The organism is Microbacterium sp. Marseille-Q6648 (assembly GCF_943181415.1).
Lineage (GTDB): Bacteria > Actinomycetota > Actinomycetes > Actinomycetales > Microbacteriaceae > Microbacterium.
The window spans coordinates 1-57,671 of the sequence record NZ_CALPBZ010000005.1; the positions used below are offsets into that span (position 1 = coordinate 1).

Sequence of the window (57,671 nt, forward strand, 5' to 3'; positions counted from 1 at the left end):
CGTCGGGTTAACGTGAAAGGGCCACCCAGCGTTGGGTGGCCCTTTCATGAAAGAAGTCCGGCGGTGTCCTACTCTCCCACAGGGTCCCCCCTGCAGTACCATCGGCGCTGAGAGGCTTAGCTTCCGGGTTCGGAATGTGACCGGGCGTTTCCCTCTCGCTATGGCCGCCGAAACACTATTGATGTTTCAATCAGTCACACGACAAGTATGTTGTTGTGTGTGTTCTCGACCGTACATCGAGAACCACTCAGTGGACGCAAGCACCAGAAACGGTGTGTTATCAAGTCATCGGCTTATTAGTACCAGTCAGCTGCACGCATTGCTGCGCTTCCACATCTGGCCTATCAACCCAGTAGTCTGGCTGGGAGCCTCTCACCCGAAGGTATGGAAGTCTCATCTTGAGGCCGGCTTCCCGCTTAGATGCTTTCAGCGGTTATCCATCCCGAACGTAGCTAATCAGCGGTGCTCCTGGCGGAACAACTGACACACCAGAGGTTCGTCCAACCCGGTCCTCTCGTACTAGGGTCAGATCCTCTCAAACTTCCTACGCGCGCAGCGGATAGGGACCGAACTGTCTCACGACGTTCTAAACCCAGCTCGCGTACCGCTTTAATGGGCGAACAGCCCAACCCTTGGGACCTACTCCAGCCCCAGGATGCGACGAGCCGACATCGAGGTGCCAAACCATGCCGTCGATATGGACTCTTGGGCAAGATCAGCCTGTTATCCCCGAGGTACCTTTTATCCGTTGAGCGACAGCGCTTCCACAAGCCACTGCCGGATCACTAGTCCCGACTTTCGTCCCTGCTCGACCTGTCAGTCTCACAGTCAAGCTCCCTTGTGCACTTACACTCGCCACCTGATTGCCAACCAGGTTGAGGGAACCTTTGGGCGCCTCCGTTACTTTTTGGGAGGCAACCGCCCCAGTTAAACTACCCACCAGGCACTGTCCCTGAACCGGATTACGGTTCGAAGTTAGATATCCAGAGTGACCAGAGTGGTATTTCAACAATGACTCCACGAATACTGGCGTATCCGCTTCAAAGTCTCCCACCTATCCTACACAAGCCACACCGAACACCAATACCAAGCTGTAGTAAAGGTCACGGGGTCTTTCCGTCCTGCTGCGCGTAACGAGCATCTTTACTCGTAATGCAATTTCGCCGAGTTCGCGGTTGAGACAGTTGGGAAGTCGTTACGCCATTCGTGCAGGTCGGAACTTACCCGACAAGGAATTTCGCTACCTTAGGATGGTTATAGTTACCACCGCCGTTTACTGGGGCTTAAATTCTCAGCTTCGCCTTGCGGCTAACCGGTCCTCTTAACCTTCCAGCACCGGGCAGGCGTCAGTCCGTATACATCGTCTTGCGACTTGGCACGGACCTGTGTTTTTAGTAAACAGTCGCTACCCACTAGTCTCTGCGGCCTCCAAACGCTTTCGGAGCAAGTCCTAATACGCCGAAGGCCCCCCTTCTCCCGAAGTTACGGGGGCATTTTGCCGAGTTCCTTAACCACGATTCTCTCGATCTCCTTGGTATTCTCTACCTGACCACCTGAGTCGGTTTGGGGTACGGGCGGCTTGAACCTCGCGTCGATGCTTTTCTTGGCAGCATAGGATCACCCACTTTTCATCCGCATCGTGTCTCAGCCTGTATGAGTCACGGATTTGCCTATGACTCGGCCTACGCACTTGCCCCGGGACTACCATCGCCCGGGTTGGGCTACCTTCCTGCGTCACACCTGTTAATACGCTAGCCGCACCAGCATGGGGTCGAGCGTTCGCCAGGACGCCTTCACCCCGAAGGGATCCGTGCATTCCTGGTTAGGACTCTTAGCACCACTGGATTAGCTTGGGCGGTTCTTCGCCGGTACGGGAATATCAACCCGTTGTCCATCGACTACGCCTGTCGGCCTCGCCTTAGGTCCCGACTTACCCAGGGAAGATTAGCTTGACCCTGGAACCCTTGGTCTTTCGGAGGACGTGTTTCTCACACGTCTTTCGCTACTCATGCCTGCATTCTCACTCGTGTAGCGTCCACGGCTGGTTCACACCGCCGCTTCACTCGCCACACGACGCTCTCCTACCCATCAACACGGCTGGACCACGAAGGCCTACCAATAATGTCAATGCCACAACTTCGGTGGCGTGCTTGAGCCCCGTTACATTGTCGGCGCGGAATCACTTGACCAGTGAGCTATTACGCACTCTTTCAAGGGTGGCTGCTTCTAAGCCAACCTCCTGGTTGTCTAAGCAACTCCACATCCTTTCCCACTTAGCACGCGCTTAGGGACCTTAGTTGGTGGTCTGGGTTGTTTCCCTCTCGACTATGAAGCTTATCCCCCACAGTCTCACTGCTGCGCTCTCACTTACCGGCATTCGGAGTTTGGCTGACGTCAGTAACCTTGTAGGGCCCATCGGCCATCCAGTAGCTCTACCTCCGGCAAGAAACACGCAACGCTGCACCTAAATGCATTTCGGAGAGAACCAGCTATCACGAAGTTTGATTGGCCTTTCACCCCTATCCACAGCTCATCCCCTCAGTTTTCAACCTAAGTGGGTTCGGCCCTCCACGACGTCTTACCGTCGCTTCAGCCTGGCCATGGATAGATCACTTCGCTTCGGGTCTAGGACACGCGACTGAATCGCCCTATTCAGACTCGCTTTCGCTACGGCTACCCCACACGGGTTAACCTCGCCACGTATCGCTAACTCGCAGGCTCATTCTTCAAAAGGCACGCTGTCACCCCTACTAAGGAGGCTCCAACGGTTTGTAAGCAAACGGTTTCAGGTACTATTTCACTCCCCTCCCGGGGTACTTTTCACCTTTCCCTCACGGTACTTGTCCGCTATCGGTCATCTGGGAGTATTTAGGCTTATCAGGTGGTCCTGACAGATTCACACGGGATTTCTCGGGCCCCGTGCTACTTGGGATACTCTCCACGCTGCGTCCGACATTTCGGTTACGGGGCTGGCACCCACTCTGGCCGGCCTTTCAAGACCGTTCACCTATATCGACGCATCACGTTCACTGCTCGGCAGAACAGTACGGAAAGTCCCGCAACCCCCAACATGCAACTCCTGCCGGATATCACACACACTGGGTTTAGCCTGATCCGCGTTCGCTCGCCACTACTGACGGAATCACTGTTGTTTTCTCTTCCTGTGGGTACTGAGATGTTTCACTTCCCCACGTTCCCTCTACCCGCCCTATATATTCAGGCGGGAGTCACCAGGCACGCACGCGCCCTGGCGGGGTTTCCCCATTCGGAAATCCTCGGATCAAAGTGTGCTTATCCACTCCCCGAGGCTTATCGCAGATTGCTACGTCCTTCTTCGGCTCCAGATGCCAAGGCATCCACCGTTTGCTCTTAAAGACTTGAAATCACATGAGTTTTCATCAAGAAACAAGCCAGGCACAAAGCCTGACCAGAAATTGACTAATGATCTTTAAGATCATCAATATGAACCAGTCCGAAGACCGGTCCAAAAGATGCTCGCGTCCACTGTGTAGTTCTCAAAGTACGGGCGGTACCCACCCCGCAACCAGCAAAAGCCGGAAAACAAGGATGGGCCCAGAGGTTCGTCAAGCCCGAATCCGAAGACCCGAACCATCCGGTCCCTCAGGACCCAACAGCGTGCATGTGCAAGATCAGAACAACCCCACCCTTCCAGCTGCAAGCAGCGTACTAAGTGAAGAAACCCATCCCTCGCACCCCATCAAATGTTCCACCCATGAGCTAACCAGCAGCACACATTCGGTGCTGACCTGGCGCCTGGACACCCCAAGAGGTGCCAGATGCTCCTTAGAAAGGAGGTGATCCAGCCGCACCTTCCGGTACGGCTACCTTGTTACGACTTAGTCCTAATTACCGATCCCACCTTCGACGGCTCCCTCCACAAGGGTTGGGCCACCGGCTTCAGGTGTTACCGACTTTCATGACTTGACGGGCGGTGTGTACAAGACCCGGGAACGTATTCACCGCAGCGTTGCTGATCTGCGATTACTAGCGACTCCGACTTCATGAGGTCGAGTTGCAGACCTCAATCCGAACTGGGACCGGCTTTTTGGGATTCGCTCCACCTCGCGGTATTGCAGCCCTTTGTACCGGCCATTGTAGCATGCGTGAAGCCCAAGACATAAGGGGCATGATGATTTGACGTCATCCCCACCTTCCTCCGAGTTGACCCCGGCAGTATCCCATGAGTTCCCACCATTACGTGCTGGCAACATAGAACGAGGGTTGCGCTCGTTGCGGGACTTAACCCAACATCTCACGACACGAGCTGACGACAACCATGCACCACCTGTTCACGAGTGTCCAAAGAGTTCTACATTTCTGCAGCGTTCTCGTGTATGTCAAGCCTTGGTAAGGTTCTTCGCGTTGCATCGAATTAATCCGCATGCTCCGCCGCTTGTGCGGGTCCCCGTCAATTCCTTTGAGTTTTAGCCTTGCGGCCGTACTCCCCAGGCGGGGAACTTAATGCGTTAGCTGCGTCACGGAATCCGTGGAAAGGACCCCACAACTAGTTCCCAACGTTTACGGGGTGGACTACCAGGGTATCTAAGCCTGTTTGCTCCCCACCCTTTCGCTCCTCAGCGTCAGTTACGGCCCAGAGATCTGCCTTCGCCATCGGTGTTCCTCCTGATATCTGCGCATTCCACCGCTACACCAGGAATTCCAATCTCCCCTACCGCACTCTAGTCTGCCCGTACCCACTGCAGGCCCGAGGTTGAGCCTCGGGTTTTCACAGCAGACGCGACAGACCGCCTACGAGCTCTTTACGCCCAATAATTCCGGATAACGCTTGCGCCCTACGTATTACCGCGGCTGCTGGCACGTAGTTAGCCGGCGCTTTTTCTGCAAGTACCGTCACTTTCGCTTCTTCCTTGCTAAAAGAGGTTTACAACCCGAAGGCCGTCATCCCTCACGCGGCGTTGCTGCATCAGGCTTCCGCCCATTGTGCAATATTCCCCACTGCTGCCTCCCGTAGGAGTCTGGGCCGTGTCTCAGTCCCAGTGTGGCCGGTCACCCTCTCAGGCCGGCTACCCGTCGACGCCTTGGTGAGCCATTACCTCACCAACAAGCTGATAGGCCGCGAGCCCATCCCAGACCGAAAAATCTTTCCAGACACTAACCATGCGGTTGCGTCTCGTATCCAGTATTAGACGCCGTTTCCAGCGCTTATCCCAGAGTCCGGGGCAGGTTGCTCACGTGTTACTCACCCGTTCGCCACTGATCCACCCAGCAAGCTGGGCTTCACCGTTCGACTTGCATGTGTTAAGCACGCCGCCAGCGTTCATCCTGAGCCAGGATCAAACTCTCCGTAAAAAACGATTGCCACCAACCACCGGAATAAGGCGCGAAGGCAGCGAGTTCAACCTGACCAAAAACGAATGTCACTGACATCCATAAATTGATCCAAAGGAATCTCAACCCAGCCGAAGCTGGACGAGGTTATTTGGCATTTGACAAGTGCACGCTGTTGAGTTCTCAAGGATCGGACGCTCCCCCCAACCAGCCTCACGACCAGCCCAGGAGGGCAACCTCACTATCTTATCCCCGCGCCGCCGCTTGTCAAATCGACACGCCGTGGCGTTCGTGCACCGTCTCAACTCTTCCGAGCCGATCCTGCGCACAGGGGAACCTCCATCTGCAGGCTTCCGGCACGCCGGTCATCCTGTTCGAAGGGGGGTGGTTCTCCGCTTGAGGGGGCGGGGCCTTGGCCTCTCCGCTCTCCCTTTGGGGCGAACACATGTAACTGTACGCGGGGATCCGTGCCGTGACGAATCCGCCGCGCATCCCGGGCGTGTCGCGCCGGCTCAGCCCTCGAGCAGCCCCGCGGAGGCGAGCATCCGCTCCGGCGTGAGCCGGATCACGACCCGTCTCGGATTGACCCGCGGCGGGCGGTAGCGAGCGGCGTAGAGGGCCTCCGCGCGTGCGACGGCGTCGGCATCGCGCTCGATCACGGCGCGTCCCGCGAGAGTCAGCCAGCGCGCGCCGTCGACCTGCGCCACGGTGGCGCGGCCGTCCCGCTCGACGTTGCGCACCTTCTGCGTACCGTCGCTGGTGATGACTCGGACGATTCCGTCGTCGAGGGTGAAGCCGACGGCGACCGCGTGGATGAGCCCCGAAGGCGCGATCGTCGAAAGCGTCGCCAAGTGGCGATCCGCGACGAACCGCCGCCCCTCGTCTGACAGATGCTTCACGTCGACATCGTATGCGCCCTCCCTCGCGGGTCGGTCGCCTCCACCGCCAGCGGCCCCGACCCCGCTCCGTGCGTCGCGGCGTCTCGTGTCATGCCTGTGGGCCGGTGACGCCGACACCCTGTCGGACGTCGAAGGCCAGCTGAGTCTCGGTCTGCCGAACACCTCGGTGCACCGTGATGTGCTCGAGCACCATGTCGCGGAGCATCTCGGGGCTCTCGACGGCGACGTGCACGAGGAAGTCCGCGCTGCCCGCCACATGGAACACCTGCAGCACGCGTGGCGTGCGGACGATCGCGTCGTAGAAGTCCTCGACCAGCTCCTTGCTGTGGCTTCCCAGCCGCACGGTCACCACCGCCTGCAGCGGGAACCCGAGTGCGGCAGGGTCGATAACGGTGCGGGCCCTGCCGATCACGCCCCGCTCCCGCAAGAGACGCCGCCGGTACGCGCACGTCGACTCGGCGATACCCAATTGCGCGGCGAGCTCTTTGTTGGTCACCTCGCCGTCGGTCGCGACGGCGTGCAGCAGCGCGCGGTCGAGATCGTCGAGCGCGAGAGGAGCGGACGATTGCGATTTCGGCAAGACGGGCTCCTCGATCTCGGATGGCGAGCGCGTTTCGACAACTCAATGCCGCGGATGCTGCTCTGTCAGCAGGATAGCTGGCCTAACCCTGTTGAAACGCACACCCTGGAGATATGCGTTCATCATCTTGGGGACTCGACAGCACCGCCGTCCACGCCGGACGCGAGGATCTCGCCGGTCTCGGCGTGCACGCGCCCCCGATAGACCTGTCGACCACCAACCCCCTCCCCGACATCGACAGAGGGGGCGACTCCTACGAATCGATGGCGACCGGCGGACGTCCGCTGCCCGACGGCGGATTCGTGTACGCGCGGCTGTGGAATCCCACCGTCGCGCGCTTCGAGTCGGCGCTCGCCGAGCTCGAGCACGCCGATGCCGCCGTGGCATTCGCCTCGGGTATGGCCGCGGTCACCGCCGCCGTCCTCGCCGCCACCTCCGCCGGTCGCGGCCGCCACATCGTCGCGGTACGGCCCCTCTACGGCGGCACGGATCACCTCCTCGCCTCGGGCTTGCTCGGCACGGAGATCTCGTACTGCGAGGAAGGCGACGTGGCGGCGACGGTGCGCCGCGACACCGCCCTGGTCATCATCGAGACGCCGGCGAATCCCACTCTCGAACTGGTGGACATCGCCGCGGTCGTCGCTCAGAGCGACGGCGTCCCGGTGCTCGTGGACAACACGTTCGCCACGCCGGTCCTGCAGAACCCGCTCGATCTGGGCGCGGCGATGTCGTTGCACAGTGCGACCAAGTACATCGGCGGGCACGGCGACGCCATTGCGGGTGTCGTGGCGTGCTCGGAGGAGTGGGCCGAGGCGCTGCGGCGGGTGCGGGCCGTAACGGGCGGCATCCTGCACCCGCTGGGGGCGTATCTGCTGCACCGCGGGATCGCCACCCTGCCGTTGCGGGTGCGGGCCCAGCAGTCGTCGGCGCAGCGGGTCGCGCAGTGGCTGCGCACTCACCCCGCGGTCTCGGACGTCTACTACCCGGGACTCGACGGCGATCCCCGGGGGCTGCTGCACCGGCAGATGCGCGGCACCGGCGCGATGATCGCGATCCGTCTGCGCGGAGGCTTCGCGGCAGCGAGCAGCGTCACCACGGGCGTGCGTCTGTTCACGCACGCGGTCTCTCTCGGCGGCATCGACTCGCTCATCCAGCATCCCGCCGCGTTGACCCATCGACCTGTCGCGGCCCATGCGAAACCGAGCGACGACATCGTCCGCCTGTCGATCGGTCTCGAAGACACCGACGACCTGATCGCCGACCTCGCGCAGGCGCTCGAGTCGTTCGCCCCGGCTGCCGAGCCGGACTCTCGAGAGCGGCTCGCGGCGACCGCAGTGCGCTGAGACCTCCGACGGTTGTGACACCCCGACGTCGGTCCGCGGATCTTCCGATCCCGGAGCCTCCTGCTGTGCAGAGCGGCGAGGCCTACTTCTTGCCGCGGCCCGGCGGAGTGGGCCCCGGTGCAGGTTCCGGCTCGGGCGCCGGCTCGGGCTCGGGCTCGGGCTCCGGCGCAGGCTCGGGCGCAGGCTCGGGCTCGGGCTCGGGCTCGGGCGCAGGCTCCGGCGCCGGGTCGGTTGCGGGTGCCGGTTCGGAGCCGGCGAGCGCCGTCTGGGTCTCGGGCGGCGCGTACCCGTCCGTGCGCACCCGGAGGCTGTCGAAGCGTGCCGTGCCCGACGCGACCACGAGACCGAAGCGACCGTCGGCCAGCGCGGCGTTGTAGGCGCGCGAGGCGATGAACGCACCGCCCAGCATCAGCGAGACCGACGCGCCCTTGATGGTGACGAGCATCTCGTAGCGGACGCCCGCCGCCAGCGCCCGGCTCACGGTCTGGTCGATGACGGTGCGTCCGCCGGCGACGTGCCCGAACAGGACGGCCTGGGCCGCGAGGTCGAGCACGATGAACTTGTAGTCCCCGGCGTTGTAGTAGTCGTACACGATGCCGGCGCGCGCGCCCGCCTGCAGGGTGACCGCGGCGGTGAGCTCCAGGTAGGCGTTCGCGGCGAGGGCGGCGGCGACGTCGGCGAGCGCGATCGCGGACGGCCCGGATGCCGGAGCGGAACCGGTGAGCACCCCCTGCGACGCCGTCCACGTGCCCCCGACGGTGTCGCTCACCAGCCCCGCTCCGTCGTCGAATCCCTCTGTCACGTCGAGCGTGATCTGCGGCGGCAGCACCTGGACCGAGATGTTGTCGAACACGCCACGTGCCTGGCTGGAGCCGACGCCGACGAAGCCCTTGTTGAGTCCCACGGCGACGCCGTCCACCATCCGAGGCGCGAAGGTGTGCGTGAAGGCGGTCTTGCCGTTCAGGAGAACGGTCACCGTAGTGCCGTTGACGGCGACGAGCATCGAGTACCAGGTGTTGTACTTCACTCCGCCCTGAACAGAGCTCTGCACGTCGACGATCCAGCCGGCGGCGGTGCGGCGGCCCATGACCAGCTTGTTGGTGGACTGGTCGACGCCGGCGAACTTGAAGTCGTCGGGTGCGAAGTAGTCGAAGATGACGTACGCGTTGGCCTTCCACCCGCCCGTGGGCTTGGTGAGGTTCACCTGCGCGTGCAGCTCGTAGTAGATCGGCAGGTACTGATCGATGTAGTACACCGCGGCCGCGTCGCCCGAGGTGGAGGTCGCGGTGACGGTGAGCGACCCGCCGCTGACGGCGAAGACGCCCGAGTCGGCGAAGAACGCTTCGGCGCTGCCGCTGCTGAACGAGGCCGAGCGGAGCACATCCCGCTTGCCGCCGGGCACGTTGCCGGGCTGCGGGTCGCGCGGACCGCCCGTCTGGTCCTGCCAGTAGTCGTCCTGCTGGACGATCAGACCGATCTCGCCGTAGGGCTCGCCGTTGCGCGCGGCGTAGAACTCGCCCGAGAGCTGCGCGATCGTGAAGTCGGCGCCCTGCGCGGCCGAGAGGCGGTACAGGAAGTCGTACAGACCCGGCATCACCTGCCGGCTCACGGTGCCGAGGCCGAACGGGGCGAAGGGCACGAGGTAGCTGTTGAACTCGCCGACCCAGTCGATGAGACGGTCGCCTCCGGTGTTGCCGATGAGGACGTCGAGACCGGCGCCGCCGAACGCGCGGTCCTCGTACGAGGTGTGGGTGTCGGGCTGGTCGTTCTCGCCGCCGTTGGTGGTCAGCACGTCGTCGGCGTTGAGCAGGTCGTTGCCCCAGCCGCCCCACAGAGTGTCTCGACCGGTGCCGCCGACCACCCAGTCGTTGCCGTGGTCGCCGAAGAGCACGTCGTCGCCGTCGGAGAGCGCACCTGCGTCCGGGCGGCCCTCGGTGGGCGTGAAGTTCAGGAACCACTCGCCGCTGCCGACGAGGATCTTCCGCATCGGCGCGTATTCGTCGTAGAGCGCGAACTCGCCGCTGGTGGTGTCGAACCCGAGGAGCGAGCCGTCGTTGAACGGGCGGGCGAAGTCGCTGCGGACGCCGCCCACGCCGTAGCCGACGGGCAGCGCTTCGGCGCCCGAGATCGCGTCGTCGCCGGAGCCGCCGTGGATGAAGTCGCCGTCCCAGCCGCCGAACAGGACGTCGTTGGCGTGGAGCGCGCGGTAGAGGGTGTCGAGGTGGTCGTCGTTGACGGCGAACGGCGTGAGATCGACGCGCTTGGTGAGCTTGCCGTTCGGGAACAGCACGGCGATCTGCACGCGCCCGGGCGTGGCGATCTCGACCTGGACGTCGGCGGCCGTCACGCCGTTCAGAGGTTCGGCGATGCCGTTGCGGCTGGTGAAGATGCGCCCGTCGTCGTCGAGGATGCCGTCGACGCCGGTGCCGCCCGAGATCCAGTCGTGGCCCCAGCCGCCGATGAGGTCGTCGTCCCCGGCGTCGCCGAAGATGACGTCGTCGCCGCGTCCCGCGTAGACGGTGTCGTCGCCGGCCTCGCCGTGGATCTCGTCCGCTGCCCCGATGTCGGCGGACGCGGAGCCGGAGAAGTCGGGCCCGCCGGGCGTGTAGTCCAGCAGCTGGACCGCGCGCGGCAGCAGCCGCACGGTCTCGCCGTAGGTGTCGTAGGCGAAGGTGCGGTACTGGGTCGCCCCCGTCGACGTCACGGTGACCAGGCGCAGGATGTTGCCGTTGTCGCCGACGATGTTGTCGGAGTCGCGGGCGTGACCCGAGGTGTCGTCATTGCGTCCCACCGCGGTGCCGGCGCCGCCGAAGATCAGGTCGGCACCGTCGGGGCGCTGGGCCGGCGTGACGAGCGAGAACAGCTCGGAGCTGCCGCCGATGATGTCGTCGCGACCGAGGTTGCCGAAGATCACGTCGGATCCGCCGCCGCCCTCGATGTAGTCGTCGCCGTCGCTCGCCGCCGCGACCGAGGGCGCCAGGACGAGATCGCCGGCCGCGGTGCGGTGTGCGCCGACGGTGTTGTCGATGGAGCCGTCGCCTTCGATCACGTCGTCGCCGAGCTGACCGAAGATGATGTCGTCGGCCGCGCCGCCCGCGATGCGGTCGGCGCCGTAGCGGTTCGTCGGCGTGGTCGCGGCGTGGTCGAGCAGGGTGATGCGGAAGTCGCTCCAGGCGGTCGCCCCGGCCGGGTCGTTGCGTGCCCCGTCGGTGACGAGCGCCTGACCGGCGGTGGTGAGCGCGGTGCTGTAGATCTGCGCGCCGGTCAGCGTGCGGAACCGGGGGCTGGTGTGATCGCCGAAGCCCGCGGACCGATCGAGCGAGACGTTGTCGCCGAAGATCAGGTCGCGGCCGGTCCCGCCGTCGATGCGGTCGGCTCCGGTGCCGCCGATGAGCAGGTCCTCGCCGCCCTCGCCGCGGATGGTGTCGGCGCCGCCGACCGCGTTGTCGGTGATCGCGACGGTGAGCGCGTGCAGCGCACCCGAGCGCACGGCCAGGACGAGGTAGCCGTGGTCGCCGAGCACGATGTCGGCTCCGTCGCCGGCGAAGACGGTGTCGCCGGCGGCACCGCCCAGCACGAGATCGCGATCGGCGCCGGTGCGGATGACGTCCGCGCCGCCGAGTGCCGGGTCGGTGGTCTCGATGCGACCCGCGCCGATCGGCGTCCCACCCCACGTCGGCGAGACCGCGCCGCTCGCGGCGATGAAGCGGCCGTGGTCGCCGAGGACGACGTTGCGCCCGTCGGGAGCGCCCGCGGTCTGGCCGCGGTCGGCGGCGATGACGTCTCCACCGGCGCCGCCGAGGATGACGTCGGCGCCGATGCCGGTGGTGATGACGTCCGCCGAGCCGATCGTCGGGTCGACGGTGGTGATGAGGCCGACGGGGCGCACGGCGCCGTCGGTGATGTCATCGGGGCCGCCGGTGCCGGAGCGTGCGACCACGACGCCGTCCGCGTCGACCCATTCGACGATGCCGCGGTCGCCGAAGACGATGTCGCCGCCGGTGCCGCCGTGGAGCTGGTCGGCGCCGATGCCGCCGAAGACGATGAGGGGCAGCGTCGAGGTCTGTCCGTCGACCACGTCGTCGTCGGTCGTGCCCGAGGGGAGGATCGCCCCGAGCGCCGGCATCGTGTAGGTGCGGAGGGCGCTCCGCGTCACCTCGACCACGACGTGCGCGGCCGACCCGTCGCGCTGCGCCGGCGCGGCGAAGGTGAGGAGGCCGCCGGCCTGCGCGATCTCGGAGGCCGCCAGCATCCGCCCGTTGACCCACACCCGGTAGCCGACGAGGTCGCCGGTCGCGCCGAGGTCGTACGATCCGGCGGTCTGGACCGTCCAGGTGGTCAGGTGCAGCGTCACCCGCACGAGGTCGCCGGGGCGGAGGGCGTCGAAGAGCCCCGCGGTGTCGAGCGTGGTCGAGACGACGTAGCGGCTCGGGTCGAGCGTCCAGGTCGACCCGTCGCGGGTCACCGTGATGGTGGCCACGGTGTCGGCCCGGACGGGCTCGTCACCGTCGTCGAGGTCGGCGCCGAGCCCGAGCACGTTGTCGTTCGGACCCTGCGTGTTGAGGACGAAGAAGCCGTCCTCACCGGCCTGCAGGTCGACGGTGACGGTGTCGTCGCCGAGACCGGTGTTCAGCCATGTGGTGGTGCGCACGCCGGCGCGGGTGTGGGTGCCGTCGATCGTGATCGTGTCGGCGAGCCCGCCGGTCCAGATCCGGATGCCGTCGGCGAACGTGCCGCCGGCATCGGCGCGCCACGAGATGCCCGCCGGAGCGAGTCCCGTGACGAAGATTTCTCCGGTGGTCGACAGCGCGGCGTCCACCGCCCGCGCCGCTGCGGCGACGTCGGTGATGAGGACGTCGGTGTCGCCGGCGGTGGCGCCCTCGTCGCTCAGCAGCAGCGTGTGACGGCCGGAGCCGAGGTTCAGGTTCAGGGTGCCGGCGATGCGGTCGAGATCGCCGGCGAGGAAGGTGGGACGCTCGGTGCGTCCGACGTCGGCCCGCGAGGAGATGTACACGCGGTCGTCGCCGGGGCCGAAGGCCACGTTCGTCACGGGCAGCGTGCCGCGGACGTTGAGCACATCATGGCCCGCACCGAGCGACAGGTTGAGGGTCTCGAGGCCGTGATAGCGGATGCCGGACCTCGCCCCCGCGTCGGTTGCGGCATCCGCTGTGCCGGCGCCGAGCGCGCCGAGCTGGATGAGCACCGGTGAGGCGGTGCTCTCGTTGACCTCGCCGCGGAAGCCGATGAGGTAGGTGCCGCCCACCAGCCAGACGTAGACGCTGGCGGCGCACTGGGTCGCGTCCGCGTCGCCGCAGCTCATCGACACGCCGGGGTCGGCGCCGGGCGTGGTCGGGAAGAGCAGGCGCTGCAGTGCCTCCTGCACGTCCGCGGCGGACGTGTTCGCGGCGAAGGTGACGGCGCCGATGCCGGTGGCCACGCCGTTGCGGATCTGAGAGAGGAGGATCGTGAAGCTCGCGCCGCGCGGGGTGACGGCGTAGAGCCGGTCGAGCGGGCGGCCGAGTTCGTCGACGCCGGTGCGCGGCGTCATGTCGAGGCCGGTCAGGGTGTCCTGCGTGAGCCACCCGAGGTTGTCGTCGCCGTCGCCGTGGTCGTACAGGTGTGCGGTGTCGTTCCCGACGCCGCCGTCGAGCACGAGGAGCGCCCGGAGCAGGTCGAGCACCGCGCCGGCGGTGCCGACGTGGAAGACGTCGTCGTCCGTGTTGCCGAACAGCGGAGCCGCCGAGCCGGCCGGACCACCGACGATGCGGGTGTGGCCGTCGACGGTGCGGACCGTGACGGTGTCGTCGCCGGGGCCGGCGTGGATGGTCGTGGTCCCGGCGTGGGTGTTCTCGACGACGAAGACGTCGTCGCCGTAGCCGAGCAGGATCGTGAGGTCTTCGAAGCCGGCGTAGCGGATTCCGCCGAGCACGGGGCGGCCGGCGAGCGAGTAGTCCCCGGCCATGCCGAGCCCTGTGATGCGGTCGCGGGTCAGCACGCCGGTGTCGTTCGCCGGGCTGTCCTCGTTGTGGACGATGAGGACGTCCACCTGCGCGGTCTCGATCGCGTCGGCGGTGCTCGCGGTGACCGGGAGCGGGCTCGACGAGCTCTCGCCCGGCAGCACGATGGGCAGGTAGCCGTCGAGCTCGAGCGTGACGGGCGGGTTCGGGTCGTCGCCGCCCGAGAGGTACAGCGGACCCTGGATCAGGTGGACCCGGCGGGCCGCGTCGGCGAACTCCTGCACGTCGCCGCCGTCGATGCGGACGTCGTCGATCGCGCGGACCCGGACGACCTGATCGGTCATCCAGCTCGCGGATGTGAAGGTCAGTTCGAGCTGCGCCACCCAGGCCGCGCCGTTCCAGAACTCCAGCTGCACCTCGCGGCACCCGTTCGGCAGGCCGCAGTCGGGGCCGCCCATGTCGAGGGTGAACGACGCGATCGCGTCGAGGGTGATCGTGACGGTCTCACCGGATGCCGGTGCGCGGGTGAGCCGCACGGTGTAGGCGGCCTCCGCGCCGAACTGGTCGCCGGTGGCGCCTTCGACGAGGCGGATGTCGCCCCCGATGGGCGTGATGACGACACCCGCGGTGTCGCCGTCGTGGACGAGGACGTTGACGCGCTCCACGATCTCGCCGGGGATCTCGGCGACGTAGACCTGGGTCACGCCGAGGGTGAAGGTGCCCGTTCCCCACGGGTCGAAGACGGTGATGGTGGTGGCGGTGTTCGTCGCGATCGTCCGGTAGGTCGCGGTGCCGTTGGCGCCGACGATGCGCAGCAGCGCGCCGCTGAGTCCGCCGTTCGCGGTGGGCAGGACCACTCCGCCGAGGGTGACGGTGCGCTGGTCGGGCGAGATCGCGGTGACCGTGCCGACGATCTCGTTCTGGACGATCGGCGCGGTGTAGCCGGTGATGACGAAGGCATCCCCCGACGTCGGGGCGACATCCCACTCGCCTTCGATCTCGATGGTGGTGGCGGTGTTGTCCCAGATGCGGGCGGTCTGTCCCGCTCCGGCACCGGTGACGATGCGGATGAGGTGGCCCTTCAGCGACCCGGGCGCCGCGGTGAGTCCGGCGAAGACGAACTCGCTCGGGACTCCGCCGGCGCCGGCGACCGTGCCGGTGCGGCGGTCGACCGATTCGATGACGGCGGTGATGGCCTGCACGTGCTGGCCCTCGACCGCGGTGTCGTCGACGGCCTTGGCGTGGATGGTCCGGGCTCCGGCGGTGGTGAAGGCGAGCACGAGCGTCGAGACCCAGTCGACGCCGTTCGTCGAGATCTTCAGCCCGGTCGGGGCGGTGACCCGCACGTTCACGGTGCCGAGCGGCGCCGAGGTGATGCGGACCTCGTAGGTCGCGGTCGTGCCGCCGGCGCCACCGGAGCGCTCGATGACGCGGATGCCGCCGTCGGGGACGGTGACGGGCACAGCGGGGGCGTCGTCGTCGAGGACGCGGACGAACGTCGTGGCGACGAGCGCACCGGCGTAGGCGCCGCCGGTGACGATCGCGTCGATGGGAGCCAGCCACTCCCCCTCGGACGACAGGTCGTCGATGGCCCGGACGAGGACCGTGCGCTGGCCGGTGTCGCCGGCGTCGAAGTTCAGGGTGACCGAGGTCTGCCAGGTGGCGCCGCCGTCGACGGACAGCTCGATGTAGCGGCTGCGGCTCGTCGACGTCGGGTCGATGGCCGGGCCGACGAGCGTCACCTGCACCGCCGAGGCGGACGCGTGGGTGAGCCGGACCGACACCGCACCGTGCGGGCCGTCTTCGCGGAGGACGAGCGAGCCGCCGACGGGGGCGATCACGACGGTGGGCTCGTCGTTGTCCATGATCTCGGTCGCGATGCCGTCGACCGGGATGAGCGCCCATGCGCTGTTGGCGACCGTGCTCTCGACGGAGTGGCGCACGAGGCCGGTGTGCCCGAGAAGGTCGTCGGCCTGGACGGCGGGAGCGGCACTGCCCACCTCCACGCGGTCGGAGCCGAGGCCGCCGAAGATCGACAGCTCGATGGCGGGGTTCGTCGAGAGGACGTGGAAGACGTCGTTGCCCTCCATGCCGTAGATCGAGACCTTCTCGACGTTGGTGTACCGGACGACCCGGCCCGCGCCGTAGACGCCGTTCGCGGTGATGACGAAGGTGTCGTTGAACTCGGTGCCGATGATCACGACGAGGTCGTATCCCGACCCGCCGTCGATGTTGACCGGGGCGTTCGCGGCGTACTGGATGAAGTTGCGGCCTTCGCCGGCGTCGACGGCGGCGAGCTCGGATTCGCCGACGAAGGAGCGGATGACGAAGGTGTCGTCGCCGGCGTCGCCGTACAGGTTCAGGGTGGCGACGTTGCGGAAGACCTCGAACACGTCGTCGCCGGTGCCGCCGAAGACCGAGGCGGTGAACGAGACGCCCCGGGTCAGCTTCCCGCGCGTCGAGGAGAAGAACGCGGATGCCGGGAACTCGGCGTCGCCGGTGTAGGCGGTGTAGAGCTGTCCGAAGCGGAACCGGTCGTTGCCGGAGTCGCCGTTCGCGACCACGACCGACGCGGTGTCGTCGAAGGCGAAGGTGTCGTCGCCGGCCCGGCCGTTGATGACGACGCCGCCCGTGATCTCCTGCCCGTAGGTGACCTTCTCGACCGCGCCGAACTGGCCCGCGATCGCACCCGGCTGCGACAGCGCCGCGATGAGGGCGCGGGTGGCGTTGCGCCGCATCAGGAAGGTGTCGTTCGCGGCGGTGCCGTTCACGACGAGCACGTTCGAGCCGCCGTCGAGGATGTCGAGGGTGTTGATGCGGCTGCTGCCGACGCCGAAGAGGTCGATGAGGAAGTAGTCGGAGTCGGCGCCGCCGTCGAGGTTGAGCGTCTGCCCGGCCATGGGGTTGACCCCGACGGGGCCGGGCGCGGCGTTGACGACGAGCCAGTCGTCGCCGCCCTGTCCGCGGACGGTGGTGGTGCCCGAGAGCGCTTCGACGAAGACGCGGTCGTCGCCTTCGGCCGCATTGACGGTCGTCGTGCCGGCGTGGGTGCCGTCGATGTTCAGCACGTCCGAACCGGAGCCGAGGGTGAGGTCGAGCGCCTCGACCTCGTCGTAGGCGATGCGACCGTCGGTCATGACCAGCACCCCGGTGCTGACCGCGCCGCCCGAGGCCGGCACCAGCGGGCGGCCGGCGACCGCGCCGATCGTGAGCGTGCGCGCCCAGCCGGCGGCACCGGCGAGCGCGCCCGTCCACGCGATGGTCCAGCGGTCGCCCGCCTTGGTCACGACGACGCTGCCCGCGCCCACCAGCGACGCCAGCGCCGCCTGCACCTGCGCGGCGGTCGCGTCGAAGGCCAGCTGCGTCGTCGTGCCGACGCCGGCGACGGTCAGGGTGAAACGGCCGTCGACGGCGCCGCGGACGGTCACGACCTGCACCAGGTTCGGCGTGGGCGACCCGCCCGTCATGCCGAGACCCGAGATCGTCGCCCCCGTGACGACGCCGATGCGGTCGAGCACCGTGGCGGTGTCGTCGACGTAGAGCGTGTCGGTGCCCGCGCCGCCGGTGATCGTCAGCGGTGCGGCGATGCCGGTGAGCACGCCGCCGACGCCGTTCGCGGTCGAGCTGATGCGGATGGTGTCGGTGCCCGCCCCGGTCGCCACGGAGGTGACTCCCGAGATGCTGCGCACGATGACGGTGTCCCCGCCGTCGTGGGTGGTGAGCACCGTCGAGCCGGCGTGGGTCGAGTGGATCGTGAAGGTGTCGCCGCCCGACCCGAGGTCGATCGTGAGCTGCTCGAGGCCGGTGTAGCGGATGCCGGTGCTCATGCCGAGGCCGGTGATCCACTCGAAGGTCAGCGCACCCGTGTTCGCCAGGGTGTCGCGGGTGTCGTCGATCGAGAGAAGATCGGCTCCCGTGCTGGTACCCGGGCCCGAGCCGCCGTCGACGACGAGGAGGGCCGAGATGGAGTTGACGTCGCCCCCGGTGTTCGTCCACGTCGTGTTGGTGGTGCCGGCGCCCGCCGCGTTCGAGCCGACGGCGATGCGGTCGGTGTGCTCGCCGGTGAAGATGCGGTGCTCGACGGCGATGGCGCGGACGGCGACGCGGTCGCCGCCGGTGAGCGTGCGGATCTCGACCAGCTCGACGCCGGCGTGGGTGATGGTCCCGAGCGTCGTCGTCGTGCCGGCGCCGTCGAAGGACACCCGTCGGATGCGGTTGGACTCGGTGCCGGCCGGCGGCGAAGAGACGATGTCGATCATGAGGTCGTCGGGTGCGGTGGACCCGCGAACGTCGAGGCGGTCGGTGCCGGCGGAGTCGTCGATGTGGACCGCGAGGCCGGTGGAGCGGGTCAGCTCGACGCGGACGAGGTCGTCCCCGGCGCCGCCGTCGAGGTAGGCGGTCCCGGTCCACGGCTCGGACGTGCGGCGGACGCCGGCGACGAGCACCGAGCCGTCGGCGTCGCCGACCAGGAAGGTCGTCGCGGCCGACCCCGACGCGGTCAGCCGGGCGATCTCGAAGATGTCGTCCAGGTCCTCGGCGATCGACCCGACGCCGAAGTCGGTGCCGACGACCAGACCGACGACGAACAGGTTGTCGTAGAGGCCGAAGTCGACGCCCGAGAAGGTCTCGACGAGAGTGTCGACGCCCCCGGCATCCCGGAAGGTGTCTCGTCCGAGCCCGCCGGTGACGATGTCGTCGCCGGCGCCCGAGTTGAGGATGTCGTCGAAGCGCGAGCCGACGAGGGTGTCGGAGCCGAGGCCGCCGATGAGGGTGAGCGCCAGCTGGTCGGCGGTGACCCCGGCGGCGGAGAGCGAGTCCGCACCGTCACGACCGTCGATGACGAGCGCGTCGCCCTGGGCGCGCACTCCGCCGCCGATCCACACGTCGTAGCCCGCCGCCGTCGTGCGCTCCACGCGGGTGCGGGCGCCGTCGGTGGTGACGACGAAGGCGTCGGCCGAGCCCGAGCCGAGCACGGTGACGATGTCGGTGCCGCCGGTGCCGAGGGCGATCTCGATCGACGAGATGCCGGACGCGTTGGCGGTGATGTCGCTGAGGATGATCTGGTCGGACCCGGCGCCCGCCTCGATGACCAGCTGTTCGATGTCGTACGTGTCGCGGGTGAGGCCGTTCAGGGTGTGGCGGAGGAGCTCGGACGAAGGGTTGCCGATGGTCAGCAGGTCGGAGCCGCCGCCGAGCACGAGGGTGAGCCGGTCGGTGCCGCTGCCGCCGTCGACGACCTGGGTGGCGCCCGAGGTGAAGACGGCCGCGGTGGCGAGGATGGTGTCGTCTCCGGCACCGCCGCTGTAGGTGCGGGCGAGCCCCGACAGGGTGTCGTCGTCGTCACCGCCGTTGAGCACGTCGGTGATGAGGTTGCCGAACAGCTGGTCGTTGCCGCCGTCGCCGTTGAGGGTCACGGTGCCCGTGCCGGTGTGGCGGAGGATGTCGGCGCCGGCGCCGCCGTGGACCGTGGCGGTCGCGGAGCCCGCCACGGTGATGACGTCGTTGCCGTCGCCTCCGCTGAGCACCGATCCGGTTCCGGAGCCCTGCAGCAGGATCGTGTCGGCTTCGGTGCCGCCGTCGATGGTGACGGGGATCTGCACGCTCGGGTCGATGACGAGGTTGTCGACGCCGTCGCCGAAGTAGCCGTAGATGCGCTGGACGTTGGCGTACGTGCGGGAGTGGCCGAAGGCGGTGACCTTGATGGTCGCCAGTCCCCCGCTGAGGTTGCCGATCTGCTCGATGTAGACCGTTTCGGCTGTGACGGCGCTCGAGACGCTCCGGGCCGTGCGCTGGGCGGCGGCGCCGACGTTGAGGTACAGGTCGCGGTCGGTGCTCTTCCACTCGCGGAGGCTCTTGAAGGCGTTGACGCCCGTGTAGGTGACGTTGTTGCCGGCGAGGTACGGCACCACCGGGAAGCGGACGGTGCCGATCTGGATGGTCGCGGAACGGGAGTACCAGGAGCCCAGGACCTTGAAGCGGACGGTGACGCGGAAGTTGAGCGGGACGTCGCCGTTGGAGTCGGCGGTCCGGGAGTCGGCCGTGACGGCGAGGTCGAGTCCGACGCCGAGGCTGATCTCGAAGAGCTTGAAGTCGAAGTAAACCTCGACGCTGGCGGAGCCGCCGATGAAGAGGGTGTACCAGACGATGCCGTCCTGCTCGTGCGAGAGGAACGAGACCTCGAGCGAGAAGCTGCCGCGGATGCCCATGAAGCTCCCGCCGAGCTGCATCCGGCCCGACAGGACGAGGCTGAAGTTGCCGTCGGAGTTGAGGAAGATCGTGCCCGAGAAGTTGAAGCCGAAGAACGAGAGCGAGGCGTAGGCGTCGAGGTACCAGTCGCCGGCGGCGTAGGACGTGTCGGTGGCGCTGGTCTTGCCGACCTCGATCGTGAAGCCGGCGTTGAAGCTGAACAGCTTCAGCAGTGTCACCGACCCGGTCAGCTGCAGCTTGAAGCCGGGGTCGACGCCCGCGCGGCGTTCGCCGACGGTGTTGATCCGAAGCGTGCCGGTCGCGCTCAGGCTGAAGACGAACGCGTCCGCCGAGGCGCTGACGGCCACCGACATCACGAAGCCGTCGTCGTAGACGCCCGCCACGCCGTTGGCGCTGAAGCGGAGCCCCGCGAGGTCGAACGAGACGCCGAAGCGCATCTCGAACGCGCCGGTGGCGATGCGGATCTCGGCGAAGCCCGCGCCGCGCGCGAACCCGAGGAAGTTGAGGGTGCCGTCGAGGCGGAGGAGGAACCCGGGGGCGACGGTCGTGCTGCCGATGACGGCCGAGGCGCCCGTGGTGTTCAGCTGAAGCAGCGCGCTCACCGAGAACCCGATGCCGATGTCTTCGCCGAACCCGGCGTCGAGGGCGATCGCGAAGCGCGCGACGACGCCGCGGCTGGTGATGGAGAATCCGGAGTCGACGATCGTGAGGTCGCCGAAGGGCTCGAGTGCGGCCCGGCCGTTGACGACGAGCGAGAGCTGGCCGGCGCCGATCGTGAGCACGACGTGTCCGGTGATCTCGAGGACGTTGAGCACCCGCAGCGAGCCGTACATCTCGAGGCGGAAGCCGGCGACGACCCCGATCGTCTGGTTGGCGACGACGAGCTGGCCGTTCTGGCGCTGGAATCCGCCGAACACCGGGGCTCCGTTGACGGTCTGCGTGTCGACCACGAAGGTGCGGATCTGCCGCGACGAGCTGAACGTGTTGATCTCGAGGAGGAACTGGCCGTTGAGGGAGACCCCGGGGATCGCGTTCGCGCCGAGCGTCAGCTGCACGCGCCCGACCACACCGGTCTGGGCTCCGACGTACACCGCGAGGTTCAGCGCACCCGTCAGCGAGCCGAGGTAGGGGATCGTGGTCCCCACCATGCCGTCGATCTTGAGGTAGGCGGTGCCGGACGGGTCGATGGCGGCGGTGATCCCGATGAACCCGGTGAGGGTGAAGGCCCCGCCGATCGTGAGCTCGGCCTGGATGCTGGCGACGACGTAGATGCTGCCGCCCGCGGGCGCTGCGGGGTCGGGCTGGCCGTCGATGCCCGGAGGCGACTTGGGGATGAAGAACACCGGAGCCTGGCCGGGCAGCAGGAGCGGCAGGAAGGCGTTGGGCACGACGAACGTCTGGTCGGCGAGGGTCGTGTTGAAGATGACGTTCACCGACCCGGTGGCCGAGAACAGCGATCCCACGTTCGGAAGGCCGATGCCGACACCGGTCGAGACGCGGATGCTGCCCGCGACACCCGGGATCGCGCCGCCGTCGGTGCGGGTCGAGATCATCAGGACGCCGGTGACCGAGCCGTACTCGAGCTGCGCCGACCCGGACCCGAACGAGAGGCGTCCGGTGAGGAAGATCTCCATCGAGGGCGTCGGCGGGTTCGCCGAGATGTTCAGGTACAGCCCGCCCTGGATCCGCATCAGCTCGTTGCCGCCCGGGGCGACGATCGCCTGTCCGACGATCTGGAAGCCGAAGCTGAACGGCTGCAGCACGAACTCCTCGGTGAGGTCGGTGCCGCCGGGGCCCACCCCGGTGAGCGTGAGCTGCTCGGTCTTGACCTCGTTCGTGAGGTTGATGCGCAGCTGCGCCGAGCCGCTCAGCTGCAGACCGTAGGGCCGCAGTGCCTCGAAGTTGGTCTCGATCGACGCCACGCCCCAGAACTGCGGCACCGGGTACATCGGGTTGGTCGTCTCGTCGCCGATGGCGAGGACGAATCGTCCGGCAGTGGACCCGAGCGTGCCCAGGCCGTACACGTCGAGCTGTCCGGCGAAGGTGAGGATGAACACCAGGCGGGTGTAGTCGATCTCGAGGATGACCTGCGCCTTGATGTGCATGAGCGGCTCGTCGAGGAAGTCGCCCGCCTGCAGCAGGATGCCGCCCGACAGCTCGATGAAGAAGCTGGTTCCCTGCTCGATGAGCCGGAAGGTGTGGGTGCTGCCCGCGGCGAGGTTGCCCGCCGTGTCGGCCCACGCGCCCGCGGCGAAGGTGACGGTGACGGTCCCCGCGGTGAGCGCCGTCGCGAGCGTGTACGAGTACATCGCCAGGCCGCCGGCGTACTGGACGCCCGAGAAGACCAGCGCCTGCGTGCCGCCGCCGGAGAACGAGAGGTCGTTCGAGCCGAGCGTGGTGGTGTCGACCTCGGCGCCGGAGGTGGGGGTGAGCCGGACCCCGACCCACGTCCGGGGACCGATGGTGGCCCACGAGAGGTCGGACTCCGCGCTCGCGGTGCCGGCGTGGCTCGCGGCGGCGAACAGCGTGCCCTGGGTGTTCAGCCAGCTGCCGTCGATGAAGGTGACGACCAGCGCGCCGGCCAGGTGGCCGGAGAAGAAGTACCGGTAGGTGCTGCCGGTCACCAGCATGGGCGAACCCAGGACGACGAGCTCGACGCCGTCGGCCGTGATCGTGATCTCGCCGCCGGCATCCGTGATGGAGGCCCGGTCGATCGCGAAGCCGCCGAAGGCGCCGAAGGTGATGTCGATCCAGCCGCGTCCGGCGAGCTCCTTCACATCGACCACCGAGCCGGGTGTCGGGTCGGTCACGACGGCGGTCGGGGCGGTGAGGGTGAGGGTCTCGGTCTCAGCGGAGTTGAGGCGACCGCCGAGGTCGGCGAACCGGCCGGCGAGGAAGGTGATCGTGTAGGCGCCGGCGGCGAGCGTGGCGCTGAAGGAGTAGCGGTAGATGTCGCTCGTGCCGACGCGGACCGGAGCAGAGAGGGCGATGAGTGCGCCCGACGCGTCACGGAACTCGATCTCGTTGCCGTCGATCGTGGTGTGGTCGATGCCGAAGCCGTCGGAGCCGCGGAAGCGGATCTCGAGGTACCTCAGGGCGTTCAGGAGGTCGCGGCCGATGGTGGCTCCCGACAGCGGAGTCGTCTTCGACTCGTCGACGTCGGTCGTGGCCGGGTTGTCGGGTGTGGTGCGGACGGCATCCGCGGTGGCCCCGACGACGTGGAAGGACTGGGTGAAGGTGGTGCCGGCCGGTGGCGCGCGGGCGGGGCTGACGTCGAAGGCGGTCAGGTCGAAGATGATGTCGACACGGCCGGGGGCGAAGCTGCCGTTGAGGAGGTAGCGCCACGTGTTGCCGCCGAGGTGCACGACCCCGATGATCTGGATGCCGCCCGCGCCGGGCCCGGCGAGGGTGAACTCGTCGCCGGTGACGGATCCGGGCAGGATCGTGAACGTCTCGCCGTCGATGGAGGCCGGCGGCGTGAAGGTGACGTCGAGGTACGACATGGTGCGCTGGCTGATGGTGACCGCTGCGGGGACACCGGGCTGGGTGCCCGCGGTCGGGGCGGCGCCGGTGTACGCGGTCGTGCCGTCCGCCTGCGTGTAGCTCCACCCGGCCGAAGCGAAGACGACCTCGACCTCGTCGCCCGGCAGCAGCGGGGCCGACAGCTGGTAGCGGACCCACACCACGCCGTCGGCGTCGACGAGGATCGTGGCGCCGGTGACGGTGATCGTCAGGGCGGAGCCGTCGCGCACGACCTCGAGGGTGAACTCGTCGAGGTCGAGCAGCGTCGCGGGGTCGAAGCGCAGCCCGGTCGGGGCCGTGAACGGCACATCGATGTAGTCGCGTCCCGGTGCGGTGAACGGGGTGTCGGATGCCGGTGCGGCCGTCGCCGCGTACGAGACGTCCACGGCGCCGATCGTGACGGCGGACGACGCCTGCGCGGCCGTCTCGCGTTCGACGAGGACGGGGATGAGGAACTGGCCGGTCACGGTTCCTGCGCGGATCGCGCGCGACGTGTCGAGCACGACCGTCCAGCCGGATGCGGCGGCGGTGAAGGTCAGCGCGCCGAGGCGCTCGATGACCGATGCCGGGTCGACGGCGTAGCCGGCGGGCAGGCCGGCCGTGGCGGCATCCGGGAAGCTGATCACCAGATCGGTGCTCCACACCAGGCTCGAGCCGGGAGCGCTGATGCTCGGCACGGTCGGGGTGACGCTCTGCTGGTACGACCACGAGCCGGCGAGGCGGGTGAGGGTGACCGACAGTCCCGCGTCGTATTCGCCGGTGAGCCAGAAGCGGAAGCGGATCTTGCCCGAGGGTGCCCCGGCGACCTGCACGGGCGCCCGCGCGGAGTCGATCGAGATGGACCCGAGGCCTTCGCCGTAGAGCTCGAACTCCGGCGCGAGATCGAGGATCGAGGCGAGGTCGAGGGGGCTGCCGTCGACCGCCGCGTCGAAGTCGACGTCGAGGAAGGCCGTCGGCGTGACGGTCAGGGTCTGGCCGGGCTGTGCGCCCGCGGTGACGGGGCCGCGGTATCCGAGCACCGAAGCCGTGAGGGCGGCGGTGAGGGCGCCGGCGGTGCCCACGGCGGTGACGACGACGGGGAGCCGGAACTCGCCCGGGGTCTCGGTGGCGGTGATCGGCACGGTGGGGTCGAGGGTGAGCGCCCAGCCGCCGGCGGCGCCGAAGCTGAGGCCCGACAGCCGCTGGATGACCGAGGCCGGGTCGATGGTGAAACCGGCCGGGATGCCCAGCTGCCCCGCCGAGGGGAATCGGATGCCGACACTGCCGGCTCCGGTCTCGCCCGGTTCGTCGGTGATGACCAGAGGACCGGTGAGGGTGAGCAGGTACGACCAGCTGCCTGCGAGGAAGGTGAGGTTGACGGCGCCGGTGGTGGCGAAACGGCCGGTGAGCCAGTAGCGGTACGTCGCGGTCGTGGCGGTGCTCGAGAGGAGCTGGGGCGCCTGCGTCCCGTCGAGGCGGATCGTGCCGAGACCGGCGCCCGACAGCTGGAACTCCGGCGCCAGGTCGGTGATCGAGGCCGGGTCGATGGCGAACATGGTCGGGTTGGTGAAGGTGACCTGGATCCACGCGCGGCCGTTGATGACGTTGATGTCGACGGAGGCGTTGGGGGTCGGGTTGGTCACGGTGGCCGTCGCGCCGACCACGGTGAACGACAGCGTGGTGGCGGCACTGCCGGCGCCGGCGGTCGTGCCCGATTCGGTGGTGAGGTCGGCGTTCTCGACCGCTCCCGCCGCGAAGCGCAGCTCCCACCGGCCCATCCCGAGGGCGGCGGTGCCGATGGCGTAGCGGAACCGGGTGGTGCCGGTGATCCGCACGGCGGTCTCGAGGAGGTCGGCGCCGGCGTCGAGGTCGGCGACGAGCACGACGTCGACACGGTCGCCGTCGAGGGTGTAGTAGGCGCCCGTCGCGTCGGTGCGCAGCTCGACGAACACCATGCCGCTGTCGGTCGTCACGGCCACGATCGGGACGGGTCGCCCGGTGATGGTGGTGCGCTGGGTGCCGCCGAACCAGAGCGTGAACTCCTGGCCGTTGTCGAGGATGCCGGCGATGTCGAGGCTGGCCCCGGCCGGCGGCGTGTACGACACGTCGATGTGCTTGACCGACCCGTTCGCGCCGTTGACGACGCCGACGTCCACCGAGCCGCCGTTCGTGGTCGGCGAGCCGAGCCCCACCGTCGGCGCGGTGCCGGTGGCGATCGGGTCCAGTCCTTCGACGACGTCGAACGTGACCTCGTTGCCGGAGGAGTTGCGGAAGCCCATCTTGAGCTTGCCGTAGAGGGTGAGCAGGCGCACCTGGTCGGGGAAGTCGGCGAGGAACAGGATGGTGACGTTGCCGCTGGCGACCTTGGAGAGATCGGCGTAGAGACGCCCGCTGATCGAGATGTTGTCGGCGGCGAAGTTGAGCTTTCCGACGATGAGGATCTTGCCGTCGGTCGAGATCTTGATGATCACCTGCCCGTTGAAGACCGCCTGCGACGTGTAGATCGAGAAGATCTTCGCCGAGCCGGTGATCACCATGGGCGATGTGAACGCGGCGGCGAACCCGCTCTGGCCGGGGTTCTGCGCGATCGCCTTGGCCTGCAGGGCGACCTGCTGCTGGAGTCCGAGCAGCCACTGGTCGGCGGTGAGGACCGTGGGCAGCTGGAACGCCGAGGAGCGCAGCGCGAAGGGGTCCTCGATCGACGGCAGGGTCTTGAAGAACTCGACGCCGCCGGCGAAGTCGTTGATGGACAGCCCGGAGTTCGGCTCGAGCAGGATGCCGCCAGGGACGTTCACGCTGAGGTACACCTGCAGCGGACCGAGCTCGGAGAGCCCCAGACGGATCCCGAAGCCGGCGAGCCCCGCGATCGAGATGGTGCCTTCGAGGCCGAGGTAGAACACGCGCTGCGCGACCGGGGTGGTGGTGTCGAACACGCCGATGACGTTGTACGCCGAGTCGAGCTTGAGGATGCCGCCGACGAGACCCGCAGAGACATCGCCGCCGAACATCTTGCCCTTGACGGTGACGCCGATGGAGTCGATGCCGATGATCGGGAACTTGCCCTCGAGCAGCAGCGAGGGCTGGATGCGGATTCCCTGCACGGCGCCGGTGATCTGCAGCCCGGCAAGCCCCTGGATGCCGGTGACGCTGGCCGACAGGATGAGCACGAAGTCCTCGGGCGCGTTCTCGACGTCGTCCCACTGGATGCCGATCGCATCGATGCGCACCGGCAGGAACGTCGGCCACTTGAACGAGTCGCCGGTCGCGGAGCCGACCGACAGGAAGACGCCGAACCCGGGCAGGGCGTTGAACGAGCCGTCGCCGAGGATGGCGAAGTTGCGGCCCTCACCGGCGATCGCGAGCGAGCCGATCGTGACCTTCGCGCCCACCGCCTGGAACTGCACCATGATCTCCGAGCCGGTCGCGCCGGTGTCGAGCCGGAAGTCGCGAGCGGTGAGTGTGACGTAGGTGCCGAGGCGGATCTCGAGGGTGTCGACGGTGAGCTGGAACGCGTCGACCCTCCCCTCGCTGAAGGTGAGCGCGATGCGGAACGCCTCGTCGTCGGGCGTGCCGTCGGGACGACGGTCGTCGGCTGTCGTGCGGTCGGTGAGCGTGGCGCCGAAGGCCTTGCCCGGGAAGAGTCTGGCGCCGCCGGAGGCGACGAAGATGACGCCGGTGAAGCCGGCGGTGGCGGTGCTGGGAGCCCCGGCGGCCGGGAAGCGGACCTCGAGACCCGAGACGCCGATGCGGATGTCGTCGAGTTCGAGGATCCCACCGAAGCTGATGGTGCGGTCCGGGGTCGACGGGGTCAGGGCGTTGGCCGCGTCGGGGGTGCCGGTGGTGGGAGGCAGTCCGTAGGCGAGCTCGGCGGTGCCGAGTTTGAAGCCGTCGCCGTAGACGGTGAGGCCCGGGATCACGCCGGCGCCGAGCGTCTGGTCGTTGTTGGCGGTGATGTTCGACGACGCGGCGGGGTCGTAGGGCCGCAGCGAGCCGGTGATGCCGAACGAGGGGAAGGTGATCGTGGCGGTGTTGATGCGCACGAGCTCCTGGTCGGCCGCAGCGTTGGGATCGTAGTTCGCCCGGATGCCGGTGGCCTGCAGCCGGGCGACGTTCGGGATCTGGGCGTCGAGCGCGGCGACCTGCAGTCCCCACTTGCCGGTGAGGCCGATGTCGACGGTGCCGCCGAGGAGTCCGAAGACGTCGACGGCGAGCTCGAACGACCCCTGGATGCCGATCAGGTCGACCGTGACGCCGGAGTTGGTCTGCGCGGTGGAGGCGGCACCCGTGGTCGGGTCGCCGCCGAAGGCGAGGGACGCCCGCTGCACCCCGACGATGACCGAGACGAGGACTTTGCCGTCCGAGAACCCGAACCCGCCGAGGCCGACCGTCGGGCCCTGCAGGGTGAGCGGTCCGAGCGCGATCGGCCCGCCCTCGGTGCGCTCGCCGACCGTGCCGGCCGTGACGGCGAGCGCGAGGGCCTGCACCCCGTTGTACGCGGGTGTCGTGCCCGCCGCACCGGCGGCCACCGCGCCCGGCGTCATCGTCAGGGTGATCGATCCCGTGCCGGTGAACAGGCCCAGGGTGTTGTTCGGGTTCTTGTCCTTCAAGAAGTAGCGGTACGTGACGCTCGTGGCCCCCGCCGCGGCACCGGCGATGAGCAGCGGGGCACCGAGCAGGATCGGGGTGCCGTTGCTGTCGAGGGCGACGTCGCCCAGCAGGCCCGACAGCCGGAACGGGGCGACGGTCTCGAGCGTGTTCTTGATGATCGGCGCGGCGACGTCGCCGGCGGTCGCCGGCACGGAGGTGTACACCACGTCGATGTAGCCCTGCGCGTTGAGCTGGGTCTGGCTGATGCTCGGGGTGACGAGGGAGGCGACCGGACCGGGCTTCTGCCCGGGCGCGGTCGGGCTGAAGAGGTAGAACGTCTCGCTCTCGGCGACCAGAAGGGCAGCCCCGCCGGCGGTCGTGACGGCGCCGTCGACGAAGCGCACCGTCACGATCGTCGTCGTCGGCAGCACGGCGCCACCCGGCGCGCTGACGGTGTAGCGCCAGGTGTTGGCTTTGCCCGCCACCGGCGCCGGGGTGCCCACGGTCCAGGTCCCGCTCACGCCGGCCGCGGTGACCTCGATCGCCGGGGCGCCGGTCGTGACCGACGCGGTGTCGATCAGACCCTCCGACGGGGTGAAGGTGACGTCGATCGTGGTGACGGGCCCGGTGAGCACGGCGCCGCGCAGCGGTGCGGCCAGGTCGCCGCTCACGATCGCGGGCGGGGTGGTCGAGCTCGCGAACGTGGGCGCGGTGGTGGGGGCGATCGCGAACGACGTGACCCTGAAGGTGCCCAGCTGGAAGCCGGTCTGGGGCGAGACCGAGAAGGTCGCGAAGCCGGCGAGGCTGGCGATGTTGCGGCCGCCGGCGGTGACGAGGATCTTGGCGTCGAAGAGCGCGAGGTCGAGCGTGCCGTTCGGCTGACGGTTGACCCGCAGCGAGCCACCCAGGGTGACGGGGCCGGCGGCGATGACGACTCCGGTCACCGCGAACGAGAACGCACCGGCGGCGATCGGGCCGCTCATCGTGCCGACGGTCGGGAGGGCGAAGGACCCCGAGGTGGCGGTGCTGACCTGGAACGACACGGTCCCCGAGATGTCCAGCCCGTCGAGACCGAGGAAGGCGATCGTGCCGGTGGCGCGCAGCGCCCAGCCGTCGGCGGCCGTCGCGCCGCGGATGAACTCCACGGTGGCGTTGCGGATGAGCACGCCGATCGCGTCGGGGTTGGCGCCGCCGCCGGGGAGCTTGGACGGGCCCGAGCCGATGAAGATCTCCAGACCCGATCCCGAGAACGTGTCGCCGCTGATGGCGAACTCGCCGGCGCGGATCTCGAGGACGTCCCCGAAGCTGAAGTCGAGGTCTTGGACGATGAAGCGGAACGTCGGGGTGGCGGGCAGGTCGATGGTGAGGGTCTCGCCGCCGAGCAGGATGGACTGCTCGACCGCGACACCCGTGGTGTTGATTGTGAAGCCGACCGACGCGTTGAGCGCGAAGGATCCCGCGGCGGTCTTGGCGGTACCGGTGATGATGCCCGCGACGCCGCCGGTGGTGGTCACCGTCGCCGGATCGGCGTCGGTGGTCGCAAGCGGCGGGAAGACGACCAGGAAGCCGCTGCCCGAGACGATGCCGGGGTTGGTGCCGCCGATGCTCGCGGTCTCGCTGAGCGTCACGTTCGCCAGGGCGATCTTCGATACCGCGGTGGCCCCGCTGCCGATGCGCTCGAAGGCGAAGTCCGCGGTGATGGTGACACCCGAGATGGCGACGGCGATGTTCTCGGCGGCGACCCGCAGGAACGGTCCCTTGGGCAGCGTGAGGACGCGGACGTTCGGCTGCAGGACCACCTGGTTGCCGTTGGTCTTCCACGTGACGGTGTAGACGTTCCCCACCTTGACGACGCCGACGCGGTCGGTTGCGGCATCCGTGTCGAGCAGTCCCTCGACGGCGGCGTCGATGACGGCGGCCGAGGCGTCGAAGGCGAGCGGGGCGCTGATCTCGCCCTGTTCGATCGTGCCGTTGCGATTCGCGTCGATCGCGAGGGTGAACGTGCCGCTGGGGACGCCGACTGTGATCGTCTGGACCTCGCGGGTTCCGGCGGTGCCATCGGTCGTGGTGGCGACGCTCACGCCGGCGAAGGCGAAGATCTCGCTCACGGTCACGCCCTGACCGGCGACCTGGAGGGTGTTCAGCTGCAGGGTGAGTTGCGCGGTGATGGTGATGGGGAGCCCGCGCAGGTCGACATCCCCGGCGATCTCGCCCGCCAGGCCGGTGGGGGTGATGAGGAACGCGCCGTTGCCGCCGGAGAGGTAGAGCCCGACGTCGTTGGGTGTGGCATCGCCGTCGGCGTCGATGCCGTCTCCGCCGTCGTCGCCGAGGAAGATCTCGACCTCGGTGAAGGCCAGACGGACGATCTTCGCTCCGGTCGCCGTCCTGCGCTGCTCGAACATCACGACGCCGCGGAGCGTCTGGTCGAGGATCACGATCTCGGCGGGGTCGCCGGGAAGACCCACCTGCACCAGCATCGTGTTGCGGGCGATCGCGATGGTCTGGGTCGCGCCGCCGATCACCACGTCGCGCGAGACGTCGGCGGTGGTGTTGTTGATCTTGACGATGACGTCGGCGTCGATGGTGACGTCCGGGAGCACGTCGGGGTTGAGTGCGATGCCGGCCACGAACGCGGCGGCGATGCCGCTGCGGGTGACGAGAATGGTGCCCGAGGCGACGGTGACGGTCACATAGGTGCGGGTGCCGTCGCCGAGTTCCAGCCGCACGTCGGCGAGCGCGATGGTGATCTCGCCGGTCGTGCTGTTCTTGGCGAACGCGAAGTCGCCGGTGAGGCGCTGACCTGCCACTTCGAGGGCGATGTCGAGGCCCGCCACGGCGATGCCTGGGGCGATGTCGACCCCGTCGACGGCGCGCGTGGCGGCCAGGGTGTTGATCTGCACCTGGAGGGTGCCCTCGAAGCTGACGCCGGGGATCAGCAGCTCGATCGTGGCCTCGAGTCGTCCGGCGATGCCGCCGGCGGCCGTCGAGGTCTTGCCGATGATGTCGAACGCGCCCGAGCCGTCGCGCACGATGACCACGTCGCGGTCGCCGGTGCCCAGCCGCAGCCCGACCTTGGCGAAGCGGATGCGCTGGGTGGTGACGTCGTCGCCGGTCGCGAGCGTCAGGTCGGCCCCGATGTGGGTGACCTTCTCGTATGACACGTCGGCGGTCAGCTGCTGGCCGGCGATGGTAAGGGCGAGGCCGGTCACCGACACCTTCAGGTACGGTCCCGCCGGCAGCGCCAGGGTGAAGGTGTCGCCGCCGACGACGAACTGCTCGCTCACGGCGACGGGGACGAGCTTGCCCGCGACCGTCCGCCGCATGTTGCTGATGTCGACGCCGACGGTGGCGGATGCCTGGAGCCCTGCGCCGAGGCGGATCGACGCGGTCGCCGAGATGGAGCCGCCGAATCCCTCGCCCGTGAGGAGCAGGAGCGCGGTTCCGCCGGAGAGGCGCAGCCCGACGTCGTCGGTCTGGTCGACGGTGGTCCCGCCGTCGTCGCCGACGAACAGCGCGACGTTCGTGGCGGCGATGCGCAGCACGTTCACGTCGTCCGTGGTGCCGGCGCGACCGTCGGGACCCGATCCGCGGACCTGCTCGAACTGGAAGGTGCCCGAGATCGTCTGCTCGAAGACCGTGATGGCGCCCGTGACCGAGACCTTCACGAAGCGGCCGGCCGGCAGGTTCACGGTCAGCGCGCCGACGGTGGTGTTCACCGCGGTCGGTGCGGTGTTCACCTGCAGACGCACCGCCAGACCCGACCCGAGGGAGAAGGGGATGCCGGAGAGCCCGACGAGGGCCACCGACGCGGACACGTCGATCGCCATGCCGGTCGCGGTGAGAAGGAACGCACCCGTGCCGTTCGTCAGCCGAACCCCGACGTCGTCTGCGTCGCCGGGGCCCTTGGCGTCGCCGAGGAAGATCGACACGGCCGTCGCCGAGACCTTCACGACGCGCGCGGTGCCGGCGCCGGCCTGCTCGAAGGTGAAGTTGCCGCGGAGCTGCTGACCTGCCACGTCCAGCGCCAGGCCGGTCGCGGTGATCGAGAACAGCGAGGTCGCGGTGTCGACCGTCAGCTGCATCGTGGCGGAGGCGCTCACGCCGGGCACTGTGAGTGCGACGGTGCCCGAGATCGTCCCCGACATGCCAGCGGTGGCCAGAGTGAGCGTGCCCGCTCCCCCGGTGAGGGTGAGGATGTCGGTGCCGCCGCTGCCGATCCGCAGCGAGACATCGGCGAGGACGATCGTGGTGGTGGTGCCCGAGCGTTCGAACGAGATGTCCCCTGTGAGGGACTGCCCCGCGATCGCGAGCACGATCCCGCGCCCGCCCACGCGCACGTACGTGCCGGCCGTGAGGTTCAGCGAGACGGTGCGACCCCCGAGGGTGACGGCCTCGGTGACCTGGGCTCCCGTGCCGTTCATCGTGAGGAAGAAGGAGCCGCTGATGGTGACGCCGGCAGGCAGCAGGCTTCCGAGGTCGAGCGTTCCGGCCAGCGACATCGCCATGCCCGCGGGAGCGAGGACGATGAGTCCGTCGACGCCGGTGAGCAGCGGGTCGTCCTCGCCGAGGGCGACCTGTCCGCCGGAGATCGCGATGACGGTGCGGGTGACGCCGGCGGCGTTGCTGGTCTGCTGGAACGACACCGACGCCGTCAGCGAGATGTCGCCGAGGTCGAGGAGGATGCCCTCGCCCACGATCCGCAGATACGGTCCGGCCTCGAGGCGCGTGGCTGCGGCATCCGAGAGGACGACCGCCTGCCCGGAGCGGTTGATCTCGAGGCGCAGCGCGTCCGCGCCGACCGTGATCGACCCGCCGAGCGAGATGGTCGCATCCGTGATCTCGAGGATGCCGGCCAGACCCGCCGGGCCGATCTGCAGGGTTCCGTCGAGCGTCAGTTCGCCGATCGGGTCGCCGAAGTCCGCCGTCGCGGCGACCTCGATGTCGATGATCCGCACGCCCGCGGCCGTGGTGCGCTGGGTGAATCCGATCTCGCCCTCGGTGAGGAGGAAGCCGCCGATGTCGACGGTGATGCCGGTCCCCTGGATCGAGAAGGTGGGAGTGAGCCCGCCGCGCGTGTCGACGCTGACGGCGAAGTCGCCCGTCACCTCGATGCCCGGCAGCGTCACCGCGACCGTGCCGGCGATCTCGCCGTGGATTCCGCCCGCGGCCAGGGTGAACTCTCCCGTGCCGCCGGTGAGGGCGACGAACTCACGGGTCCCGTCGCCGAACGACGCCCGGGCGCCGGTGACGGTGATCACCGTCGTCGCGGTGAGGCCGCTGCCGGACTGCTCAAACGAGAAGGAGCCCGAGAGGCGCTGACCGGCGACGAGGATGGCCACGTCGGTGCCGTCGACGCGAAGGTATGGTCCGGCGGGGAGGGCGAGTTCGACCGTGGCGCCGTCGAGCTCGAACGTGCGGTTCGCTGCGGGGCCGGAGTTGACGGCGATGGTGAAGGTCCCGCTGAAGCGCACCGCGTCGCCCGGGACGACGAAGGTGACGGTTCCGCCGACGCGGCCGGCGATGCCGTCGGCGGTCATCACGAAGACCGCCGAGCCGTCCGTGAGGCGGACCCCGGCGGTGGCGGTGCCGAGCTGCAGGGTGAGTGCGGAGGCGATCAGCACGGTCGTCGTGGGTGCCGCGGTGCCCGCGGGAGCCCCCGCGGCGACGGGTCCGCTCACCTGCGAGAAGACGAAGACGCCGCCGAGGCTCTGCCCGGCCACGGTCAGAGCCGCGGGCGTGGCGAGCGTGCCGACCTGGACCCGCACGGATCCGGCGGGCAGGACGACGCCCTGCACCGTGCGCGGGGTGGTGGCGGTGTTCAGCTGCAGCCGGACGTCGCCGGTGAGGGCGAACTGGTCGCCGGCGTTGAGCGTCAGCGTCGCGGTGAGCACGGTGGCCAGACCGGTCGGGGTGAGCTCGAGCTCTCCGGCCGCGATGGTCGCGACGGCCACGCCGTCGCCGAGGCTCAGGGTCAGGGGGGCTCCGCCGTCGCGCGCGGACGAGCCGAAGCGGATGCGCAGTCCGCCGCCGGCGAGCGTCTCGATCGCGAAGGTGCCGGTGAGCTCCTGCCCGGCGACGCCGAGGACCAGGTCGCCGATCACCAGAATGTGGGGTGCGCCCGCCGCGCCTTCGGCGACGGTCACCGCGTCGTCGCCCGAGCCGAGGACCTGCTCGCTGGTCGTCTCGTTGTAGTACACCCATGCGGTGCCGCCGAGGGTGACCCCGGGGATGCCCACGAGCGCGACCGTTCCCGCGATGGCCACCAAGCGGCTGCCGGCGGTGCCCTTGGCGTAGCCGTTGACGCCGGTGAGGTACAGGCCGGTGGCGAAGGGATTGACGGCCCCGCCGTCGATGAACCCGGGACCCTGGCCGACGAAGACCGTGAGGTCCGAGACGGTGACCTCGGCGCCCGCGAAGCTGATGGTTCCGATGATCTCCACGAAGTCGCCGAGCTTGATCGACCCCGAGACGCTGACGGCCACGTACGCACCGGACGCGTCGGCGACCTCGGCGGCGGTGAACAGCAGCGGGACGGCGATCCCGCCGACGAGGATGGTCTGGTCGATGGCATCGGGAGTGCCGTTGTAGCGCACCGAGAGGGTGGCGTCGGCGTCCAGACCACCGCCGGCGACCGCCACGGCGCCAGAGAAGAAGCCGGCGATGCCGTTCGCGGTCAGGAGGAACGCACCGGTGCCGTCGGTGATGCCGACCGCGCTGGTCTCGCCTTCGGGGACGAGTGAGACCGAGACGTCGGCGAAGGCGATCGTGGTGACGCTCGATGGCGCACCGGCGAGGTAGCGGATGCCGCCGGCGGTCGCGAGGACGATGTCGAGGTCGTCGCCGGCGTCGAAGCGACCGACGGCCAGCGTGGTGCCGGCCACCGCACTCAGCGTGACCGCCGACCGGAAGCCGAGCCATTCGCCACCGACGCCGGTGCCTCGGTTCAGCTGGAGGAGCACGCCCGCCGTGGTGGCCAGGACGATGTCGAGGCGCCCGTCGCCGTCCATGTCGGCCAGCGCGATCGCGTCGGCGACCGGCGAAGCCGACGAGACCGGTGCGGCCGGCGACAGTCCGCCCCAGGTGCTCACGCCGCCCGTCGTGGTGAATCCGGCGTTGCGGTGCACCTGCACCGGGCCGCCGTTCATGGTGACGACGAGATCGCGGAAGCCGTCGCCGTCGACGTCGCCGACGGCCGCGTCCGTCGCCGCCGCCGTGTTGGCGAGGGTGAGAGGCGCGGTGTACGCGGTCCAGGCGGCACCCGAGCCGCCGGCGTTGACGTACACCGCGTGCGGGGCACCGGCGTTGACGACCACGAGGTCCGGGAGGTCGTCGCCCGTGAGGTCGGAGAGCAGCACCGACACCGTGCCGGTGTGGGCGAGGGTCAGCGACGGTGCGGCGGCGAACCCGGTGGGGGTCGCGCGGAAGACGAGCGCTCCGGTCGTCGCGCCGACGACGATGTCGGTCCGTGCGTCGCCGTCGACGTCGGCGACGGCCACCGCGGTGGCGCCGGTGGTGTTCAGCGTGATCCCCGCGGCGAAGGAGCCGCCGAGGTTCTCGTACACCGCCGATGTCGTCCCCCGGACGACGATGACGTCGAGGAGGGCGGAGCCGCGGACGTTCGCCAGCGCGAGGGCGGTGGTCGTGCCGCTGCCGGCGGTGAAGGTCGCGGCGGGAGTCGCCGTGAAGACGTCGGACAGCGAGACGGGGATGCCGGGTGCGCCGGTTCCGAGGTGGAGCGCCGCCCCGGTGGCGGTGGCGGTCAGCAGGTCGGCGCGGCCGTCGCCGTTCACGTCGCCGGTGGCGACGACGAGGCCCCCGGTGAACGTGCCCGAGAGCGTCGTGACGCCCGGTGTCCGCGAGCGGCTCAGCAGGAAGTCGCCCGAGAAGGCGGGTCCGCCGGTGACGCCGAGGACGCCGCCGGTGATCGCGACGTGGAGGAAGGGCCCGGCCGGAACGTCGATGCCGAGGTCGGTGCGGCGGACGGCTGCGGAGGTGGTGTTGACGGCGAACTCGACGTCGCCGCCGATCGTGATGCCGGGCAGCGTGAAGATCCCGGTGGTGCTGCCGGTGAAGCTCGCCGCGACCCCGCGCGAGGAGACGAGCATGGCACCCGACCAGGCGTGGGCGGCGGTGATGTCGACGAAGGTCCCCAGCCGGAGGGTGAGGTTGGTCACCGCGAGCGCCGTCTCACCCGAGGGTGTGCGGCTGATGAGGATGCGGTCCGCGCCGAGCGTCTGTCCGGCGACGGTGAGGCTCGCGGCGGTGACCTCGACCTTGAACCCGGGACGGACGACGGTCTCGTCCGGGCCGCCCGGGTCGAGGGTGACGTCGGCGGCGCCGGAGTTGATCTGCACCGCGACGGCGCCCGAGACAGAGAGGCCGGGGACGGTGACGGCGAGGACCGCCGAGACCGACCCCGCCATGCCGGTGCCGGTGAGTCGGAAGGCGCCCGAGATCTGAGTGGCGCTCACCAGCGGCGCACTCGGAGTGCCGAAGCGGACGACACCGTCGGTGATCGTGAGGGTGAGGACCCCGGCATCGTTGACGATCTCGATGTCGCCCGAGAGGGTCTGGCCGGCCACCCCGATCGAGACGCCGGTTCCGGCGATGCGCAGGTAGCCGCCGGCGCCGCCGGCCGGGAGGTCCACGGTCACGGTGCCGTCGCCGACCCGCACCGTCTCGGTCACCCTCGCGGCGGTGGTGTTGATCTCGAGCGCGAGGGTGCCGGTGAGGACGACGCCGGGCACTCCCGACAGGGCGACGGTGCCGCTGACCCGCCCGGCCAGCCCGCCGGTGCCCGGCAGCACGAACAGAGCCTCGCCGCCGGTGAGGCTGAGCCGCGCGGCACCGGCGGTGAGCGCCAGCTGCACGCGCGCGAGCGCGATGCGGGTGAGGGTGGTGTCGTCGGTGCCGCCAGGGACGCCGTCGGCGCCGTAGGACGTCGCCCGCTCGAACGCCACGTCGGCCGTGATGGCCTGTCCGAGCACTGTCAGCACGACTCCGGTGCCGGCCAGCCGCAGGTACGGCCCGGCCGGCAGGGCGAGAGCGACCGTGCCGTCGCCCACCTGGAACGTCTGGCTGACGGCGGCGCCGGTCGTGTTCACCTGCAGTTCGAGCGCACCCGCCAGGGTGAACGGTGCGCCGCCGGCGACGGCGATGCTCACCGTCAGCGACCCGGCGATGCCCGAGCCGTCGAGGACGAAGAGGCCGGTGCCGTTCGTCGCCGTCAGGGGCCCGAGAGTGAGCGTGACATCGGCGAGGCCGATGCGGACGACGGTGGCGCCGGTGCCGGTGGCGACGCGCTCGAAGACGAGGTCGCCGGTGAGGGTCTGCCCGAGGACGGTGATCTGGAGGTTCTCGCCGCCCACGCGGACCACGCCTGCGGGCAGCGGCGTCGTCCAGCCCGCCACGGTCTGCTCCGTTGCGGTGGTGTTGAAGGCGATCGTGACCGCGCCGGTGACCGCGATACCGGGAACGGTGACGATCACGTCGACGGCGATGGCACCATGGGTGCCGGCGGGGGCCAGGACGATCGTGGCCGTGGAACCCGCCTGCTGGGCGAGCTCGACGATGGGAGCGGCCCCGCCCAGGATGAGACGCGCGTTGCGCAGGGTGATCTCGGTGGCGCCGGCGTCATCGACGATCTCGACGTCGGCGGTGAGCTGCTGGCCCGCGATGGTGAGGACGATGCCGGTTCCGGCGATCCGCACGTAGGGGCCTTCGGGCAGCACGAGTTCGAGGGTCTCGCCGCCGACCTGGAACGTCTCGTCGATGTCGGTGACCACGGTGCTGATCTCGACGACGAGGTCGCCGGTGAGGCTGACCTGCGGTACCGCGAGAGCGATGCTGCCGGTGATGCGACCGGCGACGCCGGCGTCGCTGACGAGGAGGAGCGCGGTGCCGTCCGAGAGGCTGACCACTCCCCCGGCGAGGCTCAGCTGCACGCTCGTCGCGGCGATCCGCAGCACCGACCGGCCCGCGTCGGGGATGCCCGTGGCGGGGTCGAGCGCGGTGACCTGCTCGATCGCGACGTTCGCGGTCAGGGACTGGCCATTCACCGTCAGGGTGAGGCCGGTTCCCTCGAAGCGGATGAACGGACCGGCGGCCAGATCGAGCGATCGCGTGGCGGTGCCGACGAGAACGGATGCCGTCACACGGGCGGCGGTGGTGTTGAGCGCGAGCGAAAGGGAACCGCTCAGGGAGGCGTCCGCGCCGAGACGGACCGAGACGGTGCCGTCGATGCGTCCCGCCAGCCCCGTGGCGGTGACGACGAGGATGCCGGAGCCGGCGCTCAGTCGCACACCGATGTCGTCGCTGACGTCCGCGGCCTCGGCCCCCGGCGTGCCGCCGTCGTCGCCGATGAAGAGCGAGGCGTCGGCGAGACCGATCACCGTCGTGGTGACACCGCCGACGGAGGTGCGCTCCACGGCGATGTCGGCGCGGATCGTCTGTCCGAGGAACGCCAGGTCGAGACCGGTGAGCGCGACCCGGACGTAGGGTCCGGCGGGGAGCGAGGTGCTGTCGACCGTGACCGACGCCGGGGCGGTGTTGACGGCGACGTCGGCCTCGACGTCCTCGATGCCCAGGGCGGCGATCGTCACGGTGGCGTTCAGGACACCGGCGATGCCGTCGGCGCGGACGACGAGGTCGCCGGTGATCTCGCCGATCTGCACGGCGTCGCCGAAGACCACGGAGCCGTTGTCGACGGAGAGGGCGAGGTCGCCTCCGGACCGGTCGAAGCGGAAGTCACCGCTCAGCGTTTGACCGCCGAACGCGAGCATCGCATCGGTGACGGCGAACTCGGTCACGGCGTCGCCCGTCGCGAAGGTCACCGCGACGCCCGGCTCGGTGCTTCCGGGGATCTCGATGGTCTGGCTGACCGCCTCCCCGGTGGTGTTGACGCGCACGCTGGTGGTGCCGGTGAGGATCACACCCGCGACGCCGACGAGGCTGACGGTGCCGGTGGCCACCAGGGCGTGCCCGGATGCGGTCTCGACGAGTCCGATGGTGGCGCCGGTCAGCAGCACGCCCACCGCGAGGGGATTGAGCGCTCCCGAACTGAGGAAGGCCGGACCGCGGCCGAGGAAGACGGTGACGCCCGTTGCGGCCACGACCCGGACGGGAACGCCCCCGATCACGGTGTCGCTGAAGGTGATGTTGCCCTCGATGGTGACGAAGTCTCCGATGGTGAGGGTGAGGTCGGACGCGGAGAGGCTGAAGACGATGCCGCCGGGCGCGGGTGCCGGCAGCGTGAAGACGATGCGGGTGCCGCCGACGGTGAGGACGGTGTCGATGGCATCGGCCGTGGTGTTCACCTGCAGCAGCACCGAGCCGTCGACGGCGACCGCGTCACCGCCGAGCGAGATGGCTCCCGACAGGAATCCGGCGACCCCTCCGCTGCGGATGAGGAAGGCGCCTTCGCCGTCGTACAGCGACGGGTCGGCGTCTCCGTCGAGTGTCACGTCGACGCCGGTCATGGCCACGACGATCTCGACCGCTCCTGCGGCATCCGTGGATCGGGTGAAGGCGAAGGAGCCCGAGATCGTGCCGGCGCCGGCGATGGTGGCCGTGAGCCCATCGACCTCGATGCGCAGGTACGGCCCGGCCGGCAGGACGCCGGTGCCCGGGTCGAGGGGACCGGGCGTGGTGTTGACGGCGACCGTGACCGTCGTCCCGGTGACCGACACGAGGTCGGGCACGGTCAGGTCGGCGCTGGCGGTGACGCTGCCGGCGATGCCGGCCGCCGTGATGAGGAAGCTGCCGGTGAGGGCCCGGACTTCGACATAGGGCGTCGCGCTGGGGCCGAGGTCGATGCTGCCGCCCGAAACGTCGACGCGGTAGGACACCGCACCGGAGGTGACGGTGCGCGCGAACCAGACGGTGCCGGCGATGTCGATACCTGCCACGCGGACGGTCAGGCTCGTGGCGCCGACGCGGATCGTGCCGGCGGCGATGCCGTCGTGCGCCGAGGCGGCATCCGTGTTGATCTCGACGGTGAGGCTTGCGGCGGTGATGCTCACGCCGGGGACGGCGAGAGCGGGGGCCCCGCTGAAGGTGCCCCAGATCCCGGATGCGCCGGCGGTCAGCGTCGCGGTGATGCCGGTCAGGGTGGCGACGCCGTCGCCGAACACGAGCGAGCCCTGCGTGACCGCGATGGTGGTGGCGGTGGCATCCCGGGTGACGACGACGGTGCCGGTGAGGCGCTGTCCCGCGATCTCGAGCACGATGTCCGAGCCGGACACCCGCAGGTAGCTTCCGCCGCCGGCGGGGACGACGAGCGCCACGTCGGCGCCGCCGACGTTGACGGTGGTGTCCACAGCCGCGCCGGTGGTGTTGACCTCCACCGCCAGCGCGCCGGTGAAGCCGACGCCCGGCAGGGCGAGCGTGACCAGTCCGCTGATGCGTGCGGCGAGGCCGGCGGTGGTGACCACGAGGGCGCCGGTCGCCCCGCTGACCGCGAGGATCGTGGTGGACCCGGCGGTGAAGGTGAGGCTTCCGCCGGTGAGCGCCGCCCGCACGACGGTGGCGCCGGCGGCATCCACACCGCGCTCGAACGCGACGTCGACGGTGAGGGTCTGACCGCCCACCGTGATGACGGTGCCGAGCGCCTCGACGCGCAGGTAGGGCCCGGCGGGGATCGCCCCGACCGGGGCGCTGCCGGTGTTGACCGCGACGGTCACGCCGGACGCGAAGGTGAATCCGGTGATGTCGGAGGACACGGTTGCCGACAGCCGGCCTGCGACCCCCGAGGCGGTGATCACGAGCGAGCCCGTCACGTTCTCGACGGCGAGGAGATCGGACGCGGCTTGCGAGAACGCGAACGCGCCGCCGCTCACCGTGATCTCGGTGCGCGTGACGCCGGCGACGCTGGTCCGCGCGACCGTGATCTCGTCGAAGGTCACGGACTGGCCGGCGAGCAGGAGCTCCACCGTGGAACCCGTCACGCGCAGGTACGAGGCGCCCGCGGTGGTGTCGACCTCGAGGTCGAGGCCGCTCGAGAACGCGAAGCCGGGCACGGCGACCGTCAGGGTGCCGGCGAGGGTGGCCACCGTCGCGCCGGTCGTGCGGGTCCAGGTCAGGGTGCCCGAGCCGCCCGTGAACTGCGCGACCGGGGTCGCGCCTCCGAAGACAAGGGCGAGGTCGGACGCGGTCACGGCGTAGCCGGCGGTCGTGCGGGCGAACGCGAGGTCGCCCGTCAGCGTCTGGCCGAGCACGACGAGGGTCAGTCCCGTTCCGCTGAAGGCGGTGAACGGGTCGCTCGCTCCGGCCACCTCCTCATCGGTGAACGCGATCGTGACGTCACCGGTCCCGTCGGCGAAGGTCACGGTCTCGTCGATCGCAGTGGCGAACCCGTTGATGCGTGCCCGGAAGTCTCCGGTGAGGGAGATGGCGTTCCAGCCGGTGAGCGAGACCGTTCCGCGAGCGTCGACGGCGACGTCGGTGCCGCCGCTCGTGGTTTCGACGTAGAGCGCGACCACCGCATCCGAGACGCGCAGCCCGTCGCCGAGGTCGAGCTCGAGGTTGCGTGCCACCGCGGCGATCGCGGTCCGCCCGGCGACGGTGTCGATCTCGATGCGTCCGGCGAAGGTCGCGTCCACGATGCCGGTGGCGACGACGGTGGCCGCGAGCGTTCCGGTAACCCCGGCGGCGGCGAGGACCAGATCGCCGGTGCCCTCGCTGAGGGTGACGACCTGATCGGTACCCTCGCCGATCGTGGCCCGGAGCCCGGTGATCGCGAGGGTGGTGACCGCATCCTGCCGGGTGAGCCGCACCGCTCCGGTCAGCGTGGCGGTGCCGATCGTGATCGCCACGTCCGCCGAGACGGCGAGTCCCGCGGTGCCGTCGTACGTGAGGACCGCCGCCGTGAGCGCGAGCCCGGACCCGCCGGCGGTGAAGCCGACGGTGCCGCCGGTGACGCGGAGGTCGACGTCGCCGGTGTCGTCGCGAGAGACCAGCGAGAGCGAGCCGCCGGTGATCTGGACCTGGCCGCCGATCGTGGCGCTCACGCCGGCGGCGGTGAGTGTGAGATCGGAACCCGACTGGCTGAGGGTGGCGGCGGTCGCGCGGAGCTCGGCGATCTCGGTGCCGCCGGAACGGATCGAGATGCCGAAGTCGGTGTCCGGCGACACCGCGCCTGCGGTGATGAGCAGCGACCCGGCATCGAGGGTGGCGGCCTCGGTCAGCGTGTAGGTCGCCGACACCGCCGCCGTCGCCGTGATCGACAGGGCGCCGACGGTGAGCGCCAGCACCAGGCCTGCCGAGATCGTCGCCGTGCCGCTGTACGACGGCCCGGCCGAGAGCGATCCGATCGACAGGGTGATGTCGGTGAGCGTCAGCGCATCGCCGAGGGCCAGGTCGCCGAGGTTCTCGGTGAAGGAGGCGTTCGCGAGGTACGCCTGCAGCTGCTGGACGACGAGTCCGAGGAGGCCGGCGAGCGGCGACCCGGCGACGTAGTCCGAGAAGTGCGGGAGCGCCGCGGTGAGGGTGCCGGTGCGGGCGTCGTACGTCGTGGCGATCGCCTGGAGCGCACCGTTCGGTGCGACGTACCAGATCCGCGCCCCCTGCACGGCGTCATCGACGGCGATGGTGAGGACGGGGGCGATGCGGAAGGTGGTGATCTCGGCGCCGGTGCGGGCGTCGTACGCGCGCAGGTCGTAGATCGCCGAGGTGGTCAGCAGTCCCGAGACGCCGCTGTCGCGGGCGGTGATCGTGACCCAGGCGTCGGCGGGGAGAGATCCGGGGGCGAAGGTGAGGGTCGCGCCGCGGAAGGCGAGGGTTCCGCCGGTGGCGGCGGAGACGAGGATCGCTCCGGCAGGCGGCGTGATCGCCGGCGTCTGCGGGAGGGTCCCGTCGTCGAGGGTGAGGGATGCGCCCGGGTTCTGCAGGGCGACGGTGGCGGTGAGGCGGATGGCGGAGGTGGGGGTGGACTGGTCGTTCGCAGCCGGAGGACCGCGGCCCGCCTGGATGTGCACGTCGTCGCCGGCGAAGACGGGGGCGTTGACCGCGACGACGGCGCTGCGGGTGTGCAGCGGAACGATGACGACCTGGTCGACGGCGAGGTCGAGTCCGCGCCCCGTGGTGTTCGATCCCGTGGCGAGGGCGGTGAGCTCCACGGTGCCCCCGCTGCGCAGCGGCGCGTCGTCGAGGGCGAGTCCGGTTCCGAGGCCGACGGTGCTCGTCGCGGGGAGCACGGTCGCCGCGAGGCCCCGCACCTCCACGCCGGCGACGGTCGCGGTCAGAGCGGCGGCGGCCGCGGCATCCGTCTCCGCCGCGCCGAGCGCGGCGAGCAGCCGCACGGGCGCCGCGACCGGCCGAAGCGGTGTGGCGGCGGGGGCGGCGGTGGCCGCCGTCGTGGAGGTGCCGGTCGACACCATCCGCACGTCACCGGCGACGACGGCGGCGCGCTCGAGGACCACGTGCACGCGATGCGTCCCCAGGACCAGCGCAGCCCCGGCGCCGGTGGCGCGTGCCGAGGCGCGCTGGGTGGCGGTGAGGCTGAGGTCGCCGGTGGCGGTGAGGGGCGCGCCCGGCGCGGCGGCGGCCGACGTGTCGGCGGTCGACGAGACGAGGGCCCAGCCCGCTCCCCCGTCCGCCAGCGCGGAGTGCCGGGTGCTGGCCGCGAGGGTCACATCGTCGGCTCCCGAGAGCGCGGCGCCGTCTCGGAGTGCGCTGTCGGCGACGTCGCGGACGACGAGGGCGGCGACCCCGCCGGCGCCGAGGGCGCGGGAGGTCGCGGCGAAGTCGGACTCGGACTTCAGGTGCAGGTCGGCCCGGCCGACCTCGAGAGTCGCATCGGCGGCGAGGTGCGCGACCGTCTCGACGAACGCCCGCCCGATCGCGACCGACTGCGCATCGGGGTTCGCCGCCAGCGCGAGAGCAGCGAGGTCGCCGGAAGCACCGGAGGTCGCACCTCGCGAGCCGCGGGCGGTGACGTCGATCGTCCCGGTCGCGGCGGCGAGGATGAGGACCTCGGCGGCCCCGATGTGCTGGTCGCCGTCGATGACGGCGTGGGTGAGACGTGTGAGGTCGACCTCGGCGAGCGCGACGCCGATGTCGCTTCCTGCCGAGGCGGAGCCGGTGGCCCGGTTGCGCGCCTCGATGCGCACGACGCCCGAGGTGTCGATCGACGACGATCCGCCGATCCGGGTGAGGGCGACCGAGGAGCCCTTGGCCACCGCCGACGATCCCGTCGCGACGAGGTCGGCGGCGGAGTCGCTTCGGAGGGTGACGTCGCCGCTCGCGAGGACGTGCGAATCCACGAGCGAGACCGTCGCCGTCGACGTCGCCCGCGCGCTGGTGGTGTTCGCCGAGGACGCCGACAGGGTGACGGTTCCCGCGGTCAGCGTCGATCCCGCGACGGTGACGGATGCCGCGGCGTCCGCCACTCCCGTGCGGAGGTCCTGCGCCATCAGAGTCAGGGCAGCCGAGCCGGTGTCGATGCGGGTTCCCGCCTCGACCGTGATGCTGCGACCCCGGACCGTGAGATCGGCGCCCGACAGCTCGAGGGCGCCGGCGAGCGAGACCGCCCCGGTGCTCTCGATGAGAGCGGCCAGCCGCGGCGCGAGGAAGCTGAGGCTCGCCACGAGGGTGTCGAGCGTCAGCCGCCCGTCGTCGCCGACGAGTCGGGCCGGCCCCGCGAGACCGGTGACCCGCAGGGTCTCGGCCACGCCGCGGATGGCGAGTGCGAGACCGGCGATGCCGGTGAGGTCGACGGTGAAGGCCGAGCCGTCGGTGCCCTGCACGACGACGCGCTCGAGGCCCGATGCGTCGACGCTCAGGGCTTCTCCCGACTCCGGGGTGAAGACGACCTTGCCGGCCATGAGCCGGAGCGAGCCGGCCTCGGCTTGCGCGGCCGAGAGGGTCAGGGTGGCGGTGCGGTCGGCCACCGCCCACCCGGTCGCCGATGCGGTGGGCCCGGCGTCGGGCGCCGAAGCGAGCGGTGCCGCCGACTCTTCCGGTGCCGAGGTGGTCTGGACGCCGTCGAGTGCGGGGGACTCGCCCTGCTCCGCGGTGACTTCAGACGTGGCTTCAGCGGTGACGTCGGTGGCGGTTGCGGCTTCGTCGGCCGGGGACCCGCCCGCGGACTCGGATGCCGGAGCGTCGGCGGCCTCCGAATCGTCGGCCCGAGCGGGCTCGGACTGCGGTTCGGACGGGGCGGGCGCGGGCTCGGGCTGCGGTTCGGGTTCGGGCTGCGGTTCGGGCTCCGGGGCCGGGGCCGGGGCCGGAAGCACGGATGCGTCGACGCCCCAGCTCTCACCGGGCGTGAGGGTCTCGTCCATCAGCCCGCCGCCGTGGCCGGCGCCGAGCGCGTGGCCGATCTCGTGGCGGACCACGGTGAGCAGATCCATGCGGCCCCAGCCCCATCCGGCGGCGTCGTCGTCGATGACGATCGTGCGCCCGGAGGCGTGACCCAGCGTTGCGCCCGGCAGGGCGGCGACCGAGGCCGAGATCCCCGACACGTCGGCGCCGACTGCGGCCCACTCCGAGGTCGCCTGGGCGACGGCCGAGCCGAGCGTCCCGCCGTCGAGCAGCTGGTCGGGGCCGATCGGGTCTTCCGGCAGCGACGCCGCGGTCATGGCCTCCGCGTCTGCCCCGGGCTCCGCGGCGGTGTCCGTCGTGGACCCGCCCGTCGTCGTGGACCCGCCCGTCGTCGTGGAGCCGCCCGTCGTCGAGCCGCCCGTCGTCGTCCCGCCGGGGGTCGAGGGCGCGGGAGTTGTGACTCCGACACCGTCGTCGCCCGAGATGGTGGCATCGCCGCCGGCCATCGGGCACGAGATCGATGCGGGCTGGCCGTTGGTTCCGCCGACCGTCGTGCACTGGCTGGTCGAGAGCGCCTTCGCCAGCGCCTCGAGCGCCGCCTGCAGCTGCGCATTGGCCTTCGCCTGCGCTTCGGCGGCCTTCTGCGCAGCGGCACGGGCGGCATCCTGCTGCTGGCGCACCTGCTGCACGTACGTCACCTGCTCGGACTGCTGCTGCTGGACCTGCGCCTGCTGCTCGGCGAGCGCGCGCAGTCGCGCGGCCTCGGCCGCGAAGACGGCGTCGATCTCGGCACGCGCTTCGTCCCGCGGCAGGGTGGGGACGATGAGGATCTCCGCGTCCCGCAGGTGGATGACGGTCGATCCGGGTTCGATGGTCTGGGGCGCCGGCGCGAGCGGCGCGGGACGCGACACGGGCACCGACGGGGCCGGGGCGTCGGCAGCCGCCGGGACGGCCCCCAGCGTGACGACCATCGCCGCTGCGACGATCGTCGCGAGCGCGGCGGTGCCGCGGCGCCACAGGTTCGTCGACGGGCGCGGCCCATCGGCGAAACGGACGCGGCGCGCTGCGCTGCGTCCCCTGTAATCCCGAATCGGCACCCGTGCCCCCAAGCCCGAGCCCGCGCATTGACCAGCCGTGTTGGCCGGTCCCCCCGCGCGGACGACAGCCGTGAGTATTGCACCTCACGGCGAACCTGTACAGAGGCTGTGTGAAATATTGCGGCGCCGTGTCGTTAGGGGAACAAACCACCCTGGGGGTTAGGATCCGCCGCGGGCCAGTTGACACTCGTTCGCACCTAGCGTGGGCGCGGCGGCATCCGAGATCACGATCCCGTAGGGGCTCGCGGCGCAGGTCGCGTCACCGAGGAATCCGCCCGACGATCCCCCGAAGATCACGGCCGCCGATGAGGTTCCGCTGACGCGGAGTCCGTCGATGGCCGGGGCGGCGTCCGCATCGACCTGGACGCCGACGTCACCACCCGAGATGGCGTTGTCCGCCCACGACGGATCTGCGGATCCCGTCGCGGCGAGCCCCACGCGGTTGTCGCGGAAGCTGCTCGAGCCGACCGATCCGCCGGCCTGGTCGAGGAACAGCAAGCCGACCTCGCCGTTGTCGGCGAACACCGACCCCTCGATGCTCACGCGATGCCCGCCCGCCACCGCGACGCCGGCCCAGCCGTTGCGGGCGAACACCGAGTCGGTGACCTCCAGCGTCGTTCCGCGCCCGGAGCCTTCGTCGCCCTGCGCCGACATGTACACGCCTGCGCCGCCGGCGCCGCCTTCATCCGCCCGAGCTCCCGCGATCCGCACGTTCGACAGGGCGACGGATGCAGACGGCCCGGCGACCAGCCCCGAAGCGGGGTCGTCGCCGACGAGCTCGAGCGTGAGGTTCTCGAGGCGCACGAGCCCGCCGGTGGCGACGATGATGGCGGCGTCCGTCGCACGCGTGCGCAGCACGGTGTCGTCGCGGTCCGACCCCCGAAGCGTCACGGCGGTGAGCAGGACGAGGGTGCTGTCGAGGTCGATGGTGCCAGGGGGCAGCACGACGGTGGTGCCCTCGGCCGAACGCGCGAGGGCGTCTCGCAGGTCGTCCGTCGGGGTGAGCGCGCGCTCCCCCGCCTCCTGCTCGACCGTGCCCAGGATCGATGCGGAGGCGCGACGCCACACGGCCTCGGCGACCGGGGTCGACGGCTCGATCGCGCCGAGTCCGTCGGCGAGCTCCGCGGCGAAGGCTTCGCGGTCGCAATCCAGCCGGTCGCGGGCGCGACGTGCGTCGGTCACCGCGGCGGTGAGGGGGTCCTCCTCCGCCTCCGGCCCGTCGTCATCCGGCGTCGTCGGCGGCTCGCCCGCGGCATCCGGCTCGTACCCGGCGGCCAGCTGCGCTACGGCATCGACGATGCCGGACGCGGCATCGGTACATGCCTGTTCGAGAATCTCTCCCGGGATGCCGGCCTGCGTCGGCTCTGCGGATGGTTGCGGCCCGCACCCGGTGAGCACGCCTATGAGCGCGATCAGGGCGACAGTCCGCGCGAGCTTCACACGCGGAGCATAGCGCTCGTCAGAACCGGATCTCGTGACCGTCGGGATCCCACATCGATCCGCCCGCCACCTCGGGGGCGTCGTCGGGAATGGGGATCACCGCGATGGGGACACCCGGTGTGATGAGCAGATGAGCTGGCCGCGGAGCACCCTCGCCGTCGTTGACGAGCAGCCAGTGCACTCCCCGTGAGACGCCGTCGACGATCTCCTGCTTCAGTTCGGCGAAGTTCCGGCCCCCGACGCTGTAGTGCTCCCCGCCGTAGATGATGTCGATGCGCTTCATACCTCGACCTCTTCGGGCTCGGCGATGACGGCGGGCTCCGGCACGACATAGAGCCCGGCGGGCGAGTTGGCGGTGTAGGCGAGCGCGTCGACCCACGCCATGTTCAGCTGCGGCCTGCGGCTGCCGTAGTACTTGTAGACGAGTGAGCACCGGGGGTGGACCCATACCGTGGTGCGGCCGTCGCCGATGCTCGTGTCGTCCTTCCAGGTGAAATGGAACGCCTCGCCGCGCCGCAGCTTGGTTCCGATCACGAGCTGCAGATGCGCGAGGGTGCGATCTTCGAAGTCCACCTTGATGGTGGCTTCATAGATGAACTTGCCCATATGTTCCTCCGAGACGGCGGGGGAAAGCCCCGAGGACCTGGATGCGCCGGATGACCGACGCCTTCTCTACGGTGCCACCGCGGAGCCCCCCGACCAACGGGGTTGACATCCCGGAGGAGGAGGGAATCACGTCGTCGGAGTGAGGACCACCTTCACGCAGCCGCCGGACTTCTTCTGGAACAGGTCGTACATGTCGGGAGCGATCTCGAGTCCACCGCGATGCGTGATGAGATCCCCGATTCCGAGGGGATCCGCTTCGTCGCGTGCGAGCGGCAGCAGGTCGGGGATCCACCGCTTGACGTTGCACTGCCCCATGCGCAGGGTGAGCTGCTTGTCGAACATCGTCTTCATCGGCAGAACGTCGGCGTCGCCTGCGTAGACGCCGCTGATCGAGATCGTTCCGCCGCGCCGGACCATCTCGATCGCGGCGTGCAGCGCGGCGAGCCGATCGATGCCGGAGTGCTCCAGGACGGGGCGCGCGACCACGTCGGGGAGCATGCCGGTGATCATGTGCGCGGCATGGGCGAAGGGGCTCCCGTGCGCTTCGAGCCCGACCGCATCGATGACGGCGTCGGCACCCCGGCCCTGGGTGCGGGCGATGACGCGCGCGACGTCGTCGTCGCCTTCCCAGGCTTCGACGCCATGACGCGCCGCCATCTCGCGACGTTCGGGCACGGGATCGATCGCGATGACGCGATGCCCCCGCTGCACGGCGATCCGCGAGGCGAACTGTCCGACAGGCCCCAATCCGAGGACCACGACGGTCCCGTCCTTTTCGGGCACGTCGGCGTACTCGACCGCCTGCCAGGCCGTGGGCAGGATGTCGCTGAGGAACAGATACCGCTCGTCGGGCAGGTCGTCTTCAACGAGGATGGTGTTGTAGTCGGCGAAGGGGACGCGCAGCGCCTCGGCCTGGCCGCCGGGCACCTGCCCATACAGCTTCGTGTAGCCGAAGAGGGAGGCGCCGGTGCCGTAGAGGTCGTTCTGCGTCGTCTCGCACTGCGACTGAAGTCCCCGAAGACACATGAAGCACGCGCCGCACGCGATGTTGAACGGAACGACGACGCGCTGACCGGGACGCAGCCGGGAGACGTCGGCGCCGACCGCCTCGACCACGCCCATCGCCTCATGGCCCAGGATGTCCCCCGCGTCGAGGAAGGGCCCGAAAACCTCGTACAGGTGGAGGTCCGACCCGCAGATCGCCGTGGAGGTGACCTGGATGATCGCGTCCGTGGGCTCTTCGATGCGCGGGTCGGGGACGTCCTGCACCTCGACGTGTCTTCTTCCCTGCCAGGTCACCGCTCTCATATCCGGAACGATGCGAGGGCGAGCCTCTCGGAAGAAGGGGGTTGACAGGTTTCCCGTGCGCGCACTATCGGGCACGAACTGTAGATCCGCCTTCGCGCAGGGTCAACCCCCTCCATGCTGGCACCGACCCCTGCCTACTTTCACCCCACCGATCACTTCTCAGTGTCAGGAGGACTCATGAACACGGGTATCCGCCGCGTCACCGCGGCCGCCGTCGCCGCAGGCGCACTCGTCCTGGGCGGCTGCGCCGTCGGAACCGGAGGCGCCGACGACGCAGACGCCGAGTACGCCGCCGACGCCGAGCTGTCGGGCGACGTCTCGGTCATGGGGTTCTCGGGAGTGGACGAGGTCGCGACCTCGCGCCTGGACCTCGCAGAAGCGGCGCTGGGCGAGGCATCGGTCTCGCTCACCGAGGGCGAGCTGGATCTGCAGCAGCTGCTCTCCGCCGTCGCCACCGGAACTCCCCCCGATCTGGTCTACGCCAACCGCGACCAGGTCGGTTCCCTGGCCGCACGGGGAGCGATCGTTCCGCTCGAGAACTGCATCGAGGGCGAGCAGATCCCCACCGACCAGTTCGTACCGGCAGCGCTCGCGCAGGTGACCCTCGATGGGAAGGTGTACGGCATCCCGGAGTTCAACTCCGTCCAGCTCACGATGGCCAACGCCGACCTGCTGAGCGAGGCCGGCCTGAGCATCGAGGATGTGAACTTCTCGAACTGGGATGCGGTGGTCGCGGCGAACGAGGCCCTGCTGGAGAGGGACGGCGACTCGGTGTCGGTGATCGGCGTCGACAGCAAACTCCCCGAGTTCCTGCCGCTGTGGGCCAAGGCCAACGGCGCCGACCTCATCTCGGAGGACGGCCGGACCGCGCAACTGGACGCTCCCGCCGTCATCGAGGCGCTCGAGTGGGCGGTGTCGATCTACGACGCGCAGGGCGGCTTCAGCGCGGTGAAGGCGTACCGCGACTCCGCGGACTTCTTCGGCGAGGGCAACCAGTTCGCCACCGGGGTTCTCGGCGCGATGCCCATGGAGCAGTGGTACGTGAACGTCCTCAACGACGTCTCGCCCGACGCCCCGATGGCGTTCGACACCGTGAAGTCCCGCGACGGTGAAACCCTCGCGTACGCCTCGGGTTCGGCCTGGGCCATTCCCGCGGGCAGCGAGAACCCCGAGGCCGCGTGCCGGTTCGCGAGGGTCATGACCTCGCTCGACGCGTGGGAGGCTGCGGCGAACGCCCGCCTGGAGGCACGGGAAGCGGAGGGCAAGCCATTCACCGGCATCCTCACCGGCAATGCCGAAGCCGACGCGATGATCCAGGAGATGACCACCTCGGGCGGCGAGCCCTGGGACACCGCGGTGTCGAAGATGTACGAGGCCAACGACAGCACCTTCTCGCTGCCCGCCAACCCCGCGGATGCCGAGTTCAAGACCGCCCTGTTCGACGCGGTCAACGCGGTCCTCAACGGCCAGGCCGAGCCCGCCGACGCCCTCGCCACCGCGCAGGAGCAGGCGCAGGAAGCCCTGGACGAAGGTTGGGCTGCGCTGGAGTCGGAGGGCTGACATGTCCGCCGCCGTCGCCGCTCCACCGGATCGCCGCGTGGCGCGGCGGCGGGCCCGCCGCCGGAACACCGGGTCCGCCCTGCTGTTCCTCAGCCCCTGGCTGATCGGATTCGGCGTCTTCACCGCCTGGCCGCTCATCTACAGCGCCTACCTTTCGTTCACCGACTACGACGTGATCAACGATCCCTCCTTCATCGGGACGGCGAACTACGTCGAGCTGATGCAGGACCCGAAGATCGCCCTGGCTCTGGGCAACACGCTGATGTTCACCGCCGTGCAGGTGCCGCTGTACGTGCTGGTCTCGCTCGTGCTCGCGCTGCTGCTGAACCGCGCGGGCCGGTCGGCGGGCTTCTATCGCACGGTGTTCTTCCTGCCGAAGATGACGCCTCCGGTGGCGGTGGGCGTACTCTTCCTGCTGCTGTTCAACGGTCAGAACGGCCTCATCAACACCGCTCTGGGGTGGATAGGCATCGACGGGCCGGCGTGGACGACGGACCCGGCCTGGGTGAAGCCCGGCCTGATCATCATGAGTCTGTGGACGGTCGGCGCGTCGGTCATCATTCTGCTCGCCGCACTGCAGAGCGTTCCCGAGGAGCTGTACGAATCCGCGCGTATCGACGGCGCCGGATTCTGGCGTCAGTCGCTGAGTGTGACTCTGCCGATGATCAGCCCCGCGCTGTTCTTCATCGTCGTGGTGAACACGATCGCCGGCCTGCAGACCTTCGACGAGGCCTACACCGCCCTCTTCGGAGCAGGCAATACGACGTACAGCAACGACGCGGCGCTGTTCTACGTGATCTACCTGTTCCAGCAGGCGTTCCAGTTCCTGAACATGGGGTACGCCTCGGCCATGGCGTGGATCCTGTTCGGCCTGATCATGGCCGTCACGGTCGTTCAGCTGGTCGTGTCGAGACGGCTGGTCTATTACGAGGGCGAGGACCAGAAATGACCGGAGTGCTTCCGCCGCCCACCGTCAGCGCGGACGCGGATCCGCCCGAGCGCGTCTCGCCGGTCCGCGTGGAGCGGACCCCTCGACGCAGCCGCAAGCGCGTGGTCCGCGTGCTGGTGAGCGTCGCGCTCGCACTGCTGGCTGTCGTGTTCGCCTACCCGTTCGTCTGGTTGATCAGCGCCTCGTTCAAGCCACGCGGCCAGGTCTTCGACAACAAGCTGATCCCCGAGACGTTCACGTGGGACAACTATGTGCGCGTCTGGCAGGAGGCGCCGCTGGCCCTGTGGCTGACCAACACCCTCATCGTCACGGTGCTGGCGGCGGTCACCGTCACGATCTCGAGCGCGATGGTCGCGTGGGGATTCGCATACTTCCGTTTTCGCGGGCGGGGGATGCTGTTCGGCCTGGTCCTGGCCACGATGATGCTTCCCGGTGCGGTGACCATGATCCCCACATTCCTGATCTGGAACGCACTGGGGATGGTCGGCACCCTCACCCCGATGTGGGCGCAGAACCTCTTCGCCAGCGCCTTCTACGTCTTCCTGCTGCGGCAGTTCATGCTCGGGCTGCCGCGCGATCTCTTCGACGCCGCCCGCGTGGACGGCGCCTCGCAGTGGGGCGTGTTCTGGCGGATCGCGCTCCCGCTGAGCAAACCGGCCATCGCCGTGACGCTGGTGTTCGAGGTGCAGGCGGTGTGGACCGACCTGATGCGCGCGCTCATCTATCTGCGGGACTCCGCCACCTTCACCATCCCCCGTGGGCTGAAAGCGCTCGTGGACGCCTTCGGATTCGGCGGGGAATGGCACTGGGAGATCATCGTGACAGCGAGCGTCATCGCGACGGTGCCGATGATCATCATCTTCTTCATCGGGCAGCGCCAGATCATCCACGGCATCAGCGCCGGCGGACTGAAGGGTTGATCGCCCGCACAGAATAGGCATCCCATCGCGAGCACGCAACCCCCGCGACGCGCTCCGAGGGTGACCGGATGATGGCGGCATGCAGCTGTTGCACTACACCGGTGACACCCTCCTCACGACGGACGATGTCGCGAACGCACTCATGGCCTACGCCTCGGCCCTGGCGGACTCCCATACGTCGGACGTCGTCGTCGTGCCGATCCTGGACCAGAGGGGCGACGTCGTGATGGCCGAGATGCTGCTCGGGCCCGCGAGCCAGCTCTACAGCACGCCCGCCGACGGCGCCGGCGCGGAAGTGGAGGTCGACGAAGCCGTCGTCCAGGACCTCCGGCTGCGTGCACGGCGCCTGCGCCACCCCGAGGCAAGCCCCGACCGCGGCGAACAATGGCTCGTGCCGGACACCGACCTGGATTGACGCCGACGGGCTTCGGTCACGGCGAAGGGGCACCCACCGGTCGGTGGGTGCCCCTTCGCCGTTCCTCGGATCAGTGACCGCTGACGTTCTGGCCCGCCCCTTTCGCCTGGGTCTTCACGTCGTCGGCCGCTGTCGCGGCTTCGGTCTTCACATGTTCGACGGATTCGGTCGCGGCATCCTTCACGGCGGTCGCGGCATCGCGAGCCGGCTCGCGAAGGTGCTCCCCGACCTCCTTGGCGACCCCCGACACCTCATCGACGAGAGGCTGCGCCTGCTCCTTCACCTTCTCGGCGACCTCCTTCTCACGATCGGATGCCGGGATCAGCGACGACAGGAGCAGACCCGCCCCGAACGCGATGAGACCGACCGCCAGGGGATTGCCCTCGGCCTTGGTGACGGCTCGATCCTTCAGATCGCCGACGTTCGACGCCGCCGATGAGCCGGCGTGCGAGATCGACGAACCCGCATCGTCCGCCGCCCCCATCACGCGGTCGCGGACCGATCCGATCGCGCCCTTGACCTTGTTGGTCTGACGCTCCACCATCTTCGACGGCGAGACCTTGTCGGCGAGCGCGTCGACGTCGCTGCCCAACTCTCGCCGGGTCTGTTCGATGTTGTGACGGATGACATCCGGTGAATCGCTCATCGGTTCTCCTCATTTCTTCTCAGCGTTTCCGGTATTTCTCTGACTGTCTCGGCGGTCTGCGGCAGACCCTGCACCTTCTTGAGCTGCGACCGGCCGACCAACCACAGCACGAGCGCGATGAGCGCCCAGATGACCGCGACGACGACCGCCGCCCATCCGCCGCCCATCTGGGTGGACAGCGCCCACCACAGTGCGACCGATAGGAAGAAGATCGCCATGAGCGCGGCATAGCCCGCGGCGCCGAGGGCACCGCCCGCCTTCGCGGCCGTCGACGCCGATTGCTTCAGCTCGGCTTTGGCGAGGGCGACTTCTTGGCGCATGAGCGTCGAGAGGTCGCGGCTCACCTCTCCGACGAGGTCGCCGAGCGACGTGGTCGCCGCCTTCTGCTCGCTAGGGGTTGGGTCGGACATAGCCATCCTCCGTCGGCGCGTCTCCGATGAGATCGGAAGACGACTGCGAGTAGATCGGCGTCTCCTCAGCCGGGCCTTCCGAGGCGACGCCCGTCGCCGGGCTCGGCGGCGGCATCACGCCCGTGGGAGGGACCGCTCCGGCGGCAGGCACCGCGCGGGGGGACGGCGCCGCAGCGGCCGGTGTCGACCCCGGCCCGACGACGTTCGCCCGGGCTTCGGCGGCCTTCTTCTCATCGGCTGCCGATGAGGCCAGCGCCCGGGTCAGTCTGCCGACGACGACGCCGGTGACCGCGGCGGCGAGGATGAAGGTGCCCGGCTTGCGGCGCGCGAAGCGCTTCACCTCGTCGAGCACGGTGGCTGGCTCGCGCTCGCCGAGCCAGGCCGACATGCTCGCCAGCCGTGTGGAGGCCTGCCGGACGAGGTCGGTCGCGAGCCCCGAGGTCGTCGAGCCGGCGGCCATGGACTGCAGCTCGTCGCTCGTCGAACGCATCCCCCTCGCGAGGCGCTGCTGCTGAGTGCGGGCCTGGTCGCTCAGTTCGTGCTTGGTCTGCGCATACAGGTCGCGCACCTGGTTCTTGGCCTCGCCGGCAACGGCCGACGCCTCCTCTTTCGCGGTGTCGACCACACCGCCGGCCTTGTCGGCCGTCGTGTGCGCCAAGTCCGAAGCCTCGTGCTTGGCGGTCTCGACCTTGCCCGCGTCTGTGGGCACGGCGCCCGGTCCACTCGACGCGTATGCATCGTGGTTGTTCGACATTTCTGCCCCTTTCGAGAGCCGGCCGGTGGGGCCGGTAGGGGCATTCCTAGACGCGGTCTGCGGGAATCACCGCCCCCCTTGCCAAAGGGCGTCCCGCTGGGTTATTGGTGTGCGTGCGGCCGCTAAGGCGCGGCGCCGACGGCGACCGGACGATCCGGGTGGTTCGACCATTGGCTCCACGATCCGGCATACAGTCGCGGGGCGAATCCCGCGATCGAGAGCGCGGCGAACGCATGGGCGGCCGTCACTCCCGAGCCGCAGTACACGCCGACCCCGGCGCCGGGCGCGATGCCCGCCGCCACCACACGCGCGCGGATGACGTCCGGGCTCAGGAAGCGCCCGTCGGCGGCGATGTTCCCGGTCGTCGGCAGGTTGAGCGCCCCGGGGATGTGACCCGCCCGAGGATCGATCGGCTCGACCTCTCCGCGGTAGCGCTCGGCGGCCCGTACATCGATCAGGAGGCCCTCTGTGCCGAGGGCGGCCGCCTCGTCGATCGACGCGCGCGCCAGCCTCCCGGTCGTGAGGACGACCGATCCCGCGGCGGGTACGACGATGCCCGACTCGAGGGGACGGCCCGACCGTGTCCACGCCTGCAGACCGCCGTCCAGGATGCGGATGTCGACTCCGGCGTCCGCGAGCAGCCACCACGCGCGCGCCGCCGACATGGAACCCAGGTCGTCGTAGACCACGACCGTGTCGTCCCCGTGCAGACCCCATCGGCGGGCGGCGGCCTGAAGCTTCTCGACGGGCGGAAGCGGATGCCGTCCGTCGGTCGGGGCGCCGTGCTCGGCGAGCTCGGCATCGAGGTCGACGTAGACCGCGCCCGGTATGTGGCCGTCGACGTAGGCGGGTCGCCCATCGGGTCGGTCCAGCCGCCATCGCACGTCGAGGATCCGCGGGCGCGGCTGCGAGACCATCAGGTCGGCGAGGTCGTCAGCGGTGATGAGGATGTCGGTCACGGCTCTCCGCAGGTCGGTTGTCAGGGACGATGGCGCTCTTCACATGACAGCATGCCCGGCCGCGATCGGGTACTCGGGAGCGGCGACCACCCGTGGATCACAGCCGCTGGATCAGCCGCCGCGCGTCGTGCACGGCGTACCCGTGCCCGTCATTGTTGAAGTACGCCACGACCGCGCGGGACTCGCGCCACTCCGCGATCCGCGCGGCCCACCAGTCCAGATCGGCGTCGGAGTAGCTCCCGGCGTAGAGCACGTCGGGGTCCGGACCGTGGAAGCGCACATAGACGACGTCGCTCGTCGCGCGCAGCTCGCACGGCAGGTGCGCACCGCTCATGACGCAGTACGTCGCGCCGTGACGTTCGAGGAGCGCGAACACGTCGTCGTGGACCCAGGACGGATGCCGCAGCTCCACGGCCACGCGCAGGGGCGCCGGCAGGGCCCGCAGTGCCCCCTCGAGCCGCTCGTCATCGCGTTCGGCATCGGGTGGCAGCTGCAGCAGCAGGAATCCGGCCGCGTCGCCGAGGGGCAGCATCCCGTCTCTGATGCGCTCCGCCCAGACCTCGGGGTTCGCGAGCGCCCGTGCGTGGGTGAGTCCGCGGGGCGCCTTCACCGACATGACGAAGTCGCCGGGCAGCTTCGCCCTCCACTTCGCGAAGGCGTCCGCTCGTGGCCAGTGGTAGAAGCTCGCGTTCAGTTCGACGGTGTCGAACTCTGCTGCGTACACCTCGAGCTGCCGGGCGCCGGTGCCCGGCGGGTAGAGCACGCCTTTCCAGTGCGCGTAGGCCCAGCCCGAGGTTCCGACACGGACCTCGCCGACCTGCAGGTGGCTGCTCACGGCGCCCAGCATGCCGCCCGCACCCCCGGCGCGCACCGGGGTTGACCCTCGTCGGGCGCGGCGATAGCTTGCGTGCCTGCAGGCCGTCACACGGCGGCGACGGGGAGGCGAGGCGCGTCATGGCACGGA

Annotated in this window: 18 protein-coding genes and 3 rRNA genes (1 of these 21 running past the window's edge); 6 read left to right on the plus strand and 15 right to left on the minus strand. The window is 69.5% G+C overall.

Translation table 11 applies throughout. The annotated features are described in order from the left end of the window. Nucleotides 1–55: 55 nt before the first annotated feature. The 5 genes from rrf to NFR93_RS12350 all read right to left on the minus strand — a co-directional run bounded on the left by rrf (nt 56) and on the right by NFR93_RS12350 (nt 6,789). Nucleotides 56–172 (minus strand): 5S ribosomal RNA (gene rrf, locus NFR93_RS12330). Between the two features lie 104 nt (nt 173–276). Further along, nucleotides 277–3,383, minus strand: a 23S ribosomal RNA gene (locus NFR93_RS12335). Nucleotides 3,384–3,808: 425 nt separating this feature from the next. After that, nucleotides 3,809–5,331: ribosomal RNA gene (locus NFR93_RS12340) — 16S ribosomal RNA — on the minus strand. The 16S, 23S and 5S rRNA genes sit together here, the layout of an rRNA operon. Before the next feature lie 491 nt (nt 5,332–5,822). Next, nucleotides 5,823–6,209, minus strand: coding sequence for a PPOX class F420-dependent oxidoreductase (locus NFR93_RS12345; protein ID WP_251453624.1), 387 nt, complete (start codon nt 6,207–6,209; stop codon nt 5,823–5,825). An 88-nt stretch (nt 6,210–6,297) separates the two neighbouring features. Further along, nucleotides 6,298–6,789, minus strand: a complete 492-nt coding sequence (locus NFR93_RS12350) for an Lrp/AsnC family transcriptional regulator (RefSeq protein WP_251453626.1) — start codon at nt 6,787–6,789, stop codon at nt 6,298–6,300. A gap of 113 nt (nt 6,790–6,902) precedes the next feature. Between NFR93_RS12350 and NFR93_RS12355 the strand changes: the two genes are divergently transcribed. Next, on the plus strand, nt 6,903–8,132 hold the full coding sequence (locus tag NFR93_RS12355) for a trans-sulfuration enzyme family protein (protein WP_251453635.1): 1,230 nt from the start codon (nt 6,903–6,905) through the stop codon (nt 8,130–8,132). Nucleotides 8,133–8,214: 82 nt separating this feature from the next. Here the strand turns inward: NFR93_RS12355 and NFR93_RS12360 are convergent, their stop codons facing one another. The 5 genes from NFR93_RS12360 to NFR93_RS12380 form a co-directional block, all read right to left on the minus strand. Continuing rightward, nucleotides 8,215–46,740 (minus strand): FG-GAP-like repeat-containing protein, encoded by a 38,526-nt coding sequence (locus NFR93_RS12360; protein ID WP_251453637.1) that lies wholly within the window; start codon nt 46,738–46,740, stop codon nt 8,215–8,217. 159 nt (nt 46,741–46,899) lie between these two features. Continuing rightward, on the minus strand, nt 46,900–48,180 hold the full coding sequence (locus NFR93_RS12365; RefSeq protein ID WP_251453639.1) for a right-handed parallel beta-helix repeat-containing protein: 1,281 nt from the start codon (nt 48,178–48,180) through the stop codon (nt 46,900–46,902). 19 nt (nt 48,181–48,199) lie between these two features. After that, nucleotides 48,200–48,463 carry a hypothetical protein gene (locus tag NFR93_RS12370; protein ID WP_251453641.1) on the minus strand — a complete coding sequence of 88 codons (264 nt, stop codon included), beginning with the start codon at nt 48,461–48,463 and terminating at the stop codon, nt 48,200–48,202. Continuing rightward, nucleotides 48,460–48,786, minus strand: coding sequence for a DUF7882 family protein (locus tag NFR93_RS12375; protein WP_251453642.1), 327 nt, complete (start codon nt 48,784–48,786; stop codon nt 48,460–48,462). The genes NFR93_RS12370 and NFR93_RS12375 overlap by 4 nt, the downstream gene beginning before the upstream one ends. 126 nt (nt 48,787–48,912) lie before the next feature. Next, nucleotides 48,913–50,094, minus strand: coding sequence for an alcohol dehydrogenase catalytic domain-containing protein (locus NFR93_RS12380; RefSeq protein WP_251453643.1), 1,182 nt, complete (start codon nt 50,092–50,094; stop codon nt 48,913–48,915). A 177-nt stretch (nt 50,095–50,271) separates the two neighbouring features. Between NFR93_RS12380 and NFR93_RS12385 the strand changes: the two genes are divergently transcribed. The 4 genes from NFR93_RS12385 (at nt 50,272) to NFR93_RS12400 (ending at nt 53,938) form a co-directional block, all read left to right on the plus strand. Then, a complete protein-coding gene (locus NFR93_RS12385) occupies nt 50,272–51,654 on the plus strand; it encodes an extracellular solute-binding protein (protein ID WP_251453644.1) in 1,383 nt (460 codons plus the stop codon). A gap of 1 nt (nt 51,655) precedes the next feature. Continuing rightward, entirely contained in the window at nt 51,656–52,603 is a 948-nt protein-coding gene (locus tag NFR93_RS12390) for a carbohydrate ABC transporter permease (RefSeq protein WP_251453645.1), read from the plus strand. After that, on the plus strand, nt 52,600–53,523 hold the full coding sequence (locus tag NFR93_RS12395) for a carbohydrate ABC transporter permease (protein ID WP_251453646.1): 924 nt from the start codon (nt 52,600–52,602) through the stop codon (nt 53,521–53,523). The genes NFR93_RS12390 and NFR93_RS12395 overlap by 4 nt, the downstream gene beginning before the upstream one ends. A gap of 79 nt (nt 53,524–53,602) precedes the next feature. Further along, nucleotides 53,603–53,938 carry a hypothetical protein gene (locus tag NFR93_RS12400; protein ID WP_251453647.1) on the plus strand — a complete coding sequence of 112 codons (336 nt, stop codon included), beginning with the start codon at nt 53,603–53,605 and terminating at the stop codon, nt 53,936–53,938. Between the two features lie 70 nt (nt 53,939–54,008). Here NFR93_RS12400 and NFR93_RS12405 read toward each other — a convergent pair whose 3' ends face one another. The 5 genes from NFR93_RS12405 to NFR93_RS12425 form a co-directional block, all read right to left on the minus strand. Further along, the gene (locus tag NFR93_RS12405) at nt 54,009–54,584 is read right to left on the minus strand and encodes a DUF3618 domain-containing protein (RefSeq protein ID WP_251453648.1); all 576 of its coding nucleotides are present in this window, start codon (nt 54,582–54,584) and stop codon (nt 54,009–54,011) included. Then, on the minus strand, nt 54,581–54,994 hold the full coding sequence (locus NFR93_RS12410) for a phage holin family protein (RefSeq protein ID WP_251453649.1): 414 nt from the start codon (nt 54,992–54,994) through the stop codon (nt 54,581–54,583). Before NFR93_RS12410 ends, NFR93_RS12405 begins: the two co-directional genes overlap by 4 nt. Then, complete coding sequence (locus NFR93_RS12415) at nt 54,975–55,748, minus strand: hypothetical protein (RefSeq protein WP_251453650.1); 774 nt, start codon at nt 55,746–55,748, stop codon at nt 54,975–54,977. Before NFR93_RS12415 ends, NFR93_RS12410 begins: the two co-directional genes overlap by 20 nt. A 122-nt stretch (nt 55,749–55,870) precedes the next feature. Next, complete coding sequence (locus NFR93_RS12420) at nt 55,871–56,707, minus strand: sulfurtransferase (protein WP_502846294.1); 837 nt, start codon at nt 56,705–56,707, stop codon at nt 55,871–55,873. A gap of 97 nt (nt 56,708–56,804) precedes the next feature. Then, nucleotides 56,805–57,554 carry a DUF72 domain-containing protein gene (locus tag NFR93_RS12425; RefSeq protein WP_502846301.1) on the minus strand — a complete coding sequence of 250 codons (750 nt, stop codon included), beginning with the start codon at nt 57,552–57,554 and terminating at the stop codon, nt 56,805–56,807. Nucleotides 57,555–57,661: 107 nt separating this feature from the next. Here NFR93_RS12425 and NFR93_RS12430 point away from each other — a divergent pair, with 107 nt between their 5' ends. Next, nucleotides 57,662–57,671, plus strand: partial view of a macro domain-containing protein gene (locus NFR93_RS12430; RefSeq protein WP_251453652.1) — the 5' portion only. Its footprint extends 506 nt past the window's final position; 10 of the gene's 516 nt are visible here — the first part of the coding sequence; the start codon lies at nt 57,662–57,664; the stop codon falls past the right edge of the window.

Bases quoted from the DNA above. Each gene is read 5' to 3' on its own strand.
- NFR93_RS12355 (WP_251453635.1), top strand. From the start codon at position 6,903: ATGCGTTCATCATCTTGGGGACTCGACAGCACCGCCGTCCACGCCGGA.
- NFR93_RS12370 (WP_251453641.1), bottom strand. From the start codon at position 48,463: ATGAAGCGCATCGACATCATCTACGGCGGGGAGCACTACAGCGTCGGG.
- NFR93_RS12375 (WP_251453642.1), bottom strand. From the start codon at position 48,786: ATGGGCAAGTTCATCTATGAAGCCACCATCAAGGTGGACTTCGAAGAT.
- NFR93_RS12380 (WP_251453643.1), bottom strand. From the start codon at position 50,094: ATGAGAGCGGTGACCTGGCAGGGAAGAAGACACGTCGAGGTGCAGGAC.
- NFR93_RS12385 (WP_251453644.1), top strand. From the start codon at position 50,272: ATGAACACGGGTATCCGCCGCGTCACCGCGGCCGCCGTCGCCGCAGGC.
- NFR93_RS12390 (WP_251453645.1), top strand. From the start codon at position 51,656: ATGTCCGCCGCCGTCGCCGCTCCACCGGATCGCCGCGTGGCGCGGCGG.
- NFR93_RS12395 (WP_251453646.1), top strand. From the start codon at position 52,600: ATGACCGGAGTGCTTCCGCCGCCCACCGTCAGCGCGGACGCGGATCCG.
- NFR93_RS12400 (WP_251453647.1), top strand. From the start codon at position 53,603: ATGCAGCTGTTGCACTACACCGGTGACACCCTCCTCACGACGGACGAT.
- NFR93_RS12405 (WP_251453648.1), bottom strand. From the start codon at position 54,584: ATGAGCGATTCACCGGATGTCATCCGTCACAACATCGAACAGACCCGG.
- NFR93_RS12410 (WP_251453649.1), bottom strand. From the start codon at position 54,994: ATGTCCGACCCAACCCCTAGCGAGCAGAAGGCGGCGACCACGTCGCTC.
- NFR93_RS12415 (WP_251453650.1), bottom strand. From the start codon at position 55,748: ATGTCGAACAACCACGATGCATACGCGTCGAGTGGACCGGGCGCCGTG.
- NFR93_RS12425 (WP_502846301.1), bottom strand. From the start codon at position 57,554: ATGCTGGGCGCCGTGAGCAGCCACCTGCAGGTCGGCGAGGTCCGTGTC.